General features: G+C 69.1%; 50 protein-coding genes, 1 tRNA gene and 1 pseudogene (1 of these 52 only partly in view). 16 read left to right on the top strand and 36 right to left on the bottom strand.

The window, feature by feature from the left end; translation table 11 throughout:
- The 15 genes from trpB to grpE form a co-directional block, all read right to left on the bottom strand.
- Positions 1–319, bottom strand: the beginning of a protein-coding gene (gene trpB / locus BM070_RS08695; protein ID WP_092939188.1) for a tryptophan synthase subunit beta. The gene continues 950 nt to the left of window position 1, outside the view; the window shows 319 of its 1,269 coding nt (coding positions 1–319); its start codon is at positions 317–319; its stop codon lies off the left edge, out of view.
- Positions 319–1,098, bottom strand: a complete 780-nt coding sequence (locus BM070_RS08690; protein ID WP_092939187.1) for a phosphoribosylanthranilate isomerase — start codon at positions 1,096–1,098, stop codon at positions 319–321. The genes trpB and BM070_RS08690 overlap by 1 nt, the downstream gene beginning before the upstream one ends.
- Positions 1,095–1,934, bottom strand: a complete 840-nt coding sequence (gene truA, locus BM070_RS08685) for a tRNA pseudouridine(38-40) synthase TruA (RefSeq protein WP_092939186.1) — start codon at positions 1,932–1,934, stop codon at positions 1,095–1,097. The genes BM070_RS08690 and truA overlap by 4 nt, the downstream gene beginning before the upstream one ends.
- 49 nt (positions 1,935–1,983) lie before the next feature.
- The gene (locus tag BM070_RS08680) at positions 1,984–4,665 is read right to left on the bottom strand and encodes a motility hub landmark protein FimV (RefSeq protein WP_092939185.1); all 2,682 of its coding nucleotides are present in this window, start codon (positions 4,663–4,665) and stop codon (positions 1,984–1,986) included.
- Between the two features lie 250 nt (positions 4,666–4,915).
- Complete coding sequence (gene asd, locus BM070_RS08675) at positions 4,916–6,046, bottom strand: aspartate-semialdehyde dehydrogenase (protein WP_092939184.1); 1,131 nt, start codon at positions 6,044–6,046, stop codon at positions 4,916–4,918.
- 256 nt (positions 6,047–6,302) lie between these two features.
- Entirely contained in the window at positions 6,303–11,477 is a 5,175-nt protein-coding gene (locus BM070_RS08670) for an RICIN domain-containing protein (RefSeq protein WP_092939183.1), read from the bottom strand.
- The gene (locus BM070_RS08665; RefSeq protein WP_092939182.1) at positions 11,474–12,127 is read right to left on the bottom strand and encodes an SCO family protein; all 654 of its coding nucleotides are present in this window, start codon (positions 12,125–12,127) and stop codon (positions 11,474–11,476) included. Before BM070_RS08665 ends, BM070_RS08670 begins: the two co-directional genes overlap by 4 nt.
- Positions 12,128–12,376: 249 nt before the next feature.
- A complete protein-coding gene (gene leuB, locus BM070_RS08660) occupies positions 12,377–13,450 on the bottom strand; it encodes a 3-isopropylmalate dehydrogenase (RefSeq protein WP_092939181.1) in 1,074 nt (357 codons plus the stop codon).
- Positions 13,451–13,536: 86 nt separating this feature from the next.
- Positions 13,537–14,190 (bottom strand): 3-isopropylmalate dehydratase small subunit, encoded by a 654-nt coding sequence (gene leuD, locus BM070_RS08655; protein WP_092939180.1) that lies wholly within the window; start codon positions 14,188–14,190, stop codon positions 13,537–13,539.
- Between the two features lie 34 nt (positions 14,191–14,224).
- Positions 14,225–14,350 (bottom strand): entericidin A/B family lipoprotein, encoded by a 126-nt coding sequence (locus tag BM070_RS08650; protein WP_092939179.1) that lies wholly within the window; start codon positions 14,348–14,350, stop codon positions 14,225–14,227.
- Between the two features lie 29 nt (positions 14,351–14,379).
- The gene (gene leuC, locus BM070_RS08645; protein WP_092939178.1) at positions 14,380–15,801 is read right to left on the bottom strand and encodes a 3-isopropylmalate dehydratase large subunit; all 1,422 of its coding nucleotides are present in this window, start codon (positions 15,799–15,801) and stop codon (positions 14,380–14,382) included.
- Positions 15,802–15,858: 57 nt separating this feature from the next.
- Complete coding sequence (locus BM070_RS08640; protein WP_092939177.1) at positions 15,859–16,848, bottom strand: LysR family transcriptional regulator; 990 nt, start codon at positions 16,846–16,848, stop codon at positions 15,859–15,861.
- 328 nt (positions 16,849–17,176) lie between these two features.
- A complete protein-coding gene (gene dnaJ, locus BM070_RS08635) occupies positions 17,177–18,316 on the bottom strand; it encodes a molecular chaperone DnaJ (RefSeq protein ID WP_092939176.1) in 1,140 nt (379 codons plus the stop codon).
- 95 nt (positions 18,317–18,411) lie between these two features.
- Entirely contained in the window at positions 18,412–20,370 is a 1,959-nt protein-coding gene (dnaK, locus tag BM070_RS08630) for a molecular chaperone DnaK (protein ID WP_092939175.1), read from the bottom strand.
- Positions 20,371–20,532: 162 nt separating this feature from the next.
- A complete protein-coding gene (gene grpE, locus BM070_RS08625; RefSeq protein WP_092939174.1) occupies positions 20,533–21,087 on the bottom strand; it encodes a nucleotide exchange factor GrpE in 555 nt (184 codons plus the stop codon).
- Between the two features lie 238 nt (positions 21,088–21,325).
- Here grpE and rpsF point away from each other — a divergent pair, with 238 nt between their 5' ends.
- The 5 genes from rpsF (at position 21,326) to dnaB (ending at position 24,381) form a co-directional block, all read left to right on the top strand.
- The gene (gene rpsF / locus BM070_RS08620) at positions 21,326–21,709 is read left to right on the top strand and encodes a 30S ribosomal protein S6 (RefSeq protein ID WP_092939173.1); all 384 of its coding nucleotides are present in this window, start codon (positions 21,326–21,328) and stop codon (positions 21,707–21,709) included.
- A 23-nt stretch (positions 21,710–21,732) separates the two neighbouring features.
- Entirely contained in the window at positions 21,733–22,023 is a 291-nt protein-coding gene (gene priB / locus BM070_RS08615; RefSeq protein WP_092939172.1) for a primosomal replication protein N, read from the top strand.
- 18 nt (positions 22,024–22,041) lie between these two features.
- Positions 22,042–22,323, top strand: coding sequence for a 30S ribosomal protein S18 (gene rpsR, locus BM070_RS08610; protein WP_011794373.1), 282 nt, complete (start codon positions 22,042–22,044; stop codon positions 22,321–22,323).
- Positions 22,324–22,334: 11 nt separating this feature from the next.
- Positions 22,335–22,787, top strand: coding sequence for a 50S ribosomal protein L9 (gene rplI / locus BM070_RS08605; RefSeq protein WP_092939171.1), 453 nt, complete (start codon positions 22,335–22,337; stop codon positions 22,785–22,787).
- 172 nt (positions 22,788–22,959) lie between these two features.
- Positions 22,960–24,381 (top strand): replicative DNA helicase, encoded by a 1,422-nt coding sequence (gene dnaB / locus BM070_RS08600; RefSeq protein ID WP_092939252.1) that lies wholly within the window; start codon positions 22,960–22,962, stop codon positions 24,379–24,381.
- A gap of 21 nt (positions 24,382–24,402) precedes the next feature.
- Here the strand turns inward: dnaB and BM070_RS08595 are convergent.
- A pseudogene (locus BM070_RS08595) lies at positions 24,403–28,410 on the bottom strand (AMP-binding protein); the annotation flags it as partial.
- Between BM070_RS08595 and BM070_RS25105 the strand changes: the two are divergent.
- The gene (locus BM070_RS25105; protein WP_245785160.1) at positions 28,348–28,641 is read left to right on the top strand and encodes a hypothetical protein; all 294 of its coding nucleotides are present in this window, start codon (positions 28,348–28,350) and stop codon (positions 28,639–28,641) included. The pseudogene BM070_RS08595 and the gene BM070_RS25105 sit on opposite strands and share 63 nt — an antisense overlap.
- Before the next feature lie 45 nt (positions 28,642–28,686).
- Here the strand turns inward: BM070_RS25105 and BM070_RS08590 are convergent, their stop codons facing one another.
- From BM070_RS08590 to cysS, 9 genes are all read right to left on the bottom strand, one after another.
- Positions 28,687–29,436 (bottom strand): thioesterase II family protein, encoded by a 750-nt coding sequence (locus tag BM070_RS08590; RefSeq protein ID WP_245785152.1) that lies wholly within the window; start codon positions 29,434–29,436, stop codon positions 28,687–28,689.
- Complete coding sequence (locus tag BM070_RS08585) at positions 29,436–29,672, bottom strand: MbtH family protein (protein ID WP_092939170.1); 237 nt, start codon at positions 29,670–29,672, stop codon at positions 29,436–29,438. The genes BM070_RS08590 and BM070_RS08585 overlap by 1 nt, the downstream gene beginning before the upstream one ends.
- Positions 29,673–29,854: 182 nt before the next feature.
- Entirely contained in the window at positions 29,855–30,400 is a 546-nt protein-coding gene (locus tag BM070_RS08580) for a sigma-70 family RNA polymerase sigma factor (RefSeq protein ID WP_092939169.1), read from the bottom strand.
- A gap of 361 nt (positions 30,401–30,761) precedes the next feature.
- Positions 30,762–30,854 (bottom strand) — tRNA-Ser (locus tag BM070_RS08575).
- 41 nt (positions 30,855–30,895) lie between these two features.
- Positions 30,896–32,164: an aspartate kinase gene (locus BM070_RS08570; protein ID WP_092939168.1), complete on the bottom strand. Its 1,269-nt coding sequence runs from the start codon at positions 32,162–32,164 to the stop codon at positions 30,896–30,898.
- Positions 32,165–32,282: 118 nt separating this feature from the next.
- On the bottom strand, positions 32,283–33,236 hold the full coding sequence (tilS, locus tag BM070_RS08565; protein ID WP_092939167.1) for a tRNA lysidine(34) synthetase TilS: 954 nt from the start codon (positions 33,234–33,236) through the stop codon (positions 32,283–32,285).
- Between the two features lie 102 nt (positions 33,237–33,338).
- A complete protein-coding gene (locus BM070_RS08560; RefSeq protein WP_092939166.1) occupies positions 33,339–34,316 on the bottom strand; it encodes an acetyl-CoA carboxylase carboxyltransferase subunit alpha in 978 nt (325 codons plus the stop codon).
- Between the two features lie 94 nt (positions 34,317–34,410).
- The gene (locus BM070_RS08555) at positions 34,411–35,043 is read right to left on the bottom strand and encodes a DNA-3-methyladenine glycosylase family protein (protein WP_434803178.1); all 633 of its coding nucleotides are present in this window, start codon (positions 35,041–35,043) and stop codon (positions 34,411–34,413) included.
- Positions 35,044–35,129: 86 nt separating this feature from the next.
- Positions 35,130–36,512, bottom strand: a complete 1,383-nt coding sequence (gene cysS / locus BM070_RS08550) for a cysteine--tRNA ligase (protein ID WP_092939164.1) — start codon at positions 36,510–36,512, stop codon at positions 35,130–35,132.
- Positions 36,513–36,735: 223 nt separating this feature from the next.
- Between cysS and BM070_RS08545 the strand changes: the two genes are divergently transcribed.
- The 6 genes from BM070_RS08545 (at position 36,736) to BM070_RS08520 (ending at position 42,254) form a co-directional block, all read left to right on the top strand.
- Positions 36,736–37,824 carry a tetratricopeptide repeat protein gene (locus tag BM070_RS08545; protein ID WP_092939163.1) on the top strand — a complete coding sequence of 363 codons (1,089 nt, stop codon included), beginning with the start codon at positions 36,736–36,738 and terminating at the stop codon, positions 37,822–37,824.
- Between the two features lie 198 nt (positions 37,825–38,022).
- Positions 38,023–39,219 (top strand): L,D-transpeptidase family protein, encoded by a 1,197-nt coding sequence (locus tag BM070_RS08540; RefSeq protein ID WP_092939250.1) that lies wholly within the window; start codon positions 38,023–38,025, stop codon positions 39,217–39,219.
- Entirely contained in the window at positions 39,216–39,797 is a 582-nt protein-coding gene (locus BM070_RS08535) for a peptidylprolyl isomerase (protein WP_092939162.1), read from the top strand. The genes BM070_RS08540 and BM070_RS08535 overlap by 4 nt, the downstream gene beginning before the upstream one ends.
- Before the next feature lie 122 nt (positions 39,798–39,919).
- The gene (locus BM070_RS08530; RefSeq protein ID WP_092939161.1) at positions 39,920–40,426 is read left to right on the top strand and encodes a peptidylprolyl isomerase; all 507 of its coding nucleotides are present in this window, start codon (positions 39,920–39,922) and stop codon (positions 40,424–40,426) included.
- Between the two features lie 159 nt (positions 40,427–40,585).
- Positions 40,586–41,386 carry a UDP-2,3-diacylglucosamine diphosphatase gene (locus tag BM070_RS08525; RefSeq protein WP_092939160.1) on the top strand — a complete coding sequence of 267 codons (801 nt, stop codon included), beginning with the start codon at positions 40,586–40,588 and terminating at the stop codon, positions 41,384–41,386.
- Between the two features lie 4 nt (positions 41,387–41,390).
- Positions 41,391–42,254 carry a M90 family metallopeptidase gene (locus BM070_RS08520; protein WP_092939159.1) on the top strand — a complete coding sequence of 288 codons (864 nt, stop codon included), beginning with the start codon at positions 41,391–41,393 and terminating at the stop codon, positions 42,252–42,254.
- Between the two features lie 101 nt (positions 42,255–42,355).
- On the opposite strand, the gene mdeB is transcribed toward BM070_RS08520, so the two are convergent.
- Positions 42,356–45,046 (bottom strand): alpha-ketoglutarate dehydrogenase, encoded by a 2,691-nt coding sequence (gene mdeB / locus BM070_RS08515; RefSeq protein ID WP_092939158.1) that lies wholly within the window; start codon positions 45,044–45,046, stop codon positions 42,356–42,358.
- A gap of 104 nt (positions 45,047–45,150) precedes the next feature.
- On the opposite strand from mdeB, the gene BM070_RS08510 reads away from it, so the two are divergent.
- On the top strand, positions 45,151–45,618 hold the full coding sequence (locus BM070_RS08510) for an Lrp/AsnC family transcriptional regulator (RefSeq protein ID WP_092939157.1): 468 nt from the start codon (positions 45,151–45,153) through the stop codon (positions 45,616–45,618).
- A 55-nt stretch (positions 45,619–45,673) separates the two neighbouring features.
- Here BM070_RS08510 and hmuQ read toward each other — a convergent pair whose 3' ends face one another.
- The 7 genes from hmuQ to BM070_RS08475 all read right to left on the bottom strand — a co-directional run bounded on the left by hmuQ (position 45,674) and on the right by BM070_RS08475 (position 51,055).
- Positions 45,674–45,982: a heme-degrading protein HmuQ gene (gene hmuQ, locus BM070_RS08505; RefSeq protein WP_092939156.1), complete on the bottom strand. Its 309-nt coding sequence runs from the start codon at positions 45,980–45,982 to the stop codon at positions 45,674–45,676.
- A 60-nt stretch (positions 45,983–46,042) separates the two neighbouring features.
- Positions 46,043–46,975 (bottom strand): DUF3014 domain-containing protein, encoded by a 933-nt coding sequence (locus tag BM070_RS08500; RefSeq protein WP_092939155.1) that lies wholly within the window; start codon positions 46,973–46,975, stop codon positions 46,043–46,045.
- Between the two features lie 139 nt (positions 46,976–47,114).
- Entirely contained in the window at positions 47,115–47,774 is a 660-nt protein-coding gene (locus BM070_RS08495) for an alpha/beta hydrolase (RefSeq protein WP_092939154.1), read from the bottom strand.
- 72 nt (positions 47,775–47,846) lie between these two features.
- The gene (locus BM070_RS08490; RefSeq protein ID WP_092939153.1) at positions 47,847–48,713 is read right to left on the bottom strand and encodes a DODA-type extradiol aromatic ring-opening family dioxygenase; all 867 of its coding nucleotides are present in this window, start codon (positions 48,711–48,713) and stop codon (positions 47,847–47,849) included.
- A gap of 434 nt (positions 48,714–49,147) precedes the next feature.
- Complete coding sequence (gene arfB, locus BM070_RS08485; protein WP_092939152.1) at positions 49,148–49,543, bottom strand: alternative ribosome rescue aminoacyl-tRNA hydrolase ArfB; 396 nt, start codon at positions 49,541–49,543, stop codon at positions 49,148–49,150.
- Positions 49,544–49,567: 24 nt separating this feature from the next.
- The gene (locus tag BM070_RS08480; RefSeq protein WP_245785151.1) at positions 49,568–50,422 is read right to left on the bottom strand and encodes an alpha/beta fold hydrolase; all 855 of its coding nucleotides are present in this window, start codon (positions 50,420–50,422) and stop codon (positions 49,568–49,570) included.
- Positions 50,423–50,659: 237 nt separating this feature from the next.
- Complete coding sequence (locus BM070_RS08475) at positions 50,660–51,055, bottom strand: hypothetical protein (RefSeq protein ID WP_092939150.1); 396 nt, start codon at positions 51,053–51,055, stop codon at positions 50,660–50,662.
- Positions 51,056–51,283: 228 nt separating this feature from the next.
- On the opposite strand from BM070_RS08475, the gene BM070_RS08470 reads away from it, so the two are divergent.
- Both BM070_RS08470 and BM070_RS08465 read left to right on the top strand, forming a co-directional pair.
- The gene (locus BM070_RS08470) at positions 51,284–53,092 is read left to right on the top strand and encodes a glutamine--tRNA ligase/YqeY domain fusion protein (protein ID WP_092939149.1); all 1,809 of its coding nucleotides are present in this window, start codon (positions 51,284–51,286) and stop codon (positions 53,090–53,092) included.
- A gap of 39 nt (positions 53,093–53,131) precedes the next feature.
- Positions 53,132–53,539 (top strand): phage holin family protein, encoded by a 408-nt coding sequence (locus BM070_RS08465; protein WP_092939148.1) that lies wholly within the window; start codon positions 53,132–53,134, stop codon positions 53,537–53,539.
- Between the two features lie 31 nt (positions 53,540–53,570).
- Here the strand turns inward: BM070_RS08465 and BM070_RS08460 are convergent, their stop codons facing one another.
- The gene (locus BM070_RS08460) at positions 53,571–53,972 is read right to left on the bottom strand and encodes a hypothetical protein (protein ID WP_092939147.1); all 402 of its coding nucleotides are present in this window, start codon (positions 53,970–53,972) and stop codon (positions 53,571–53,573) included.
- Between the two features lie 242 nt (positions 53,973–54,214).
- On the opposite strand from BM070_RS08460, the gene BM070_RS08455 reads away from it, so the two are divergent.
- Positions 54,215–55,123, top strand: coding sequence for an alpha/beta hydrolase (locus BM070_RS08455; RefSeq protein WP_092939146.1), 909 nt, complete (start codon positions 54,215–54,217; stop codon positions 55,121–55,123).
- An 84-nt stretch (positions 55,124–55,207) separates the two neighbouring features.
- Here the strand turns inward: BM070_RS08455 and BM070_RS08450 are convergent, their stop codons facing one another.
- Positions 55,208–56,491, bottom strand: coding sequence for a phospholipase D-like domain-containing protein (locus tag BM070_RS08450; protein WP_092939145.1), 1,284 nt, complete (start codon positions 56,489–56,491; stop codon positions 55,208–55,210).
- Positions 56,485–56,666, bottom strand: a 182-nt coding sequence (locus BM070_RS25015) for a hypothetical protein (protein ID WP_217648937.1), incomplete at its 5' end; no start/stop codon positions are given. The genes BM070_RS25015 and BM070_RS08450, both read right to left, overlap by 7 nt.

Genomic DNA, 56,666 nt, shown 5'->3' with positions numbered 1-56,666 from the left:
CCATGCGCTTGGCGAGCATGGCCTGGCCGATCACGTTGTTGATCTTGTGCGCGCCCGTGTGGTTGAGGTCTTCGCGCTTGAGGAAGATCTGCGCGCCGCCCAGCTCGCGGCTGGTGCGCGCCGCGTGATAGACGGGCGAGGGCCGGCCGACGAAGTGCGCCAGTTCGTAGTGGAATTCGGCGAGGAATTCCGGGTCGTGCTGATAGCGCGCGTAGGCGTCCTTCAGCTCGTTGATGGCATGCGTCAGCGTCTCGCTGACGAAGCTGCCGCCGTAGGTGCCGAAATGGCCCGCGGCATCGGGAAAGGAATAGTCAGACATCAGAGGATGGAAGGTGCAGGGGCTGCATCGGCCGCGCGCACGGCGGCGATGAAGCGGTGGATCTTGTCGGCGTCCTTGACGCCCCGGATGGGCTTGCCGTCGGGGCCGTCGGCTTCGACGCCGGAGGAGACGTCAACGGCCAGCGTCTTGCAGCGCGGCCGTACCTGCCAGATGCCATCGGTCACGTTTGCAGGCGTGAGTCCACCAGACAAAACGAGGTGAGAGCCGACGCTTGGAGGCAGGAGTGACCAATTGAATGCCTTGCCGCCGCCGCCATAGCCTTCGACGTGGGCGTCGAGCAATATGGCCTGGGCGTGAGAGTGATCGAGCGCGTATTTTACGAGGTCGAAGCGCGCCGCGCCGTCGCCCAGGGGAATACGCGCCGCGCGCAGGTAGGGGCGGGCGCCGCCGCCGGTGGCCGCCAGGCAATCTTCGGGCGTTTCATCGCCATGGAATTGCAGCGTAGCGCCCGGAATCAGTGCGCTGGTAGCTATGATTTTGGGAGCGGACTCGTTCACGAACAGCAGCACCGGCGTGACGAAGGGCGGCAGCCGCCGGGCCAGCTGTGCGGCGCGCTCGGGCGTGACGGCCCGGGGGCTGGGTGCGTAGAGCACGAAGCCGATGGCATCGGCCCCTGCCGCGACGGCCGCATCGACGTCTTCCTCGCGCGTCAGCCCGCAGATCTTGACGCGGGTGCGCGCTGCGGGCGGGGCGGGGAGCGGGGAAGGGTGTCCGGAGAGGGCGGGGGCGTGGGGGAGTGGGCTGCCGGCAGAGGTCATGGCAGCCAATCATACGCAGCCGCATGCGAGGGCAGGCCCCATGCGGCGTCGTACGACGGCCCGACGAAATACAGCCCGTCGGGCGAGAAGGTGGGCGCCGCCGCATCGCGCGAAAGCGCGTCGCGCACGCTGCGCATCCACTCCGGTGGGCGGTCGCCGCGGCCGATGGCGATCAGGCAGCCCATGATGTTGCGGATCATGTGGTGCAGGAAGGCATTGCCCTCGAACTCGAAGCGCCAATAGCCGGGCGCCCAGCCGTGCGGGCCGCTGACGGAGCCCGCTGCGCCCTGCGCTGGCGCCGTGCTGCGGCAGGTGATGTCGATGCGGCGCAGCGTCTTGATGGGCGACTTGGCCTGGCAGGCCGAGGCGCGGAACGAGGTGAAGTCGTGCTCGCCCAGCAGGTGCTGCGCTGCCTCGCGCATGGCGTCGCCGTCGAGCGGGTGGAACACCCAGCCCACGCGGCCGGCCTCCACGCCGGGTTTGACGGGCGACTGCAGCAGCACGTAGGCATAGCGCCGGGCGATGGCGCTGGCGCGGGCGTGGAAGGTGTCCGGCACGGGCTGCGCCCATTGCACGGAGATGTCGGCCGGCAGAAAGGTGTTGGTGCCGCGCACCCAGGAAAAAGGCGTGCGGTCCAGCGGCGTGTCGAAATGCACGACCTGCATCAGGCCGTGCACGCCGGCATCGGTGCGGCCGGCGCACATCGTCGCCACCGGCTGGGTGGCGAAGCGGGTGAGCGCGGCCTCCAGCCGGTCCTGCACCGTGTTGCCCGAAGGCTGGCTCTGCCAGCCGTTGTAGGCCTGCCCGTTGTAGCCCACTCCGAGGGCGATCCTCATGGCGCGGCTCCCGCACGAGGGGAGCGGGCGCCGCTCGCGAGCCGGCCCATCAGCCGATATCTGCCAGCAGGCGTTGCGCCCGGGCCTTCAATTCGCCCGAGGATTCGGCGATCACTTCCTCGATCAGCGTTCGCGCGCCTTCGCTGTCGCCGATGGCGTTGAACTCTTCCGCCAGGGCCAGCTTGGTCGCCAGCGGGTCGTCCGCCGCCGTTTCACCGTCAGCGGCCGGCGCGGCGGCCTCGCTGGCGGGCGCGGCTTCGGCCGAGGCGTTCGCGTTGGGCAGGTCGAGGTCGAGCGACAGATCGCCCAGGTCGAATTCGCGGGGCTCCTGCGGAGCGGCGGCGGCATCCGGCGCCGTGCCGGGCGCGTCGTCGAGCATGGTCAGATCGCTGGCCGAGAAGTCGGGCGGGTCGATGCGCTCGTCGTCCGCTGCGGCGCTGGCCGGGGCACGGCTCTGCGGATCGGCGGGCATTTCGAAGCCGCTCAGGTCCAGGTCGGGCAAGGACGGCGGGGCTGGCGGGGTTTCGGGCTCGGCCGTGGCGCCGGCTGCCGCTGCGGCGGCCTGCGCGAAGGACGAGGCCGGGGGCGGCGCCGCGGGCGCCTCGGCGGCGGGCGGGGCTTCGCTGAGCGCGTCGCCGCTCAGGTCGAGGTCAATGTCCAGGTCGTCGTCGGACGTCTCTGCCGGGGCAGGGGCCGGGGCTGCCGGTGCGGGCGCTTCCGCCTGCGCCAGCCCGGCGGCTAAGGCCGCGCCGGCCAGAGCGGTGGCGAAGGCGCCCGGTGCCACGGCATCCGGCGCCGGAGAGGCGCTGGCCTCGGCGGCGGCCGGAGCAGCCTCTTGGTAGAGGCTGTTGTCGGGGTCGATGCTGCGGCCCTGTTCGGCCACGCGGTTCCAGTCGGGGCCCTGGCCGTTCGTCAGGCGCAGCACGTCGCGCGCCGCGCTCTCGAACGCCTTGCGGTCCTGCCGCTTGGCATAGATGTCGGCCAGCTTGGCGGGAATGGCGACGCGCTCGGGATGGTGGCGCGCGGCTTCCTTGAGGATTTCCTCGGCCTGCAGGTCGCGGCCGTAGGCCAGGTACACGTCGGCTTCGGCCACCGGGTCCACATCGCCGCCGGCATCGAGCTGGCTGGGCGAATAGGCCAGCGACGAATTGGCGCCTCCGCCGTTGGAAGTGTCCACGCGCTCGCCGCCGCTGGCGCCGAAGAACGAGTCGGGCGGCACGCGGCTTTCCAGGAAGGCGCTGTCGGCGGCCTGGGCGCGGCGCCGCTTGGCAGCGCGCCAGCCCCCGTAGCCCAGCAGGGCCAGGATGATGGCCAGCGCGGCGCCGGGCGCGAGCGGTTCTTCCATCATGGTGGAGAGGAAGCTCGGCTGCTCCGCCGCATCGGCCGGGGGCACTGCGGCGGCGGGGCTGCTGGCCGGCGCCGACGCGGCCGCCTGGGCTGCAGAGGCAGCGCTGGCCGGAGCCGAGGCGGAATCCGCTGCCGCAGAGGCGGCCGCAGCCGCTGCGCTGGCGGCAGGCTGCGGCGCGGTGGTGCTCAGGCCCGCCTTGGCTTCGTCGTTCGGGGCCGAGGCCGATGCGGCGGGTGCCGCTGCGGCCGCACTGGCAGCGCCGGCCGCCGGAGAGGCTGCGCTCAGCTTGTTCAGGTCGGAGATGTTCTTGGACAGCTCGGCCATGCGGGCCGATGCCTCGTGGGCCTGCTTGTCCTTGGCGAGCTGTTCTTCGGCCCGGCTGGCCTGCACGCCGCCCTTGGAGAGGGTGAGCTTGTCGGGCGCGGCGGTGGCTGCCTTGCGGTCTTCGACCTGGGTCTGCACCGAGCCGCTGGCCGAACGGTCGGCGGCGGCCACTTCGGCCTTGGGGGCGGCTGCGGCCAGGCGGCGGCGGAATTCGTTGAAGTCGCGGCTTTGCGCGGCGATGATCTGGCGCGCTTCGGCGGGCGGGGTGGCCTGAGCCTGCGCCTCGTCGGGCAGTTGCAGCACGGCGCCGGCGCGCACGCGGTTCACGTTGCCGCGGATGAACGCCTCGGGGTTGGCGCGCATCATCGCCACCAGCATCTGGTCGAGCGACACGCCCGCCGGCCGGTTGGCGCTGGCGATGCGGCCGGCCGTGTCGCCGGGGCGCACGACCACTTCGTCGGGGGCGGGGCTCGCGGCCTGACGCGGGGCGGCAGGCGCGGCCGAGGGCTGCGGGCGTGCCGCCGGGGCGGGGGCCGGTGCCGCTGCCGCCCGCGGCTGGGGTTGGGGCGCGGGCCGGGCTGCCGCCGCGGGGCTGGCAGCGGGCGGGGCCGTCACCTGGGCGGCCGCCGTCACGGCCGGCGCCGGGCGCCGCAGCGACGGGGGATCGAACAGCATCGTGTAGCTGCGCACGACGCGGCCGGCGTTCCACGAGGCATCGATCACCAGATCGACGAAGGGGTCGTTGATGGGGCGGTCGCTGCTCAGGCGCAGCGCCATGCTGCCGTCGGAGCGCCGTTCTAGCGCCACGTTCACGCCGTTGAGCGTGGGCGAATATTCGAGGCCCTGCGCGCGGAAGACGTCGGGCGTGGCCAGGGAGGCGCGCAGCGATTCGGCTTCGGCGGGGGTGATCTGGGGCAGGTCGATGTCGGCCCGCAGGGGTTCGCCCAGGGCGGACTGGACGCTGACGCGGCCCAGCGTCAGAGCGGAGGCATCGGGGGCATGCAGGCCGGCAAGGCAGATAGCCGCAGCGGCCAGGGCGGAAAGTTTCCAACGATGCATGGGGGCTCTAGCGATGAGGTTGGCGCCCATGCCGGCAGGCAGGGGCTCGGCCGGGAGGAGCTAAGCGCCCTCACGGGCACGTGAAAAGTATGAAAAATACCATAGCATCAATGCCTCGCAGTGACAAGCTAGGCGCCCCGGGTGACGGCGCCGTGCCGTCGTGCCGTGAGCGCCCTGCCTGCCCGGCCTGCCTCCGGGCCCCTGGTGCCCTGCGGCGCGCAGTGCTGCGGCGGCAGGGCGGGCGCGGCCATCAGGCGTCCAGCAGGATGCGCAGCATGCGGCGCAGCGGCTCGGCAGCGCCCCACAGCAGCTGGTCGCCGATGGTGAAGGCGCCGATGTACTCGGGGCCCATCGCCAGTTCGCGGATGCGGCCGACCGGGATGGTCATGGTGCCGGTGACGGCCACGGGCGTGAGGTCCTTGAGCGTGGCTTCGCGCGTGTTGGGCACGACCTTCACCCATTCGTTGTCGGCGGCGATCATGGCTTCGATATCGGCCACGGGCACGGCCTTCTTCAGCTTGAAGGTCAGCGCCTGGCTGTGGCAGCGCATGGCGCCCACGCGCACGCAGAAGCCATCGACCGGCACGGCCTGCGAGCCGAAGCCTTCGCCCTGGCCGAGGATCTTGTTGGTCTCGGCCATGCCCTTCCACTCTTCCTTGGACATGCCGTTGCCCAGGTCCTTGTCGATCCAGGGGATCAGGCTGCCGCCCAGGGGCACGCCGAAGTTGGCGGTTTCGCTGGCCGAGAGGCTGCGCTGCTTGGCGATGACCTTGCGGTCGATCTCCAGGATCGCGCTCTTGGGGTCGTCCAGCAGGGCGCGCACTTCGGCGTTGAGCGTGCCGTATTGCGTGAGCAGCTCGCGCATGTGCTGCGCGCCGCCGCCGCTGGCCGCCTGGTAGGTCTGGGTGCTCATCCACTCGACCAGGCCGGCCTTGTAGAGCGCGCCCACGCCCATCAGCATGCAGCTGACGGTGCAGTTGCCGCCGACCCAGTTCTTGCCGCCCTTGGCCAGCGCGTCCTTGATGACGGGCATGTTGACCGGGTCGAGCACGATGACGGCGTCGTCATTCATGCGCAGGGTGGAAGCGGCGTCGATCCAGTGGCCGTTCCAGCCGGCAGCGCGCAGCTTGGGGAAGACTTCGGTGGTGTAGTCGCCGCCCTGGGCGGTGAGGATGATGTCGCAGCGCTTGAGGGCTTCGATGTCGAAGGCGTCCTGCAGCGTGGTTTCGTTCTTCGCCTGTGCGGGGGCCTTGCCGCCGGCGTTGGACGTGGAGAAGAACATGGGCTCGATCAGCGCGAAGTCGCCTTCGGCCTGCATGCGATCCATGAGAACAGAGCCGACCATGCCGCGCCAGCCGACCAGACCTACCAACTTGCTCATTTTCAACACCCCTACTCAGTTACGAAGAAACAATGCCCGACCGGGGACTGTTCCTGCCCGGCTCGTCTGGGCCAGGAGGGGCGCACGACGATACCGGAGCTGGATCAGCCCTTAATGGTCGTGGTTTTGGTGGTGATTGCGCGCACGGCCCCGCCAGCCAGGGCGGCGGTGGCGAAGTTCAGGGTGAACGAGCGGGCGGCAAACATGGGTGCGGATTATAGCGAGGCGGGGCCTGGGCTCCGCCTCGCTGCGCGCGTCATCGGCCCAGTTTCCAGCGCTGGTTGGGCGCGTCCAGGCGCGTCCACTGGTGGGCGACGGCGCCATCGGCCTGGGAAACGCCGCGCACGTCCAGCACCTTGCCACTGTTGACGTTGGTCAGGACGTAGCTGCCGTCTGCCTGGCGCTGGAAGGCCCAGTTCTGCGCCGCGCTCAGGTTGGCCAGCGCCTGCACCGTCGGCACGCCATCGTCCAGGCCGCCGCCCTGGGCTTGCAGGCGCATGCCGGGCTGGTGCGTGGGGGCCAGGGTGAAGAAGCCTTCGGCCGTGGGCGTCACGATCCAGCGCTGGTTGGCGCCGCCCCAGTCGGGCCACTGGAAGACGGCGGCGCCCGCTGCGGCCGAGGCGCCCGCCACGTCGAGCACCTTGCCGCTGTGCTGGGCCGCCAGCGTGAAGATGCCGGCCGGGATGCCGTTCGGGCTCACGGGCTCGATGCGCCAGTGCTGGTTGAGGCCGTCCATCCAGGTCCATTGATGCACTGCCGCACCAGCGGCCATGGAGATGCCGGCCACGTCGAGCACCTTGCCGCTTTGCTGGTTCGTGACCCTGAAGCTGCCATCGGCCAGCGGATCGAGCTTCCAGCGCTGGCAGGCCGTGCCGCTGGCTGCGGCCTGCTGGGCCCTGGCGCCGTCGCCCGCGCCGCAGCCGACCACTTCCAGCATCTGGCCGCTGTGCTGCGGGCTCAGGGTGTAGCTGCCGTCGCCCTGGCGGGCGAGCTGCCAGCGCTGGTCGTCGGTGCCCGAGAAGGGCCACTGCAGCGCGCCCGTGCCCGCCGCCGTGTTGGCGCCGTCCACGGCCAGCACCTGGTTGCTGTGCTGGGCCACCAGCCGGTACACGCCGTTGGGCAGCGTGCGGGGCGGGGCCGGGTCGCGGGCATCGATGCTGCGCAGGTAGGCCGCCAGATTGTCCAGATCGGTGCCGCCCACCGCATTGCCGGCATGCGCCGCCACGGCGGCCTGCAGCGTGGGGGCGCTGCCGTCGTGCAGCCAGGGGCCGGTGGCCCAGACGCCGCGCAGCGTGGGCACGTTGAGCCCGGCCAGGGGCGCGCCCAGCCGGTTGCCGCTGGCGGCCTTGAGCGTGCCGACATTGCGCATGCCGCCTGCGAGGCTGCTGGAGCCGAAGCCGGTTCCGCCATGGCAGCTGGCGCAGTTGGCCGCGTTGAACACGGCCTGGCCGGCGAGGGCGGCGGCGGTCAGCGTGCCATCGGCGTTGCGCTCCGGGCTGGTGTCTGCCGTGGCCAGCGAGTTCACGTACGCGGCCAGTGCGTCGAGATCGGCGCTGATGCCGGCCTTCTTGTCGCCCAGGGGCTGGCTGCGGGTGCCGGTGTTGAAGTCGGCATCGCTCATGAGGCCGGAGCCGCCGGCCAGCAGGCGGATCTGCGCCTCGAAGTCCTGCACCTCGTCGAAGTTGCCGCTCCAGTGCAGCAGGCCTTGGCCCTGGCGGGCGTGGCCGTGCAGGGTGCTGGTGTTGCGCAGGCCTTCGCCCAGGCTGCTCAGATCCCAGGTGCGGCCGTCGTGGCCGCCGTCGTTGTGGCAGCTGGCGCAGCTCATGTAGGCATCGCGCGCCAGCCGGGTATCGCGTGCGTCGTAGAAGAGCTGCTTGCCGCGCAGCACCTGGGCCGAGAGCTTTTCGTTGCCGATGGCGGCCATGGTGCCCAGCGGGTTCGCGCGCGGCTGGCCGTAGCGCGTGAGCGGCGCGAGGTCGATCACGCCGATGCTGCGGCCCATGAAGTTCTGCACGTAGAGGCGCTGGTTGTCCGCCGACACGGCCAGGGCCTGCGGGGCGAGGCCGACCTCGATGCGGAAGAGGCGCGCGCCGGTGCGGGCGTCGGCCACCTCCACCTGGCGGGCGGTTTCCAGCGCCACGAAGAGGTAGGAGCCCGTGGCGTCGTACACGGCGGCGCTGGCCAGGCTGGCGTTGTCGTGGTCGATGCGGGCGGCATAGACCTCGGCCTGCTGCGATAGATCGATCTTTGAGCTGATCGCGCGCACGGTGTTCTCGAAGTTGAGGGGGCTGCCGTTGCGCAGACCGCCGCGCAGGATGTTGTCCTGCTTGGACGGCACCCAGGCCGTCGTGCCGTCGGGCGAGATCACGGCCGCGCCCAGGTAGTTGGGCACGCCGGCGCCGCCGATCTCTGTGTCGGTCTTGTCGCTGTGGCGCAGCGTGATGCTGCGGGCCACCGCGAAGCGCGCGGTATCGACCACCGCCACCACGCCGCCGGCCGCGCCAGCATCCACCCGCGCGGTGGATTCGCCGGGCTGCGGCGGCGTGATGAAGCGCGACACCAGCAGCGTGGCGCCGTCGCCGGTGAGGGACAGATGCCGCGGGCTGCTGCCCACGGCCAGCTGGCCCTGCACGGTGCCGCTGGCCGCATCGAGCTTCAGCACCTGGCCGGAGGCTTCCAGCGCGAGGTAGGCGCTGCCGCCCTGGGCGAACACCAGCCCGTGCGGCTGCGATGCGGGCGGCAGGGCGATGGTCTGCACCACGGCGGGCGCAGCGGTGTCGATGACGCTGACGGAAGCGTCGGCCTTGTTGACCACCCACAGCCGGCCGTCGGGCGCCAGCGCGAGGCTGCGGGGCGAGCGGCCCACGGCGATTTCGGCCGTGCGCGTGCGGGCGTCGGTGTCGAACAGGCTGACCGTGTCGGTGTCGGGGTTGGCCGCCCAGAGGCGCTGGCCGCCGCCGCGGCTTTCCAGCAGCAGGGCGCTGGAGGCGCGCGGCGCGTTCGCGGTGGGCGCGCCATAAACGGCCTGCATGAAGGTCTGGGCGCTGGTGCGGCCCGTGGCGTCGCGGGTGGTCAGCGTGACCGTGTACAGGCCCGGCGCGCCGAAGCCATGGTCGATGGCGCTGGTGTTGGAGAAGGCGGTGGGCGCCGTGCCATCGCCGAAATCCCAGCTAAAGCTCAGGCCCGATGCATCCAGGCCCGGGTTGTAGCGGGCGGTGCCGTTGGCTGCGATGGCGGGGACCTGGCCGGTCGAGGCCGCGACGCGGGCGCCCGTGCCGTCCCCGGCCTCCATGCGGCGTGGCTGGAAGCTCGCGCTGGTGATGAAGCCGGCGTCGTTGCCCTGCGGGTCCACCCACAGCTCGCCATTGCGATGGCGCAGCACGGAGCCGGGAAAGTTCTTCGGGCGCAGCGTAATGCCGCTGCCTGCCAGGCCGGCTTCGGGGCAGAAGGTGGCGTCGGCCCGGGTGAGCGCCGCGCCATCGTCGGGGCTCAGGCGCAGCCGGAAGTTCTGGTGGCGCAGGTACTGGCCCGGCACGGCCAACGATTCGAGCGACAGGCAGGCCGCGTCGGCCAGCCCCTGGCGCACGATGAAGCGCGTGTTGTCGGGCGCTGCCGCGGGGGCCGCCGCCAGCACGCCGAGCTGGCCGGCACCGGTGGCGATGGCCTGGCCTTGCGCGGCGCCCATCGCGTCGAACACTTGCGTCGAGCCGGGCGTGAGCGTGGGCACGCCGTTCATGCCGATGGCGATGGTGACCGCCCGCGAAGGTACGCCTTGCGCGTCGAGCACCGCCAGCTGGTAGTAGCCGGGGGGCGCCAGGTTGGCGTTGGCGGGCAGCGCGATGGACAGGCGGTTGCCGTCGCGCGTGAAGCTCAGTTCCTGGAAGCGCTGGGTGCTGTTGAACGCATGGGTGACCATGCCGCTCGCGGTCAGCGTCACGCGGGCCACGGCGGCGCCGTCCTTGACGTCGGCCAGCGCGGTGGCGCCCCAGCCGAAGCTGGTGGCGCTGACGGCCGTGACCACGGGGCGCGGCGCGAGCCGCGCGGCGCCGTTGGCGGCCTGGAAGAGGTAGGGCGGATAGAAGACTTCCGCGTTGAGGTTGTTCACCGGCCCGGGCGCGCCGCCGCCGGTGGACAGCACCGTGCCGTTGGGCAGGAGCAGCGCGGCGGAGTGGTACACGCGCACCTGGGCGGCGCTGGCGGCCAGGGTCCAGGCACCGCTGGCGGGCTTCCAGATCTCGGCGGCGAAGACGGCATCGCCGCCGCCGTTGTTGCCGTAGCGCGTGCCGCCCGTGGCGACCACGTTGCCGTCGGGCAGCACGGTCAGGTTGGGGAAGCGCCGCGCATAGGCCATGGCCGCCGTTTCCTTCACCACGGGCTTGCCGCCGGTGAAGTCCACCACCGTGGCCTTGTTGCTCGCGGGCAGGGCGTCGCCGTTGTAGCCGCCGTTGCCGCCGGCCTGCAGCACCTTGCCGGGCGCGAACATCGCGGCGCTGCTGGTGGCGCCGACGTTGACCGGCACCCTGGCCGAGGGCGCGCTCTTGAAGGCGCCATAGACCGTCACCTGGCCCGCGCCGTTGTTGGCGTTGACGTCCAGGGCCCACAGGCGCTCGGCCGAGATGCCGGCCACCAGCCCGCTGGGCATGACCCAGGCGCGCGGGTAGGAGCCGCGCAGATAGTCGGGGCCGAACGCATCGCGGCTGCGCGCGCCCGTCAGGCTGCGCCAGCCCGTACCCTGGGTGTAGATCTCGGGCGTCATCGAGATCGTGCCGTTGGCGATGGCGGCATCGGGGTTGTTCTGCATGTCCTCGGCGTACGGGTCCATGCCGCCCAGCATGACCTGGCGTCCGTCGGGCAGGGCCAGCATGGTGCCGTACCAGCGCTGGTCGGCCAGCTGGAAGCGGTCGGCCGTGCCGGCGCCGCTGGCCGGGGCGAAGAGCGAGGTGTCCAGCGGGGAATTGCCGCCCGTGACCATGAGCGTGCCGTCGGGCCGCCAGGCAGCGGCCCCGCAGAAGCTGTTGACGCGGTCGGCGTCGAAGCTGGTGGTGTGGCTGGCGGGTGCGAAGCCCAGCGCGGGGTTCCACACGTCGGAGGTCCTGCCGTCCTGCAGGTCGGCGCGGCCCTGGGGCGTGCCGTAGGTCAGCACGCGGCCATCGGGCAGCAGCGCCGCGTGCAGGCCGTTCATGGGCCAGTCCTGCGTCTTCGACCACATGCCACGCGTGGGCGCGTCGGCGGGGATGTCCAGGTTCTGCAGCAGCGTGTCCTGCACTTCGGCGATCGGCACGGCCAGCGCCGCAGCGTCGGCCTTGGCTCTCATGCCCGGAGACGCCGCATCGTCGCCGCCGCCCCCGCAGGCGGCGAGCAGCAGTGCCGACAGGCTTGCTGCCGCCCAGCGGGCACGGCTGCGCAAGAGAGAGGATGGGGAGGCGGTCATGGCAGGGATGCGGCCGCGGTGGTGGCGGCTGCGTGAGGGATGTCGTTATGAGGGTGCCGCGGGCCGGAAGCGGTCTGCCGGGCCTGGGCGAGCTGCGTGATTTCCGCGACCAGCCGGGCGTGATCGACCGGCCAGCCGCCGTAGCGCTGCACTAGTGCTCCGCTGGCGTCGTAAAGCCACAGGGCGGTGCGGTGATCGGCGGGCGTGGGTTGCGGCGTGCGGCGCAGGTCGAACGCCGCCATGCGGTCTGTGAACTGTTGCACCTGCGCGGGCGCGCCCGTCACGAAGCGCCAGCCGGGCTGGTCGGCGCCCAGGCGTGCGGCGAAGCGGGCCAGCGCCTGCGGGGTGTCGGCCAGCGGATCGACCGTGACCGACACCAGTTGCAGCTGCGCCCGGGCGCTCGCCGGCAACGCGGCGCGCATTGCGACCAGTTCGTGTATTTGCGGCGGGCAGGTGGACGAGCAGCCCGTGAAGACGAAGTGCAGCAGCACCGGCTTGCCGCGCAGCGTCTGCGCAGTGAGTGGCTGCTGCCGGTGGTCGATGAAGCGCAGGCCCGCCATGGGGGCGGGTTGTGCTGCCACCATGCCCGACACCAGCGGCAGGCAGAACCATGCGGCAAGCCGGGTTGTTTTGGTAAAAGTTTTTGACATTGTGGTTTCAATAGCTAATTGCTATGAATACGCAAAATGTAACATGTAGCCTCAAGGATGTAAATTTCTGCGGGCCACCTGTCGTTGGCCTGTCGCTTCATGGACACGCGCTCCAGCCGCCCAGCCCTTGGCGGACTTCGCGGCGTGCTCCGCCTGGCGGAAATGAAAAACGGCCCCGAAGGGCCGTCTCGTCGTGTGGTGGACCGGCGGGGCGCCGGTCTTCAAGAAGCGGAGTGCGGAGCGTTGGCCTCAGGCGGCCAGCGCCTTCACCACGGCGTCGCCCATCTGCGCGGTGCCGACCTTGGTCGTGCCTTCGCTCCAGATGTCGGGCGTGCGCAGGCCTTGCTGCAGCACCTTCTGCACGGCGGCTTCGATGCGCTGGGCGGCGGCTTCCTGGTTCAGGCTGAAGCGCAGCATCATCGCGGCGCTGAGGATGGTGGCCAGCGGGTTGGCCACGCCCTTGCCGGCGATGTCGGGCGCGCTGCCGTGGCTGGGCTCGTAGAGGCCCTGGTTCTTCGCGTTCAGGCTGGCCGAGGGCAGCATGCCGATGGAGCCGGTGAGCATGGAGGCTTCGTCCGAGAGGATGTCGCCGAACATGTTGCCCGTCACCACCACGTCGAAGGCCTTGGGCTTCTTGACCAGCTGCATGGCGGCGTTGTCCACGTACATGTGCTCCAGCTCCACGTCGGGGTATTCCTTGTGCACGTCGGTGACTACGTCCTTCCAGAACTGGAAGGTCTCCAGCACGTTGGCCTTGTCCACGCTGGTGACCTTCTTGCTGCGCTTGCGCGCGGCCTGGAAGGCGACGTGGGCGATGCGTTCGATCTCCGGGCGGCTGTAGCGCATGGTGTCGAAGGCTTCCTCGGCGCCGGGGAAGTGGCCGTCCACGGCCGTGCGGCGGCCGCGTGGCTGGCCGAAGTAGATGTCGCCCGTCAGCTCGCGGATGATGAGGATGTCCAGGCCCGCGATCAGCTCCGGCTTGAGGCTGGAGGCGCCCACCAGCTGCTCGTAGCAGATGGCGGGGCGGAAGTTGGCGAAGAGGCCCAGGTGCTTGCGCAGGCCCAGGATGGCCTGCTCGGGGCGCAGCGGGCGGTCGAGCTTGTCGTACTTCCAGTCGCCCACGGCGCCGAACAGGATGGCGTCGGACTGCTGGGCGAGCTTCAGGGTCGATTCGGGCAGCGGGTGGCCGTGGGCCTCGTAGGCGGCGCCGCCGACCAGGGCGGATTCCATCTCGAAGGGCAGGTCGAGCGCTTCGAGCACCTTGACGGCCTCCGCCACGATTTCGGTGCCGATGCCGTCGCCCGGCAGAACTGCGATTTTCATGCTTTGCTTCTCTTTCTATAGCTGGTTGCGCCCATCTGGCGGGCGCTCAGGGCCGGTTTGGCCTGTGGATTGCCGTTGTGTCCGCGTCAGCTCGCCATGGTGTGGGCCAGCCAGGGCTTGGTGGCCAGGCGCTCGGCCTCGAAGGCCTTGATCTTCTCGGACTGGCGCAGGGTGAGGCCGATGTCGTCGAAGCCGTTGAGCAGGCAGTACTTGCGGAAGGCGTTCACCTCGAACGGGATCTCCTCGCCCTGCGGGCGCACGATGACCTGGCGCTCCAGGTCCACCGTCAGCTCGTAGCCGGGGAAGGCGTGCACCGCGTCGAACAGCTCGGAGACCGTGGCCTCGGGCAGCACGATGGGCAGCAGGCCGTTCTTGAAGCTGTTGTTGAAGAAGATGTCGGCGAAGCTCGGCGCGATGATGGCGCGAAAGCCGTACTGGTCCAGCGCCCAGGGCGCGTGCTCGCGGCTGGAGCCGCAGCCGAAGTTCTTGCGCGCCAGCAGGATGGAGGCGCCCGCGTAGCGCGGTTGGTTCAGCACGAAGTCCGGGTTGGGCTTGCGGGCCGATTCCGGCACGCCGGGCTGGCCGGGCTGGTCCAGGTAGCGCCATTCGTCGAACAGGTTGGGGCCGAAGCCGGTCTTCTTGATCGACTTGAGGAACTGCTTGGGGATGATGGCGTCGGTATCGACGTTCTCGCGGTCCATGGGGGCCACGAGGCCTTTGTGGAGGGTGAATTTCTGCATGGCGGGTGTCCGTTGCGGTTCGGTTCGGATCGGATTACTTGGCGGCGCGCTCGATGGCGCTGCCGGCGCGCTGCACGTCCTGGCCCATGCCCTTGACGGTGTTGCAGCCGGCCAGCAGCGTGGCCAGGGCCAGCGCGAACAAGGCGGTGAAGGTCTTCACGGCGGATTCCTGCGGGTGGTGGCTGGCGTTCAGGCGAACTTGCGGATGTCCACGAAGTGCCCGTGCACGGCCGCTGCGGCGGCCATGGCGGGGCTGACCAGGTGGGTGCGCCCGCCCGCGCCCTGGCGGCCTTCGAAGTTGCGGTTGCTGGTGGAGGCGCAGCGCTCGCCGGGCTCCAGGCGGTCGGCGTTCATGGCCAGGCACATGGAGCAGCCGGGCTCGCGCCACTCGAAGCCTGCGGCCTTGAAGACCAGGTCCAGGCCTTCGCGCTCGGCCTGTTCCTTCACCAGGCCCGAGCCGGGCACGACCATCGCGACCTTGATGTTCTTGGCCACTTTCTGGCCGAGCTTCTTCACTACGGCGGCGGCTTCGCGCATGTCTTCGATGCGGCTGTTGGTGCAGCTGCCGATGAAGACCTTGTCCACGAAGATGTCGGCCAGCGGCTTGCCGGGTTCCAGGGCCATGTAGGTCAGCGCGCGCTCGATGGCGCCGCGCTTGTTCGGGTCCTTTTCCTTGTCGGGGTCGGGCACGATGGCATCCACGCCCAGCACCATCTCGGGCGAGGTGCCCCAGGTGACCTGCGGCACGATGTCGGCGCCGTTGAGCGTGACCACGGTGTCGAACTGCGCGTCGGCATCGGAGTGCAGCGTCTTCCAGTAGGCCACGGCCTGGTCCCATTCCACGCCGGTGGGCGAGAGCGGGCGGCCCTTGACGTAGTCGATGGTCTTGTCGTCCACCCCCACCAGCCCGGCGCGGGCGCCGGCCTCGATGGCCATGTTGCAGACCGTCATGCGGCCTTCCATGCTGAGCGCGCGGATGGCGGGGCCTGCGAATTCGATGGTGTAGCCCGTGCCGCCGGCCGTGCCGATCTTGCCGATGATGGCCAGCACGATGTCCTTGGCCGTCACGCCGGGCGCGACCTGGCCGTCCACGCGGATCAGCATGTTCTTGGCCTTCTTGGCCAGCAGGGTCTGGGTGGCCATCACGTGCTCGACTTCGCTGGTGCCGATGCCGTGCGCCAGCGCGCCGAACGCGCCGTGCGTGCTGGTGTGGCTGTCGCCGCAGACCACGGTCATGCCGGGCAGGGTGGCGCCGTTCTCGGGGCCGATCACGTGGACGATGCCTTGCCGCTTGCTCAGGAACGGGAAGAAGGCGGCGGCGCCCACTTCGGCGATGTTCTTGTCCAGCGTGGTGATCTGTTCCTTGCTGATGGGGTCGGCGATGCCGTCATAGCCCCGCTCCCAGCCGGTGGTGGGCGTGTTGTGGTCGGCCGTGGCGACGATGGAGCTCACGCGCCAGACCTTGCGGCCGGCCTGGCGGATGCCTTCGAACGCCTGGGGGCTGGTCACTTCGTGCACCAGGTGGCGGTCGATGTAGAGGATGGCGGTGCCGTCCTCTTCGGTGTGGACGACGTGCTCGTCCCAGATCTTGTCGTACAGGGTGCGTCCCATGGCGGTCTCTTTTCTTGGCGTGGGGAAGGGGGAGGAAACGGAAAGGAAAGCGGGGGCCTACGGGCCGGTCGGTGCGGATTCTAGGAGCGCACCGGCCGCGCCGCCGGACGGTTGGGTTGCCAGTTGTTGCAGCGCGGTCAGGTGCTCGGCCAGCAGCCGGGCGGTGACGGGCAGGGCGTCGAAATCGCGCGCCACCAGCTGCAGCTGGCGCTCGGCCCAGGGCTCATGAAGCGGCACGGACTGCAGCCGGCCCACGCCCTGCATCAGGGTGAAGGCCCGGTCGGGCAGCAGGCCCACGCCCAGGCCGTTGTCGATCATGCGGCACATGGCGTCCAGCCCGGTGACCTGGATGCGCTGGCGCAGCGGGCGCGCGGCATGGGCGGCGGCCTGGCGCATCGCCAAGCTGATGCTGCTGCCGCCGTGCAGGCCGACGATGTCCCAGTCCAGCACCTCGCCGAAGGCCACGGCCTCGCGCGCGGCCAGCGGATGGCCGTGGGGCACGACCACCACCAGCCGGTCGCTGCGGTAGGGGCGCATCTGCAGGCCGTCGGCCGTGCCGGCGGCGGCGCCCGTGTGGCACACGCCCAGGTCGGCCGCGCCTTCGCGCACGGCGTGCAGCACGGCGGGGCTCAGGTGCTCCTGCAGGTCGATCTTGATCTGGCCGTGCAGGCGCGAGAAGGCGCCCAGGTCTTCGGGCAGGAACTGCACGATGGCCGAGATGTTGGAGTGCATGCGCACATGGCCGCGCACGCCGTCCGCGTATTCGCTGAGTTCGCCCTGCATGCGCTCCAGGCCGAAGAGCACGGTGCGGGCGTGGTGCAGCAGGCTTTCGCCGGCCGGCGTGAGCGTGACGCCCCGGCTGTGGCGGTAGAGCAGGGCGGTATCGACGGCGGTTTCCAGGTCCGAGAGCCGCTTGCTCACGGCTGAGGCTGCGATGAATTCACGCTCGGCCGCACGCCCGATGCTGCCCAGCTCGCAGACGGCCACGAACAGTTGCAGGGAGGTCAGATCGATGCGGCGCGCAAAACTGCGCTCGGAGCTTTTCATCGGGGTGCGGGGTGTTGTCGCTTCTCGTTCGGAGAAGAGGAGGGTATTTTCTTTCAAGGAAATCCCGCCTGCCATCGTGGATCGAGATGTCGTCCATCGCGATGGGATGGATATTGCGCTCTGGCCGGCGTTGTGGAATGGGGTGCCCGCTTGCCTCGTTCTGCCGTTTTTCAGGGTTCAAAAAGACGCCTTGCGCCCGTTAATCCTGCGTATGTAGCTATTAAAAGAATAGCAATAAGGTCGATTTTCCGCCTTGGCCGGGCAAAAAAAACCGCCCCGGGCCAGGGGCGCGGAGCGGTTTGTGCGGGGGAAGCGGGGGCTGGCCCGCTCAAGTGAACAGATTCTTCAGCCGGTCGGTCCAGCTCTCGCCGCTGGGCGAATGCTTGGCGCCGCCCTTCTTCAGCGAATCCTCCAGCTCGCGCAGCAGCTTGCGCTGGTGCTCGGTCAGCTTGACGGGCGTTTCGACCGCGATGTGGCAGTACAGGTCGCCCGGGTAGCTGGAGCGCACGCCCTTGATGCCCTTGCCGCGCAGGCGGAACTGCTTGCCGGCCTGGGTGCCTTCGGGAATGTCGATGGCCGCCTTGCCCTGCAGCGTGGGCACCTCGATCTCGCCGCCCAGCGCGGCGGTGATGAAGCTCACCGGCACCTGGCAGTGCAGGTCGTCGCCGTCGCGCTCGAAGATGTCGTGCTTCTTGATGCGGATCTCGATGTACAGGTCGCCCGGCGGGCCGCCGTTGGTGCCCGGCTCGCCGTTGCCCGTGCTGCGGATGCGCATGCCGTCGTCGATGCCGGCGGGGATCTTCACTTCCAGCGTCTTCTGCTTCTTGACCCGGCCCTGGCCGTGGCAGGTGGTGCAGGGCTCGGGAATGATCTTGCCCGTGCCGCGGCAGTGCGGGCAGGTCTGCTGCACGCTGAAGAAGCCCTGGCGCATCTGCACCGTGCCCGTGCCCTGGCAGGTACCGCAGGTCTTGGCGCTGGTGCCCGGCTTGGCGCCGCTGCCGTGGCAGGTGTCGCACGACTCCCACGACGGGATGCGGATCTGCGCCTCCTTGCCCTTGGCGGCCTCTTCCAGCGTGATGTCCATCGCGTAGCTCAGGTCGCTGCCGCGATAGACCTGCCGGCCGCCCGCGCCGCGTCCGCCGCGCTGCTGGCCGAACATGTCGCCGAAGATGTCGCCGAACGCCTCGGCGAAGCCGCCGAAGCCTTCGGCGCCGCCGCCCGGGCCGCGCATGTTCGGGTCCACGCCGGCATGGCCGTACTGGTCGTAGGCCGCGCGCTTTTGCGCGTCCGAGAGCATCTCGTAGGCCTCCTTGGCCTCCTTGAATTTCTCTTCGGCCGGCTTGGCGGCTTCACCCTGGTTGCGGTCAGGGTGGTGCTTCATCGCCAGCTTGCGATACGCCTTCTTGATCTCTTCGTCCGAGGCGTTCTTGGGAACGCCCAGCACTTCGTAATAGTCTCTCTTGGACATGTCTTTTCCAGCCTCGTTGGAACAGGAACGCCGCGCTGGCCCCTGTGGCGGGGCCTGGCGCGGCGGCTAGCGGATCACTGCGCTCGCGCGGAGGATCAGCCCTTCTTCACTTCCTTGACTTCGGCGTCCACCACGTTGTCGTCGTGGGCGGCGGCACCGGCGGACGATGCGCCACCGGCCGAGGGGCCGCCGGCTGCTTCGGCACCACCCGCCGCAGCGGCTTGCGCGGCCTGGGCGTCGGCGTACATCTTCTCGCCCAGCTTCTGGCTGGCGGACATCAGCGCGGTCGTCTTCTCGTCGATCGCGGCCTTGTCTTCACCCTTGAGGGCTTCTTCCAGGGCCTTCACGGCGGCTTCGATCTGTTCCTTCTCGCCGGCGTCCAGCTTGTCGCCGTGCTCGGACAGGCTCTTGGTCACGCTGTGGACGGCAGCCTCGCCCTGGTTGCGGGCCTGCACCAGCTCCAGCTTCTTCTTGTCGTCGGCCGCGTTCAGTTCGGCGTCCTTGACCATCTTCTGGATCTCTTCTTCCGACAGGCCCGAGTTCGCCTTGATGGTGATCTTGTTTTCCTTGCCGGTGCCCTTGTCCTTGGCGCCCACGTGCAGGATGCCGTTGGCATCGATGTCGAAGCTCACCTCGATCTGCGGCACGCCGCGGCCTGCCGGCGGGATGCCTTCCAGGTTGAACTCGCCCAGCAGCTTGTTGGCGCTGGCGATCTCGCGTTCGCCCTGGAACACCTTGATGGTCACGGCCGGCTGGTTGTCGTCGGCGGTCGAGAAGGTCTGCGCGAACTTCGTCGGGATCGTGGTGTTCTTGCTGATCATCTTGGTCATCACGCCGCCCAGGGTCTCGATGCCCAGCGACAGCGGGGTCACGTCCAGCAGCAGCACGTCCTTGCGGTCGCCCGACAGCACCTGGCCCTGGATGGCGGCGCCCACGGCCACGGCTTCGTCAGGGTTCACGTCCTTGCGGGGTTCCTTGCCGAAGAATTCCTTGACCTTGTCCTGCACCTTGGGCATGCGGGTCATGCCGCCGACCAGGATCACGTCGTTGATGTCGGCGACGTTGATGCCGGCGTCCTTGATGGCCGTGCGGCAGGGAGCGATGGTGCGCTCGATCAGCTCGTCCACCAGGCTTTCCAGCTTGGCGCGGGTCAGCTTGATGTTCAGGTGCTTCGGGCCCGAGGCATCGGCCGTGATGTAGGGCAGGTTGATGTCGGTCGCGGAGGACGAGGACAGCTCGATCTTGGCCTTCTCGGCGGCTTCCTTCAGGCGCTGCAGGGCCAGCACGTCCTTGGACAGGTCCACGCCTTGCTCTTTCTTGAACTCGGCGATGATGAAGTCGATGATGCGCTGGTCGAAGTCTTCGCCGCCCAGGAAGGTGTCGCCGTTGGTGGACAGCACTTCGAACTGCTTTTCGCCATCGACGTCGGCGATCTCGATGATGGACACGTCGAACGTGCCGCCGCCCAGGTCATACACGGCGATCTTGCGGTCGGCCTTGTCCTGCTTGTCCAGGCCGAAGGCCAGGGCCGCAGCGGTGGGCTCGTTGATGATGCGCTTGACGTCCAGGCCCGCGATGCGGCCGGCGTCCTTGGTGGCCTGGCGCTGGGCGTCGTTGAAGTAGGCCGGCACCGTGATCACGGCTTCGGTCACCGGCTCGCCCAGGTAGTCCTCGGCGGTCTTCTTCATCTTGCGCAGCACTTCGGCGGAAATCTGCGGGGGAGCCAGCTTGTTGCCGCGCACTTCCACCCAGGCGTCGCCGTTGTCGGCCTTGGCGATGGAGTAGGGCATCAGGTCGATGTCCTTCTGGACTTCCTTTTCCTCGAACTTGCGGCCGATCAGGCGCTTGGCGGCGTAGATCGTGTTCTTGGGGTTGGTCACGGCCTGGCGCTTGGCCGAGGCGCCGACGAGGATGTCGCCGTCTTCCTGGTAGGCAATGATGGACGGGGTGGTGCGGGCACCTTCGCTGTTCTCGATCACGCGGGTCGTGTTGCCCTCCATGATCGCGACGCAGCTATTGGTGGTGCCCAGGTCGATACCGATGATTTTTCCCATGTTGTTCTCCTCAGAATCTGAAAAAAGTGGATGACCGTAACTTGTGGATAACTTGTCCTGGTTCAAGCCGGCGCATCAGAAAAATTTGGGTGGCCCAGCCCGGGGTGGGCCGGGCGGCCGGCCCGCTCGCGCGGGCCTTGGCGGGCCGTTGAGCCTTGCGCCTTACTTGGGCGCCGTCACCGTGACCAGGGCGGGCCGCAGCACGCGCTCGGCGATCACGTAGCCCTTTTGCAGCACGGAGACCACGGTGTTGGGTTCCTGCTCAGCCGGCACCACGCTGATCGCCTGGTGCTTGTGCGGGTCGAACTTCTCGCCGGCGGCCGGGTTGATGGCCAGCACCTTGTTGCGCTCGAGCGCGGCGGTGAGCTGGCGCAGCGTGGCGTCGGAGCCTTCGCGCAGCTGCTCGGGCGTCGCGTCCTTGATGGCGAGGGCCGCGGCCAGGCTGTCGGCCACCGGCAGCAGGCTCTCGGCGAAGCTCTCGATGCCGAACTTGCGGGCCTTGGAGACTTCTTCCTCGGCGCGGCGGCGGGCGTTCTCTGCCTCGGCCTTGGCGCGCAGGAACTGGTCGGCCAGGTCGGCGCTCTTGGCCTTGAGCTCGGCCAGCTCGTTCTGCAGGCGGCTCAGTTCATCGGAGGCATGGGCCGCCATCGCGGCTTCGACTTCTTCGGGCGCGGGCTGCTGGGGCGCAGGGGCGTTGGCTGGATGGTTGTCGGACATGTCGGTCGATGGTTGGGGGAAGAAAAAGAAACGATATGCGCGGAGATCGGTGCGGACCGGAGGATTTCAAGCGCCACTGCCACAATCCGGCTTCCGGCGTGTGCCCGGGGCGGCATGCTCGGCCCTCCAGTCAGCCTGCGAGTGTACAAGCTGGGAGGTGCGCGCTATAATCGCCGGCTTTGCCTTGCCACACTGCTTCAAGAGACGCAGCAGGTGGTGTCATCCAGAAGGAGTTTGCATGCGTCATTACGAAATCATCTTGTTGATCCACCCGGATCAAAGCGAACAGGTTCCAGCCATGCTGGAGCGCTACAAGGGCATGATCACTGCCGGCGGCGGCAAGGTCCACCGCGTGGAAGACTGGGGCCGCCGTCAACTGGCGTACCTGATCAACAAGCTCGCCAAGGCCCACTACCTGTGCGTGAACATCGAAGCCGACCAGGCCGTGATGGCTGAACTGGAGCACGCCTTCAAGTTCAACGACGCCGTGCTGCGCCACCTGACGGTCCAGAAGAAGAAGGCCGAAACCGGCGCTTCTTCCATGATGAAGACCGTCGAGCGCGAAGAAGCGCGCAAGGCCAGCCAGGCTGAATTCGCAGCCGCCGAGCGCGAATCGCGCTGATCGGCAGCTCCAAGCCGGGAGATGTGGAAAACCGCGTTGCGCTGACGGCCTGTATCGGCGAGGCGAAAGCCTTGCGCTACACGCCGGCCGGATTGCCTGCGCTGGACTTGCGGCTCGAACACGAGTCGCAGCAGCAGGAAGCAGGCGCGCAGCGTGAGGTCCGTGCAGCCGTGAAGGCCGTGGCGTTCGGCGCCCTGGCGGAGCGGCTGGCTCGGCAGGCTCTGGGGAGCCGCTGGAAGTTCCAGGGTTTCCTCGCCACGCCGCGCAACGGCAAGGGTCTGGTCTTCCACATCCAGGATATTCAACAAGATTAATTTTCAAGGGGTCCGAAAATGGCCACGTTCAAGAAGTTCAACAAAGACAAGCGCCCGAAGCGCAACACCCAGTCCCTGCTGTTCAAGCGCAAGCGCTTCTGCCGCTTCACGGTCGCTGGCGTGGAAGAGATCGACTACAAGGATGTCGACACCCTGCGTGACTTCATCGCCGAAAACGGCAAGATCATCCCCGCGCGCCTGACCGGCACGCGCGCCATCTACCAGCGTCAGCTGAACACCGCCATCAAGCGCGCTCGCTTCCTGGCCCTGGTGCCCTACAGCGACCAGCACAAGATCTAAGGAGCCCGACCATGCAAATCATTCTGCTCGACAAGGTCGTGAACCTCGGTAACCTGGGCGAAATCGTCAAGGTCAAGGACGGCTACGCACGCAACTTCCTGATCCCGTCGGGCCGCGCCCGCCGCGCCACGGAAGCCAACAAGGCCGAGTTCGAAGCCAAGCGCGCCGAACTGGAAAAGGCTGCTGCCGCCAAGCTGGCTGAAGCCCAGACCCAAGGCGAAAAGCTGGGCGGCACGACCGTCAAGCTGACGCAAAAGGCTGGCGTGGACGGCCGTCTGTTCGGTTCCGTCACCAACCACGACATCGCCGAAGAGCTGAACAAGCAAGGCTACTCGGTCGTCAAGGCCCAGATCCGCCTGCCCAACGGCCCGATCAAGACCGTCGGCGACAGCACGGTCAGCGTGGCACTCCACACCGACGTGGTCGTGGAAGTCACCATCTCGGTGTACGGCGAAACCGCCTGACCACCCACTCACTCTGCATGAGAATGCAGAGCGCAGCGAAGGCCGCCCCTGGGCGGCTTTTGCGTTTTCTGGCGCCTGCTGAATCCACCGCCTGTCAACGGCTTGTCCACAGCATTGTCCCCAGCCGCTGCCCGTGGCGGCTGCCGTCCCTGACGCTCAAGGAGTTCCTCCCATGTCTGCCGTGATGCCCCCCCTGGACGACGATTTCACCCTGCCGCACCCGATCGACAAGGAAGTGGCCAAGCTGCGCGTGCCGCCGCACTCCATCGAGGCGGAATCCAGCGTGCTGGGTGGTCTGCTGCTGGACAACAACGCCTGGGACCGGGTGGGCGACCTGCTGGTGGACAGCGACTTCTACCGGCACGAGCACCAGCAGATCTATGCCGCCATCGGCAAGCTGATCAACGCCAGCAAGCCGGCCGACGTGATCACGGTCTTCGAGGAGCTGCAGAGCCTGGGCAAGGCCGAGGAGGTGGGCGGCATCGCCTACCTCAACAGCCTGGCGCAGTACGTGCCCAGCGCCAGCAACATCCGCCGCTACGCGGAGATCGTGCGCGAGCGCTCCATCCTGCGCAAGCTGGTCACGGCCAGCGACGAGATCTCGACCAACGCCTTCAACCCCATGGGCAAGACGGTCGAGAAGATCCTGGACGAGGCCGAGGCCAAGATCTTCGCCATCGGCGAAGAGGGCTCGCGCAGCAAGCAGGGCTTCCAGTCGCTGGACACCCTGGTGATCGACCTGCTGGACCAGGTCCAGGAGATGGCCGACAACCCCATGGACGTGACCGGCGTGCCCACAGGCTTCGCCGATCTGGACCGCATGACCTCGGGCCTGCAGGCCGGCGACATGATCGTGCTGGCCGCGCGTCCCTCCATGGGCAAGACCTCGTTCGCGGTGAACATCGCCGAGCACGTGGCGCTCAACGAAGGCCTGCCCGTGGCCATCTTCTCGATGGAAATGGGCGCGGCCCAGCTCGCGGTGCGTATCGTGGGCTCGATCGGCCGCGTGAACCAGGGCAATCTGCGCACCGGCAAGCTGACCGACGAGGAATGGCCGCGCCTGACCGAAGCCATCGAGCGCCTGCGCACCGTGTCGCTGCACATCGACGAAACGCCGGGCCTCTCGCCCGGGGAACTGCGGGCCAATGCCCGCCGGCTGGCGCGGCAGTGCGGCAAGCTCGGCCTCATCGTGGTGGACTACCTGCAGCTCATGAGCGGCTCGGGCTCGAACAGCTCCGACAACCGCGCCACCGAACTGGGCGAGATCTCGCGGGGCCTGAAGATGCTGGCCAAGGAGCTGCAATGCCCGGTGATCGCGCTGTCGCAGCTCAACCGCTCGGTGGAGCAGCGCACCGACAAGCGGCCCATGATGTCCGACCTGCGCGAATCCGGCGCCATCGAGCAGGATGCGGACATCATCATGTTCATCTACCGCGACGACTACTACAACAAGGACTCCAAGGAGCCCAACGTGGCCGAGGTCATCATCGGCAAGCAGCGGAACGGCCCGACGGGCACGGTCAAGCTCTTCTTCCAGAAGAACCAGACGCGCTTCGAGAACCTGGCCGTGGGCTACGGCGGCGACGACTACTGACGCGGCCCGTCGCCTCTGCAGGCTTGGGCATGAAAAAGCCTCCGTGTCCTGGTGCCGGCGGATGAGCTGGGTGATGCGTTCGGGGTCGCGCTGCTCGCCGGGCTGTGCGAGCACGAGTCGTGCGCCGCAGCTCAGGGGCCAGAAGATTTCCCAGCAGGAGACGTCGAAGCCGATGGGGGCCTTGTGCAGCACGGTGTCTGCGGCTTGCGGTTGCAGGCGGTAGCTGCGCTGCATCCAGGCCATGCAGCTGTGCAGGGCCTGGTGGCGGATGGCCGCGCCCTTGGGCTGGCCGGTGGAGCCGGAGGTGTAGATGACGTAGGCGAGGTGTTCGCCGTGCAGGGGGATATCCGGTTCGGTATCGGGCTCGGCGTTCAGGTCGAGTTCGCCCATATCCAGGGACTGAAGTCCTGCCCGCTCGGGCACCAGTCCCCGGGTGGCTTCGTGGATCAGCAGCAGCTGGATGCCGCTGCCAGCCGCCATGGCGGCCAGCCGCGCACCGGGCTGGTCCGGGTCCAGCGGCAGATAAGCGCCGCCGGCCTTGAGGATGGCGAGGATGCCGACGATGAGCTCGGGCGAGCGCTGCATGGCGATGCCCACCAGGGTGTCCGGGCCCACGCCCTGACGCCGCAGCCGGTGGGCCAGCTGGCTGGATCGGCGGTTGAGCTGGCCGTAGGTCCAGACTTCATCGGCGAAGAGCAGCGCGGTGGCCTGCGGGTTCTGGCGGGCGATCTGGCGGTGGATGGGCTCGAAGGCGGGTTCGCGCCCGGGGTTGATGGACCAGGCGGCCAGCTGGGCCTGCTCGGAGACGCTCAGCAGGGCCACGTCGCCCACGGCACGTTCTGGCGTGGCAGCGAGGGCCTGCAGGATGGCCGTGTAGTGGCCGCTCAGACGGCCCATCGCTTCGGGCGTGAAGAGATCAGCCGCATAGATCAGGTCCAGCCGCAGGCTGCCGTCGAGCGATTCACGCGCCTCCAGCACCAGCTCGAACTGCGCCTGCAGATCGGGCATGGGCTGATGCCGCACTTCCAGCCCGCCGATGGCGCCGAACGCGGAGTGGTCCTCGATCAGATGATTGAGCATGACCTGGAACAGCGGGTTCTCGCCCGCGCCCCGGTCGGGCTGCAGCGCCTGCACCAGCTGGTCGAAAGGCAGGTCCTGATGCGCCTGCGCGCCCAGCACCATCTCGCGGGCCTGGGCGAGCACGTCGCGCAGGGGCATGCGCCTATCGATCCGCCCCGGCAGCACCAGCGTGTTGACGAAAAGGCCCACCACACGCTCGACCTCCGCCCGATGGCGGTTGGCCATGGCCGTGCCGATGCGGATGTCGCCCTGCCCCGTGAGCCGATGCAGCAGCGTCTGCAGGCCGGCCAGCAGCGTGACGAACAGCGTCGTGCCAGCCTCGGCCGCCGTCCCACGCAGGCCGGCGAGCAGCGGCGCGGGCAGCGCGAAGCCGTGGCGCGCGGCGCGCAGGCGCTCGCCCTGCGGCGGGCGCGGTCGGTCGGTGGGCCATTCCAGCCGAGGGTGGGCATCTCCCAGTTGCTCGCGCCACCACGCCAGCTGGCGAGCGCCCTCGCCTGCGGCCAGCCAGTCGCGCTGCCAGGCGGCGTAGTCGGCGTACTCCACGGGCAGAGGGGCCCAAGGCATGGCGGCCTGGCCGCTGCACTTGGCGGCATAGCCTGCGGCCAGCTCGTCCATCAGCACCTGCATGGAGGCGCCATCGGTCACGATGTGGTGCATCGCCAGCACCAGCACCTGGTCGTCGTCCGTGAGGCGCAGCCAGGCGGCGCGCACGAGATCGCCATGCGCCAGATCGAAAGGCCGGGCGGCGACATCGCGCAGGGCCTGGTCCACGCTCTTTTCACGCTCGGCGGCGGGCAGGCTGCGCAGGTCCGTGATCGTCAGGGGCAGGTGCGCGTCTGCGCCGATCCACTGCCGCGCCGAGCCTTGTTCGTCGGCCGAGAAGCGCGTGCGCAAGGATGCGTGGCGCGCACGCAGGCCGTTCAGCGTGGCCTGAAGCGCATCGCCATCCAGCGGGCCGCCGATGTGCAGCGCCGCGCAGACGTGATAGGCCGTACCGGCCGGGTCCATGCGCCAAAGGAACCACTGGCGCTCCTGCGCGTGGGAGAGCGGCAGGCCGGCCGAATGTGCTTCAGCCGGCAGCACGGGCATGGCGGCCGGCGCTGCCGCGGTACCCTGCGCCACGCGGTCGCGGATCAGCGCCGCGCAGTCCTGCAGGCGCGGGTGCTCGAACATCAGCCGCACCGGGAACGTGATGCGCCAGCGCGCCGCGATGCGGGCCGCGGCCTGCGTGGCCGAGAGCGAATTGCCGCCGCTGGTGAAGAAATGCGCGTCACGCGGCAAGGGCTGGTCGCCGCTGCGGCGCAGCACGCTGCGCCAGATGGCATCCAGCTCGCGCTCGGTCTCGTCGGCCGGCGCCACTGCAGCAGCCGGCGTCTGCGCCGCAGGGCCGCCGCGCACGAAGGCGCCGAATTCGTAGATGGCATAGGCGTCGGCGCTGCGGTCGAGCCAGCCTGTGCGGCAGGCACTGCGTTGCAGCTTGCCGCTGGTGGTCTTGGGCAGTCCGCCGGGGTTGAGCAGCACGACCACCGACAAGGGTTCGCCCAGCGATTCGCTGACGGCAGCGCTCAGCGCCTCCACCAGGGCCGCGGGCGGCACCAGCTTCTGCATGCTGCGCGAGACCTCGGCAGCGACGCCGATGCCTTCGCCATCCGGCCCCTGCACCGCGAACACCGCCACGCGGCTCTTGCGCACCGCGTCCACCTCGGCCTCGATTGTCCGCTCCACGTCCTGCGGGTAGATGTTGTGCCCGCGCACGATGATCAGGTCCTTGATGCGGCCGGTGACGTAGAGCTCGCCCGCGTCGCACATAAAGCCCAGGTCACCCGTGCGCAGCCAGCGCAGCCCGCCGCGCTCGACAAAGGTCCGCCGCGTGGCCTCTTCATTGCGCCAGTAGCCGGCGGCCACGCTAGGGCCGCTGAACCAGATCTCGCCGATCACGCCCGGCGCCACGTCGGCCTGGGTCTGCGGATCGACGATGGCCAGCGCATGTCCAGAAGGCACCGTGCCGCAGCTCACGAACAAGGGGCCTGCGGCATCGGGCACGCCGCGCCCGGCCGCCAGCGCCTCGGCGTCGAAGCCGCGCACCGTCATGCCCTGGCCCTGCGGCGCGGCGGTGACGAACAGCGTGGCTTCGGCCAGGCCATAGCACGGGAAGGCCGCGCCAGGGCGCAGGCTCGCGGGCGCGAAGCGCGCGAGGAAGTCCTGCTCGGTATCGGCGCGCACGGGCTCGGCGCCGGTGTAGGCGCATTCCCAGGCCGAGAGATCGAGCGTTGCGACCTGCGCGTCGCGCACGCGTTCCAGGCACAGGCGGAAAGCGAAGTCGGGGCCGCCACTATGGGTGGCACGGTGGCGCGAGATGAGTTCGAGCCAACGCATCGGCCGTTCGAGAAAATAGCGCGGCGAAGTCAGCACCACCTCGATGCCGCAATAGAGCGGCAGCAGCAGGCCGCAGATCAGGCCCATGTCGTGATAGAGCGGCGCCCAGGTCACGAACCGGGAATCGGTCCGGATGGCGAAGCGGTCCGCCATGGCCAGCTCGTTGGCCATCAGGCAGGCATGGGTGACGATCACGCCCTTGGGCGCGGAGGTGGAGCCCGACGTGTACTGCAGGAAAGCGATGTCCTCGCCCGCCGGCTCCCAGGGCCGCCAGCCATCGGCCTGGGCAATGTCGATCGCATCGACCGCGATGGTCTGCGCGCCTTCGAAGGCCGCGCCGCTGTCCGCGATGGCGCCGGCCAGCGCGGCCGAGGTGAGCACGCACCGGGCCTGCGCATCGGCGGCCACGCCCATGAGCCGCGCCAGGTGCTGCGGCCGCATCGATTCCGGCGGGAAGATGGGCACGGCGATCACGCCGCTGTAGAAGCACGCCAGCATGCAGACGGCGTAGTGGTCTCCGTTGTCCAGCATGACGAGCGCCCGCTCGCCGGGCGCGAAGTCCTGCTGCAGCACGGCGGCCAGGGCGCGCACACGGCGCTCGAACACCGCGTAGGTGATGGGCAACTCGGCATAGGTGCCGCCGACGTCGTCGGCAACGGTGAGCCAGAGCTCATCGGGGCGGCGCAGTGCGAGATCGCGCAGGTGGGCGACGAAGTTGCCGGGCCGGCGGCCGGTGGATTCGGTCACGAGCATGTCGTTCCTATCGAAGAATGCGGCGCGCACGCGCGGCGCGCGCCCGGTTGAATGCAGACGGGGATGAATGGCAGCAGGCGGCGCCGGCGAAGGCGCTCAGGCCGGCTCCTGCAGCGCAAGGCGGGCCCCTGCGCCGATCTGCCCGAGGCGCTGCGCGAGTGCCGCGAGAAAGGCGTCTTCCGCACTGCGGATGAAGAAGTGGCCGCCGCCGAAGTCATCGAGCGTGAAAGCCTCGCTCGTCTCGGCGGACCAGGCCTGCATGGGCTGCAGGCCGATCGGGTCATCACGCCCGGCAAAGGCATGCACGGGCAACGGCATCGGCACCGCCGTGCGGGGCGCGAAGCTGCCGCAAACGCGGTAGTCGGCACGCAGCAGCGCCAGCGTGAGCCGCAGCAGCTCTTCGTGCGCAAAAACCGCCTCAGGCGTTCCGCCCTGCCGCCGCAGATCAGCCACCAGCGCAGCGTCGTCGTGCGACTCCCCGAAGCGGTCCACGCCGCGCTGCGACGGCGCGGCACAGGCCGAGACCAGCAGCGCACGCGGCAGCGGCCGGCCCAGCGCCTGCAGTCGGCGCGCCATGCCGCAGGCCAGCAGGGCACCCATGCTGTGGCCGAACAAGGCGAAATCGCCTCGCAGAAGATGCGCGTTCTCGGCGCAGAGCCGCGCCACCAGCGTGCCGAAGTCTTCGACCGCAGCCTCGGCGATGCGCACGCCGCGCCCCGGCAGCTCCAGCGGCACCAGTTGGATGGAAGCCGGCAGCAACCGGCGCCAGCGCAGGTACATGGTGGCGCTGGCACCCGCGCACGGCAGGCACAGCAGCGTGATCGGGGCAGCCAGCGCGTGAGGCATCAGGCCGCCGCGCTCCGCTCCTGCGCATCCATCCACTCGCGCAGCGAACGCGGACGCATGTCGGTCCAGGCACTGTCGATATAGGCCAGCACGGTCTTCTTGTCGCCGCGCACGCCATCCACCGCGCGCCAGCCGCCCGGCACGGCCTTCCAGTGAGGCCAGATGGAGTATTGGTCTTCGTGATTGACGAGCACGATGAAAGTCTCGTCCTCCCGATCGAAGCAGCTGATCGACATAGGCGCATATCCCGGTGGTTGAACATCTCGGAGCGCCCGGCGGCGAACGCGGCCCTTTTCGAATCACGGCGCTCCTGCTGACATGACGTTGCAGGAGGCCGGCCGTTCAGCCCTGCCGGACTGCATCTGCGATGCCGCGCAACGACACCGCCACCGCGCGTGCAGCAAGCGCGGCAGCAGGCTCAATGCCGTTCGGCATCCAGCAATTGATGGCCGCAGGAGCGGATGGCGTCGGTCGCCTCCGCGATCAGGCTGTTGACCAGCCCCAGCGCACACCCCAGGCGCTTGGCGATCTCGCGCTGGGTCAGGCCCTCGATGCGATGGAACTCGAAAGCCTGCCGCGTGCGCTTGGGCAGCGCCGCCAGCGCCCTTTCGATGGCCGCGATGACCTGCCGCTCGCACAGCCTGCGGTCGGGCGTGCACAGCGCCGGCGTATCGACCAATTCGACATCGGTGTCGAAGCAGCGATAGGTGGACTCCACACGCAGGCGGCGGCAATAGTCCAGCGCCATGTTGCGCACCACCTGGCAGCAGTAGCCCATGGGCCGGTCCACGCTGCGCTCGCACGAGCCATCCGCGATTCTCAGATAGGCATCCTGCATGACGTCATCCGCCACCTCGGCGGTAGACACGATCTTGCGAGCCACCCTCCAGAGGTGGGCCCGGTTCTCAACAAACACCTCTGCCACTGCAGCAGAGCCCTGAAGTTCACAAAAAGTTGCCGACATTCAACTCTCTCCAAAACGAAGTCGAGCGCCTGGTTTTTTGGCAACGTCAGCAGGGAATGAATGATAATTATTAACAATTACTGACGAACAGACGCGATGGGTTCGTCGTGGGGACCGCGATGATACATCCGGGGAGAGTGCGTTCCGGCCTGAGACGCCGCCGTTTTCATGCAAAGAAACGGCCGACCGCTTTCGGCTGCGTCGCATCACCACCTGAAGGGCTCTGACAGCCCTCGGCAGCACGCGCGCCGACTGCGGACTGGGCGGGCGAATAAATTACCGACGCCGCTTTGCAAGCTCAGAACAAGCCGCAGAAAAGGAAAAAGCCCCAAGTGAATGAATCACTTGGGGCTTTTGTACCTGGCGGAAACGGAGGGATTCGAACCCTCGATGAGGCTCTACACCCCATACTCCCTTAGCAGGGGAGCACCTTCGGCCACTCGGTCACGTTTCCAATCCCGCTATTATGCCTCAATTTGAGGCCTCTTCAGGCAATCAGGCTGCGGGTTGATCCAGTTCGAACGCCTTGTGCAGCGTGCGCACAGCCAGTTCGACGTACTTTTCGTCGATGACGACCGAGGTCTTGATTTCGGAGGTGGAGATCATCTGGATGTTGATGCCCTCTTCGCTCAGCACGCGGAACATCTTGGCGGCCACGCCCACGTGGCTGCGCATGCCGATGCCGACGATGCTGACCTTGCAGATCTTGGCGTCGCCCACGACTTCCTGGGCTCCCAATGCGGGCAGCACCTTGTCCTTGAGCAGGTCGATGGTGCGGGCGTAGTCGCCGCGGTTCACCGTGAAGCTGAAGTCGGTCTTGCCGTCCTTGCTCAGGTTCTGGATGATGACGTCCACCTCGATGTTGGCTTCGGCCACGGCGCCCAGGATCTGGTAGGCGATGCCGGGCGTGTCGGGCACGCCGAGGACGGAGACCTTGGCCTCGTCGCGGTTGAAAGCGATGCCGGATACGACGGCTTGTTCCATTTTTTCGTCTTCCTCAAAAGTGATCAGCGTGCCGGAGCGGGCTTCTTCGTCGATGTCGATGTCCCAGGGCGTGAAGCTGGAGAGCACGCGCAGTGGCACGCGGTACTTGCCGGCAAATTCCACCGAGCGGATCTGCAGCACCTTGCTGCCGAGGCTGGCCATCTCCAGCATTTCCTCGAAGCTAACGGTGGCCAGGCGGCGCGCTTCCTGCACGACGCGCGGGTCGGTCGTATAGACGCCGTCCACGTCGGTGTAGATCAGGCATTCGGCGGCCTTCATGGCGGCGGCGACGGCGACGGCGGAGGTGTCGGAGCCGCCGCGGCCCAGCGTGGTGATGTGGCCGTGCTCGTCGATGCCCTGGAAGCCCGTGACGATGACGACCTTGCCGGCGGCGAGGTCGGCGCGCACGCGCTTGTCATCGATGGATTCGATGCGGGCCTTGGTGTAGGCGCTGTCGGTGCGGATGGGCACTTGCCAGCCGGCGTAGCTCACCGACTCCATGCCTTCGGCCTGCAGGGCGATGGCCAGCAGAGCGGAAGAAGCCTGCTCGCCGGTAGCGGCCAGCATGTCGAGTTCGCGGTGATAGGCGGAGCTGGCACGCGATGGCGCCAGGTCTTTGGCCAGCCCGAGCAGGCGGTTGGTTTCGCCACTCATGGCGCTGGGCACCACCACCATCTGGTGGCCTGCCCGAGCCCACTTGGCCACGCGCTTGGCGACGTTGCGGATGCGCTCCGTGGAGCCCATCGACGTGCCGCCGTATTTATGAACGATCAGTGCCATTGGATTTCTGGATTGACGAGCCCCGAAGGGCCGGGCGCGAAAGGATGAAGAAGAGAAAGGGAAGGAATGCACGCGTTCTGGCGCGCCGCCGGCTTGTACAAAAGCCGGAAACCAGAACCTAGGAATTGTACCAACCGAGCACCGCTCCCTCGCGCACGGCGAAGCCCCCGCCCACGCGGATGTGGATGCGGTGGCCGCGCGTGGTGCAGGCCGCGATCTGGGACTGCAGCTGGGCCAGCTGGGCGGTGGACGCGGCCACGCCGTGCGCGGTGCGCAGCCAGTGGCGCAGCACGTTCGCCTGCCGCGCGTGGCTCAGGCCCTGCAAGGCGGCGATGCGCGGTGGCGCCCCGCCGCACGCGGCCAGGTCGATGGCCGCCAGTTCATGCAGCAGCTCACCCGCCTGCGCGGCGTGGGCCGCGCTGCGCGCGAAGGTATCGCGGAACTGCGGGAACACGTCCTCCAGCACCGGCAGCAGCCGGTGCCGGATGCGGTTGCGGGTGTAGCGCTCGTCGGCGTTGGTCGGGTCCTCGACCCAGCCCCCGCCTTGCGCCTGCAGCCAGGCGCGCACGTCGCGGCCGGCCACCTGCAACAGGGGCCGGTGCCAGGTGATGCCGCCGCGCTCCCACCGGGCGGGCATCGCGGCCAGGCCGGGTGCGCCCGCGCCGCGAGAAAGCGCCAGCAGCAGGGTCTCGGCCTGGTCGTCGGCATGCTGGGCGATTGCTATGTTGTCGATAGCTGGCTGCTCAGGCTGAGCAAGGGCCAGTGCCGCCAAGGCCTGGTAACGGGCCCGGCGGGCCGCATCTTCGGGGCTCTGGCCGGGCTGGGGCCGCCCGTCGGTGCGCTGGCTGCGCAGCGGGATGCCCAGGGACTGGCACAGCGCCATGCAGTGCGACTCGAACCCGTCGGCCGCCGCCTGCAGGCCGTGGTGGACGTGCAGCGCCACGATCTGCCCCGGCCAGCGCGCGTGGCAGGCCAGCAGCAGCGCGGTGGAATCAGCGCCGCCGCTCAGGCCCACGCCCAGCGGCAGGCCGGGGGCGAAGGCCTGCAGGGCGGCATCGAAGGATTGGGTCATGCGTTGCGCCCTGCCCTGCGGCACGCCCAGTAAAAAGCGGCCCCGCAGGGCCGCTCGTGGCGGGTGGCGGGCGCCGCATTCACGGCCGCCCCGCTCGCTGCGTCAGCGGGCTTCGGCCTTGGTGTCGTTGAAGCGGCCATAGCTTTGCAGCCGGTCGTAGCGGCGGTCCAGCAGATCCTTGGTCTTGAGGTCGGCCAGCTGGCGGTAGGCATCGCCCAGCGCGCGCTTGAGGAAGGCGGCCATCTGCTTGGCGTCGCGGTGAGCGCCGCCCACGGGCTCGCTCACGATCTTGTCCACGAGGCCCAGGGCCTTGAGGCGGTGCGCGGTGATGCCCATGGCGTCGGCCGCGTCCTGGGCCTTGTCGCCCGTCTTCCAGAGGATGGACGCGCAGCCTTCGGGGCTGATGACCGAGTAGATGGAGTACTGCAGCATGATGACCTGATCGGCCACGCTGATGGCCAGCGCGCCGCCGGAGCCGCCTTCGCCGATCACGGTGGTGATGATGGGCACTTCGAGCTGCGCCATCTCGAAGATGTTGCGGCCGATGGCTTCGGACTGGCCGCGCTCTTCGGCGTCGATGCCGGGGTAGGCGCCGGGCGTATCGACGAAGGTGAACACCGGCAGCTGGAATTTCTCGGCCGTCTTCATCAGGCGCAGGGCCTTGCGGTAGCCCTCGGGGCGGCTCATGCCGAAGTTGCGCGCGGCGCGCTCCTTGGTGTCGCGGCCCTTCTGCTGGCCGATGACCATGCAGGGCTGGCCGTTGAAGCGGGCCAGGCCGCCGACGATGGAGAGGTCGTCCGCGAAGTGGCGGTCACCGTGCATCTCGACGAAGTCGGTGAAGATTTCGCCCACGTAGTCCATGGTGTAGGGACGCTCGGGATGGCGGGCGATCTTGGTGATCTGCCAGGGCGTGAGGTCGCCGTAGATGTCCTTGGTGAGCTGATGGCTCTTCTTGCTGAGCTGATCGATCTCGTCGGAGATGTCCACCGCGCTTTCCGTTTGCACGTAGCGCAGTTCTTCGATTTTGGATTCGAGCTCGGCGATGGGCTGCTCGAAGTCCAGGAATGTTTTCTTTGCCAACTTGATTCTCCTTGGGCGGGATGGGGTGCCCAGTCTTTTGTGCTGCAGATACGTGCGACGAAACGGCGCCTTGGGAAGAGGCCCAGGCGCCGGATCAGTAGTCCACAGGCAGGGGAGCGAGAGAGCGCCAAATATACCAACTCGCCACGCTGCACCAGGGCTTCCACGCATCGGCCACCTCGCGCGCATCGCTGCGGCTGACGGGGTCGCCGGAAAAATAATGCTGGCTGATGCCGCTGATGAGGCTGGCGTCGTCCAGGGGCAGCACGTTGGGCCGCGCCAGATGGAAGATGAGGAACATGTCGGCCGTCCAGCGGCTGATGCCGCGGATGGCGACCAGCTCGCGGGTGATGGCGTCATCGTCCATCGCGCCCCAGTCCTTGACGTGCAGGCGGCCGGAATCGAAATGCAGCGCCAGGTCCACCAGGTAGTCCACCTTGCGGGCGGACAGGCCTGCGGCGCGCATGTCGTCCACCTTGAGCTTGAGCACGTTGGCCGGCGTCATGGCCTGCGGCAGTGCGGCGAAGGCGTCCCACACCTTCTGCGCCGAAGCCACCGACACCTGCTGGCCGACGATGCTGCGCGCCAGCGTGGTGAAGGCATCGCCGCGCTGGCTGAGCGCGACGTCGCCCAGCTCGGGGATCAGCCGCTTCATCACGCGGTCGCGCTTCATGAGGTGCTTGCAGGCCTCGGTCCAGTAATCGGGCGCGAGCGCTGCCGGCGCCATGTCCGACGCCACTATCTTTTTGCTAGGAGCCACCGCTTATCCCACCTGCGCCTGCGGCCGATTGAGCTGAAGGAAGAAGAAAAAATTCATTGCGCGGCCTCCCAGGTCGTACCTGCGGCCGAATCCTTGAGCACGATGCCGCCGGCCAGGAGCTGGGCGCGGATGCGGTCGGCCTCGGCGAAGTCGCGCGCGGCCTTGGCGGCAGCGCGGGCGGCGATCAGCGCCTCGATCGCCTGCTCATCCAGCGCCGTGGCGCCGGCACGCAGGAAGGCCTGCGGGTCCCCCTGCAGCAGCCCCAGGCAACCGGCCAGCGCCTTGAGCAGGCCGGCGGCCTCGGCGGAGCGGGTGCGGTTGACCTCGCCCGCCAGCTCGAACAGCACGGCGACGGCCTCGGGCGTGCCGAAGTCCTCGTCCATGGCCGCCTTGAAGCGGGCGGCGAAGGGGTTGATCCAGTCGATGGCGGCCACGTCCGCCGGAGCCACCAGGCTCAGCGCGGTGTAGAGGCGCTTGAGCGCCTGGCGCGCGTCGTCCAGATGCGCGTCGCTGTAGTTGAGCGCGCTGCGGTAATGGGTGCGCACGATGAAGAAGCGCACGGTCTCCGCGTCGTACTTGGCCAGCACGTCACGGATGGTGAAGAAGTTGCCGAGCGACTTGCTCATCTTCTCGTTATCCACGCGCACGAAGCCGTTATGGACCCAGAAGGCCGCCAGCGGCTTGCCCGAGGCGCCTTCGCTCTGGGCGATCTCGTTCTCGTGGTGCGGGAACTGCAGGTCGGCACCGCCGCCGTGGATGTCGAAGCTCTCGCCCAGCGTGGCGCAGCTCATGGCCGAGCATTCGATGTGCCAGCCGGGGCGGCCCGTGCCGAAGGGGCTGTCCCACTTGGCTTCGGGCGGCTCCTCGGGCTTGGCGGACTTCCAGAGCACGAAGTCGAGCGGATCGTCCTTGCCTTCGAGCACGGCGACGCGCTCGCCGGCGCGCAGCTCGTCCAGCGACTTGCCAGAGAGCTTGCCGTAGCCGGGAAACTTGCGCACCGCGTAATTCATGTCACCGCTGCTGCCCTGGTAGGCCAGGCCCTTGTCCTGCAGCTTGCCGATCAGCGCCAGCATCTGCGGCACGTATTCGGTGGCGCGCGGCTCGATGGAAGGCGGCTCGATGCCGAGCTTGCCGATGTCCTCGTGCATGGCGGCGATCATCTCGTCGGTCAGCTCGCGGATGGTGATGCCGCGCTCCACCGCGCGGCGGATGATCTTGTCGTCGATGTCGGTGATGTTGCGCACGTAGGTCACGCGCAGGCCGCTGCTCTTGAGCCAGCGCTGGACCACGTCGAAGGCCATCATCATGCGGGCATGGCCGATGTGGCACAGGTCGTAGATCGTCATGCCGCACACGTACATGCGCACGTGGCCGGGCTCGATCGGAACAAAGTCTTCCAACGCACGCGACAGCGTGTTGTAGATACGCAAACTCATCGGGAATATCAGTCAGGGTCTGGGGATGTGCAGCTGACCCCAGTGGTCAAAAGGCACGCGCAGGGTCGTCCGGGCGCGCGGTTGCGGGGGCAGATGCGGCAACGCTGCACCCCGGGGGCTTGAAGCGGCAACAGCGCGCCAGCATCGCAAACCCCTCAGCTACAATCCGCCGCAGTATAAGCCTCGTTACGGCTCGACACCGATCTAACTCCTGTATCCGTCCATGAAGCCTGCCCTCCGCGCCCTCCCCCATTTCCTGCGCCTGATCGCGCTATCGGCCGCTCTGGGGGCACCGCTGGCCCATGCGGATGACTATGCCGACATCACGCAGCTGCTGCGCTCCGGCAAGGCGGCAGAAGCGCTGACCAAGGCCGACCAGCGCCTGGCAGCGAACCCGCGCGACCCGCAGCTGCGCTTCCTGCGCGGCGTGGCACAGGCCGATTCGGGCAAGCCGTCCGACGCGGTGGCCACCTTCACGAAGCTGACGGAAGACTACCCCGAGCTGCCCGAGCCCTACAACAACCTGGCCGTGCTCTACGCCAGCCAGAACCAGCTGGACAAGGCCCGCACGGCGCTGGAAATGGCGATCCGCACCAACCCCAGCTACGCCACGGCCCATGAGAACCTGGGCGACATCTACGCCAAGCTGGCCAGCCAAGCCTACAACAAGGCGCTGCAGCTCGACGGCAGCAACGCCAGCTCGGTCAAGCCCAAGCTCGCGCTGATCCGCGAACTGTTCTCCAACGCGCCGAAGACGACTGTCGCCGCAGCGCGCACGCCCGCTCCGGCACCTGCGCCGGTTCCGGCTCCCGCACCTGCGCCCGTGCCCGCTCCGGCGCCGGCACCCAAGCCGGCCGCACCGGCGCCCGCCCCCACCCCGGCTCCTGCGCCCACCACGCTGCCCGCAGCGGCCCCGGCACCTGCCGCAGCGCCCGCGCCCGCACCGGCTCCTGCAGCCGTCAGTGCCAATACGGCGGCCGAGAAGGAAGTCACCCACGCCGTGCACGCCTGGGCCACGGCCTGGGAGAACCAGAACATGGCCGGCTATCTGGATTCCTACGAGAAGTCCTACACGCCCGGCAAGCAAAGCCGCGCTGCCTGGGAGAAGGAACGCCGCGAGCGCATCGTGGGCCGTGCCAAGATCAACGTGGGCATCAACGACCTGCATGTGACCGTGAACGGCAACAAGGCCCAGGCCAAGTTCCGCCAGAGCTACAGCTCCGGCAGCTACAACGTCAACAGCCGCAAGACGCTCGAACTGGTGAACAACGGTGGCCGCTGGGTCATCGTTCGCGAAGCCACTGGCGGTTGACCGGGGTTGTTGCGGCTTCTAGGGCGCTTGCGCCCCTCTCCCCGTTTTTCCGTTTCGCCGAGCCCTGCGCAAGCGCTTGATCGCACCCCGGGCAGGCCTGCGCCTGCGTGGGCCGCGCGCAGCCTCGCGGCCGGCCTGGCCCTGTCTGCGCTGTGCGCCGCGCCCAGCCTGCATGCGCAGGGCGACAAGCTGCGCCAGATGGGCGCGCACCACCCCGCCAAGCGCACTGCGGCGGCCACCCCGACGGCCGCGGCCGCGCTGAAAGATGGCGAGGCCGAAAAGCGCCTGCTCGAAATCTACCGGCTGACCGGCGAAGGCCGCACGCGCGAGGCGCTGGCCAAGGCCGAGAGCCTGGTGCGCGACCACCCCAACTTCCAGCTGGCGCAGCTCGCGCTGGGCGATCTGCTGACCTCGCGGGTGCGCGGGCTCAAGCAGATGGGCGACGTGCCCCCGGCCACCGCGGCCGAGGCGGCAGCGCCGCGCCCGGCCGGCGAGACGCTGGCCGAGCTGCGCGCCGAATCGCGCCAGCGCACGGACGCACTGCGCGTGCGCCCGCCGGCAGGCACCGTGCCCAGCCAGTTCCTCGAGATCTCGGCGCGCACGCGCCACGCGATCGCCGTCGATGCCTCGCGCTCGCGCCTGTATCTCTTCGAGAACACCGGCAAGGGCATGGAGCTGATCGCCGACTACTACGCCTCGGTGGGCAAGCTCGGCATCGAGAAGACGCTGGAAGGCGACCAGCGCACGCCGCTGGGCGTGTACTACATCACCAGCCGGCTGGACCCGGCCAAGCTGACCGACTTCTACGGCTCCGGCGCGCTGCCCATCAACTACCCCAGCCCGCTCGACCAGAGCCGGGGCAAGACGGGTGGCGGCATCTGGCTGCACGGCACGCCGCCCGAGCAGTTCTCCCGCGCCCCGCTGGCGACCGACGGCTGCCTGGCCCTGGCCAACCCCGACCTGGAGCGCATCCTGCGCACGGTGGAGCCGCGCACCACGCCGGTGGTCATCGCCCGCCAGCTGCAATGGGTGCAGCCGCAGAGCCTGCAGCCCGAGCGCCAGAAGTTCGAGGCCGTGCTCGATGCCTGGCGCACCGCCAAGTCGCAGGGCGACATGCAGCGCCTGCTGTCGTTCTACGCGCCCAATTTCGAGAGCTACGGCAAGATGCCGCTGGCCACCTGGAGCCGCAGCCTGGAAGCCGAGTCGCGCGCGCTGCGCGGCCGGGAACTTCAACTCAAGGACAAGTCTTACCTGCGCTGGACGGATTCGGCCGACACGATGGTCGTGACCTTCGGTGAGGTGCCCGTGGGCGCCCGCACCGGCCCCGTCAAACGCCAGTACTGGATGCGCAAGGGCAACCAGTGGCAGATATTCTTCGAAGGAGTGATCGGATGATTTCCAGACGAAATACCGCCCTGGCGCTTGCTGCAACGGCGCTGGCAGCTACGTTTTCCATAGCATCAGCCGAGAGCGCCCAGGCAGCTCCGAAGGTGCGGCTGGCCACCTCGATGGGCGACATCGTCGTGCAGCTCGACCCGGCCAAGGCGCCCAGGACGGTCGAGAACTTCCTCGCCTACGTGAAGGAAAAGCACTACGACGGCACCGTCTTCCACCGCGTGATCGACGGCTTCATGATCCAGGGCGGCGGCTTCACGCCCGACATGCAGCAAAAGCCCACGCGCGCGCCGATTCCGCTGGAAGCGAACAACGGCCTGAAGAACGAGCCCTACACCATCGCCATGGCCCGCACGAGCAACCCCGACTCGGCCACCGCGCAGTTCTTCATCAACGTCAAGGACAACGCCATGCTCAACGCCAACGGCGAAGGCAACGGCTACGCCGTCTTCGGCAAGGTGATCTCGGGCACCGACGTGGTGGACAAGATCAAGGCCGTGGAAACCACCAGCCGGGGCATGTACCAGAATGTGCCGGCCACGCCGGTCGTCATCCGCTCGGCCACCATCGTCAAGTAAGCGGCGCGCCCCAGCGCCCGCTGCCGCCTGACGCGGCGGGCGGCCCGGGCCGCGCACTTCTTCTCCCTCCCCCCTTTCGTCAACGGGCCCCAGCGGCCCCCTGCTTCACAGAGGAACCTCCCATGAGCAACCCCCAAGTCGAACTGCACATCGCCGGCCACGGCGTCATCACGCTGGAACTCGACGCCGAGAAGGCGCCCAAGTCCACCGAGAACTTCCTGGCCTACGTGAAGAAGGGCCACTACGACAACACCATCTTCCACCGCGTGATCCCCGGCTTCATGATCCAGGGCGGCGGCTTCGAGCCCGGCATGAACCAGAAGGGCACCGATGCGCCCATCCAGAACGAAGCCCAGAACGGCCTGAAGAACGCAAACTACACCGTGGCCATGGCCCGCACGAGCGACCCGCACTCGGCCACCGCCCAGTTCTTCATCAACGTGGCCGACAACGGCTTCCTGAACCACACCGCTCCCTCGGCCCAGGGCTGGGGCTACGCCGTCTTCGGCAAGGTGGTCAAGGGCACCGAGATCGTCGATGCCATCAAGGGCGTGAAGACCGGCCGCAAGGGCTTCCATGACGACGTGCCCAAGGACGACGTCATCATCGAAAAGGCCGTGGCCATTTAACCCCCCTGAGCCGCTTCGCGCCTTCCCCCCAAGGGGGACGACGCCAGCAGCCCGGCGAAGCCGGTTCTGCGGCGTCTGCTGGCCTGGCCTGCTCCGCGGCCCTTCGATCAGCGAAGGCCGCGGCCTGGCGCGAATGCACTCCGCCCTGCCCCCAGCGCCATGAACCCTCCCGTGCCAGACGTCCGCGAGCTCGTCGCGCCCTCCGGCTGGCGCGCGGTCGATTTCGTTTCCGACCTGCACCTGGATGCGGCCCACCCGGCCACGGTGCAGGCCTTCGCCGATTACCTGGCCGCCACGCCGGCCGACGCCGTCTTCCTGCTGGGCGACGTCTTCGAGGTCTGGGTGGGCGACGACGCCATCGACGAGCCCGGCAGCTTCGAAGGCGCCTGCTGCGAACTGCTGCAGCGCGCGGCCCGGCGCACCGCCCTCTTCTTCCTGCACGGCAACCGCGATTTCCTCGTGGGCCAGGGCTTCGCCCGGCACTGCGGCGTCACGCTGCTGGACGACCCCACCGTGCTCGGCTTTCTGGGCCGGCGCTGGCTGCTCTCGCACGGCGATGCGCTCTGCCTTCAGGATGTGGACTACCAGCGCTTTCGCGCCGTGGCCCGCAACCCGCAGTGGCAGGCCCAGCTGCTGGCGCGCCCGCTGGCCGAGCGCCGCGCGCAAGGCCGCAGCGCCCGCGCCGAAAGCGAATCGCGCAAGCAGTCGGGCACCGGCTTCTATGCCGACGTGGACGCCGCCGCCGCCCAGGCCTGGCTGCAGGCCGCCGATGCGCCCGCGCTGATACACGGCCACACCCATCGGCCTGCCGACCATGTGTTGCGCGCCGCGGGCGACGGCCGCCCAGCCCTCAGCCGCCACGTGCTGACCGACTGGGACCTGGATGCCCAGCCCCCGCGCGCCGGCCTGCTGCGGCTCTCGGCCCAGGGCCTGGAACGCGTGGACCTCATCCCCAGCTAAGGGCATGCCCGCCCCTTTGCGACACCTCTTTCGCCGCCTCGGCAACCGCCTGCGCGCCACGCTGGCGCCCGTGCCCGACATCGATGCGCCGCTCTGGCTGCAGACGCTGTCGCACTACCGCTTCCTCGCCGCCCTGCCCGCGCAGGACCAGGCCAAGCTGCGCGCCCTGAGCGCGCTCTTTCTGCGGCGCAAGGAATTCACCGGCGCCCACGGCCTGCAGGTGACCGATGCCATGGCGGTGGCCATCGCCGCGCAAGCCTGCCTGCCGCTGCTGCACTGGGGCGATCCGGCCCGGGCGCTGGACTGCTACGACGATTTCGTGGGCATCGTCATCCACCCCGGCGAGGCCGTGGCCCGCCGCCAGGCGGTGGACGAAGCCGGCGTGGTGCACGACTACGACGAGGTGCTGCTGGGCGAGGCCATGCAGCGCGGCCCCGTCATGCTCAGCTGGCCCGCGGTGGACCAGGCCGGCCGCTCGCTGGCCCATGCGGCCGACGGCCACCAGGGCAGCGGCACCAGCGTCGTGATCCATGAATTCGCCCACAAGCTCGACATGCAGGACGGCGCGGCCGATGGCTCCCCGCCCCTGCCCGCCGGCTTCATGGGCACAGCCGACAGCCGCGCCGCACGCGCGCTCTGGCACGACGCCTGGACACCGGCCTATGCGGACTTCCGCGAGAAGGTCATCATCGCCGAGCGCTTCGGCGGCGCCGTGCCTTGGCTGGACGCCTACGGCGCCACCGCGCCGGCCGAATTCTTCGCCGTGGCCTGCGAGGCCTACTTCGTGAGCCGCGATCGCTTCGCGCAGGAATTTCCCACGCTCATGCCGCTGCTGGATGCGTTCTTCCGGCCGGCCGAAGCGGCCTGATTTGCTATATCAACGATAGCAAAAAGCGCTGATCCATCAAGCGCTGCAGGCTGATTTCCTTCTGAGAAAACCAGCCCCGCGCCTGCCTGGCAGCCAACCGCTCAGGCCGCCCGCAACCCATGCCGCGCCGCCTGCGCGATGTGGGCCGCATCCACGCCGAAATGGCTGCGCAGCGCGGCCCGCGTGTCGCTGCGGCCGAAGCCGTCGGTGCCCAGCGTGAGATAGCGGCGGCCGGCCGGCACGAAGGCGCGCACGCTCTCGGGCACGGCGCGCACGTAGTCGCTCGCGGCGATCACCGGGCCGGCGGTGCCTGCCAGCACCTGGGCGATCCAGGGCGTGCCCGCATCGGCCTCGCCGGCCAGGGCGCGCGCTTCGCAGGCGATGCCTTCGCGGGCCAGCTCGCTCCAGCTGGTCACGCTGACCACGGTGGCCTGGATGCCCTCGGCCGCGAGCAGCGCCGCCGCCTTGACCACCTCGGTCAGGATGGCGCCCGAGCCCAGCAGCGTGACGTGGCTTTGAGGCGCAACCGTGCCCTGCCCCTTATCGGGCAAGGGCTTGGCGCTATCGAAGACATAGCAGCCGCGCAGCACGCCCTGGGCCGCGCCCGCCGGCAGGTCGGGCTGGGCGTAGTTCTCGTTCATGAGCGTGACGTAATAGAACACGTCGCGCTGCTCCACCAGCATCTCGCGCATGCCGGCATCGATGATCACGGCCAGCTCGCCCGCATGGGCCGGGTCGTAGGCCTTGCAGTTGGGGATGGTCGCGGCCACCAGGTGGCTGGAGCCGTCCTGGTGCTGCAGCCCCTCGCCGCCCAGCGTAGTGCGGCCCGAGGTCGCGCCCAGCAGAAAGCCGCGCGCCCGCTGGTCGGCAGCGGCCCAGATGGCGTCGCCCACGCGCTGGAAGCCGAACATGGAGTAGTAGATGTAGAAGGGCAGCATGGCCAGGCCATGCACGCTGTAGCTGGTGGCGGCGGCCGTCCAGCTGGCGATGGCGCCGGCCTCGCTGATGCCTTCCTCCAGGATCTGGCCGTCCAGCGCCTCGCGGTAGCTCAGCACCGAGCCGATGTCTTCGGGCGCATAGCGCTGGCCCAGGCTGCTGTAGATGCCCACCTGCTTGAAGAGGTTCGCCATGCCGAAGGTGCGCGCCTCGTCGGCCACGATGGGCACGATGCGCGGGCCCAGCTCGCCATCCTTGAGCAGCGCGCCCAGCATGCGCACGAAGGCCATGGTGGTGCTCATCTCCTTGCCCTGCGCCTGCAGCGCGAACTGGGCGTATTGCTCCACGGGCGGAACGGGCACCACGCCGCAGGCGGTCTCGCGGCGCGGCAGCGCACCGCCCAGGGCGGCACGGCGTTCGCGCAGGTAGCGCATCTCGGGGCTGTCCTCGGCCGGGCGGTAGAAGGCCAGGCCCGTGGCCTGCTCGTCGCTCAAAGGCAGGTTGAAGCGGTTGCGGAATTCCAGCAGGTCGGTCTCATCCAGCTTCTTCTGGCTGTGCGTGGTCATCTTGCCCTGCCCGGCCGTGCCCATGCCGTAGCCCTTCTTGGTGTGGGCCAGGATCACCGTGGGCTGGCCGCGATGGGCGGCGGCGGCGGCGTAGGCGGCGTGGATCTTCACCAGGTCGTGGCCGCCGCGCTTGAGGCGGTCGATCTGCTCGTCGGTCAGGCCCTGCGCCAGCGCCGCCATTTCCGGCGACTGGCCGAAGAAATGGTCGCGGTTGTAGCGCCCGTCCTTCGCAGCGAAGGTCTGCATCTGCCCATCGACCGTGCCGCCCAGGGTGCGGGCCAGCGTGCCGGTCAGATCGCGGGCGAAGAGCCCATCCCAGTCGCTGCCCCAGAGCAGCTTGACCACGTTCCAGCCCGCGCCGGCGAAGAGCCGCTCCAGCTCATCGACGATACGGCCGTTGCCGCGCACCGGGCCATCCAGGCGTTGCAGGTTGCAGTTGACCACCCAGACCAGGTTGTCCAGCCCCTCGCGCGCGGCCAGCGTGAGCGCGCTCATGCTCTCGGGCTCGTCCATCTCCCCGTCGCCGAACACGCCCCACACCTTCCGCCCCTGGCAATCGAGCAAGTTGCGGTGCGTGAGGTAGCGCATGAAGCGCGCGTGGTAGATGCTGCTGATCGGCCCGATGCCCATGGAGCCCGTGGGGAACTGCCAGAAGTCCGGCATCAGCCAGGGGTGCGGGTAGCTGGAGAGGCCCTGTGCGCCCACCGCGGGCGCGGCGATCTCCTGGCGGTAATGCTGCAGGTCGTGCTCGGTGAGCCGCCCTTCGAGATATGCCCGCGCATAGACGCCCGGCGCGCTGTGCGGCTGGAAGAACACCAGATCGCCCCGGTGCTGGCCGGGTCCCGTGCCTTCGCGGGCGCGGAAGAAATGGTTGAAGCCGGCCTCGAACAGGTCGGCCGCGCTGGCGTAGCTGGCGATGTGGCCGCCCAGCTCGCTCGATCCGCCCGTTTCCGCCTGGTTGGCGCGCACCACCATGGCCAGGGCGTTCCAGCGCATGAGGGAAGCCAGCCGTTCCTCGATGGCCAGATCGCCCGGGAACACCGGCTGCGACTCCACCGCCACCGTGTTGACGTAGGGCGTGTTCAGCGTGGGCTGCCAGCCCGTGCGCTGCCGGCGCGCCAGGGCCGCCAGCTCGTCCAGCACGAAGCGGGCGCGCTCGGGGCCCTGCGTGGCCACCAGGGCCAGGAAGGCTTCGCGCCATTCGGCGGTTTCCTGCGGATCGATATCGGGAGCGCCGGCCTGGGCGGCGGCATCGGGGGCCAGGGCGTGAAGGGGCAGTGGGGCGTTCATGCGGGCCACTCTATCGGCCGCAGCGCAGCATGGGCGGCCGATATGCATCATGGGAAACCCGAAACCGCAGCATGTCGTGCCGCACATTGCCTAAACTGCAGCACATGAAGCTCGACACCATGGATCTCCGCATTCTGGCGGCGCTGCAGGCCGACGGATCGCTCTCCAACGTGGAGCTGGCGCGGCGCGTGCATCTCTCGCCATCGCCGTGCCTGGCCCGCGTCAAAGCGCTGGAGGCGGAGGGGGTCATCGCCCGCTACGTGGCGCTGGCCAACGCCGCCGCGCTGGGCCTGGGGCTGAACGTGTTCATCAGCATCAGCCTGAAATCGCAGGCCAAGGAGGCGCTGGCGCAGTTCGAGCGCCGCATCGCCGAGCACGACGAGGTGATGGAGTGCTACCTGATGAGCGGCGATTCCGACTACCTGATCCGCGTGGCGGTGGCCGACATCGGCGCGCTGGAGCGCTTCATCCTGGAGCAGCTCACGCCCATTCCGGGCATCGAGAAGATCCGCTCCAGCTTCGCGCTCAAGCAGGTGCGCTACAAGACCGCCCTGCCCTTGCCCGCGCACTGACGGCCGCCACGGCGCTTCGCCCGGCCAGGCATCCCGCCGAAGCCGTACCGAGGGCCTACAGCACCGCGTCCAGCAGCTCCAGCTGCGGCGGGCCGAGGTAGAGGTCGCGCTTCTGCCCGGCCCCGGCGTGCGCGGCGCGGAAGGCTTCCGAGCGCGTCCAGTCCTCGAAATGCGCGCGCGATGCCCACACGGTGTGGGATGCGAACAGCGTGTGCTCCGCCGTGGTCTCGCCGCGCAGCAGGTGGAACGACTGGAAGCCCGGCACCTGCGCCAGGTGGCTGTCGCGCTGGCGCCAGATCTCGACGAATTCGTCCTCGCGGCCCGGGACGATGCGGAAGCGGTTCATGGCGATGAAAAGGGGCATGGCTGTAGCCTGGTGAACGATCAAACAATCGGCGGGGAATGGAGGAAGGCCGCGGGCCGGTCAGCGAGCGGCGCTGGCGGCCGACGCAGCGGCCCGGGGCGGCACGGCCCCCGCCGCCAGCCGGCGCCGCAGGTCGGACAGCACGGCCTTCAGGCGCCGGGCGTTGTCAGGCCCCATGCGCAGCAGCGCCTTCTGCCCACTGGAAAGGGCCTGCAGCTGCGGGTCGGCGAACTCATACCGCACCCAGGGCCGTGTGGACGGCACCTCGCCCTGCACATGCGTGAGCTGCACCTGCAGCGGGCCCTTGGGCTCGGGCGTGGCGATGAGCTGGTCCAGCACGGCAATCAGGCGGTCGTTGAAGTACTTGCCCGGGTAGCCCAGCTCTTCATAGGCGGTCTGGAACAGCGGGTAGAGCTGCGCGTAGAGCGTGACCACGCCCTCGCGCGGCAGGGCCTCGGCGAAGCTCACGAAGGCGCCGTAGCGCGCCGCGTTGGCGGGCGCGATGGTCTGCGTGGCGGCTTCTTCGGGGCCTTCGACCTGGAAGCGCCCGGGCGTGGGCTGCACCGGCCAGAGGCGCGATGCGGCCGTATGCCGGCCCAGGTTGTCCACCGTGGCGACCACGCGGCGCACGAAGCCGTCGAGCTGCAGGAACGAGGCCACCTTCTGCGCGCCGAGCAACTCGTTCAGCGACTTGGCGACGTAGGCGTCGGAATCGGCCAGCGCGGGCAGCGAAGGCGCCGGGGCGGCCAGCGCATCGACCGGGTTCTGCGGGCCGGAGGCGACCTCTGCCGGAGCGGAGGCTGGCGCCGATGCCGGCGCGGCGGGCTCGGGCGCGGCGGCGACCGGCGGCGCCACGGGCGCATGGGCCGGGCGCCACCAGAACCACCAGCCGGCACCCGCTGCGATGGCCACGGCCAGCACGGCGGGCAGCAGGCCGGAGGCGGCGGAACGCTGAGTCGGCGGGCGGTAGGGATCGGGCTCTCGTTCAGGCATGGCGTTCTCCTTGGTAGCTGGGTGCGACCCGCGAATGGGCCGGTCGTTCCCCGCACGCCGCCACCGCTTTCATTTTGATAGCAGCATGCGCAGGTGGATCAAGGGCTGACGGCAAAAAGAGCACCCAAAGAAAAATCGGTCAGCCGACCGCCAGCGCCTGCAGCCAGGCCATGGCGTCGCGCACCTCGTCGGGGCGCAGCTCGTGCAGGCTCTGGTATTCGCGGTAGGTCAGGGCCAGCGGCAGCGCGGCGGCATGGTCGCGGATGGCGTGGGCGCTGGCCAGCGGAATCACATTGTCCTGCACGCCATGGCTCACCCACAGCTGCTTGCCGGCCAGCTCCGGGGCCGGCGCGGCGTGCGGCAGGGCCTGGGGCAGCAGGCGGCTGTGCAGCACCTGGGCGCCGTGCACCAGGGCGGGCCGGGTCAGCAGCAGCGTGAGCGCCATGATGCCGCCCTGGCTGAAGCCGCCCACGATCACGCGCTCGGGCGGCACGCCCAGCTGGCGGGCGGCGGATTCCACCGTCTGCGCCACCAGCACGCGGCTCGCGGCCTCCTGCGGCTCGTTGATGGTGCGGCGGCCATCGGGCTCGACGGCGAACTCGAACCACGCATGGGCGCTGGGCCCCATGCGGTAGGGCGCGCGCAGGCTCAGCACGTGGAAGGCCGGCGGCACGAAGCCCGCCAGCCCGAAGAGGTCTTGCTCGTTGCTGCCCACGCCGTGCATCAGCACCAGCAGCCAGGGCTGGGCCGTGTCGTTGGCGGGCGGGCGGTGCAGGAAGGAAAGAGGTAGGTCCAGCATGAAGGAAAGGAAGAAAGAAGGTCGAAAGAGAGACAAGGGATGGGAGGCAGGCGCCAGTCCTGCCCCGGCAAGTCATTGCGCCGCTGCGGGCTGCAGCACGAAGCTGTCCATCGCCAGCACGCCGTAGCTCACTTCGCGGCTGAGGTAATGGGGAGTGCGGTCCTCGCCCGCAGCGCCCAGCGCGAAGAAGAACGGCAGAAAGTGCTCTTCGCTGGGATGCGCCCGGCGGGCGTGCGGGGCCTGGGCCCGGTAGTCCAGCAGCGCGGGGATGTCGCCGCGTTCCAGCGCGGATTCGATCCAGCGGGAGAATTCGACCACATACGGCGCGGCCTCGCGGGCGCCGCCGAAGAATTCGGACAGGTTGTGGGTCATGCTGCCAGAGCCCACCAGCAGCACGCCATCGCCCCGCAGGCGGCTCAGGGCCGCGCCCATGGCCAGCACCTCGGCCGGGCCGGCGGTGGCCGGCAGCGCCACCTGCACCACGGGCAGGCCGGCATCGGCGAAGAGATGCATCAGCGGCACCCAGGCGCCATGGTCGAAGGGGCGCGCGGCATCGCCCTGGGCGGGCATGCCGGCGCGCTGCAGCAGCTGCAGCACCTCGGCCGCCAGCGCCGGGTTGCCGGGCGCGGGGTATTGCAGGCTGTAGAGCACCTGCGGAAAGCCGCCGAAGTCGTGCCAGGTGGCCGGGTGCGCGCCCGCCATCACCTGGGGCGTGCGGGCCATCCAGTGGGGCGACATGACGACCACGCCGCGCAGCGCCGGAAAGCGCGCCCGCAGCTCGGCCCCCCACTGCGCCAGGGCCGGGCCGGTGGTGCCGGGCTCGACGGCGAACATGGGCGAGCCGTGGGAGACGAAGAGCGCCGGCACGCGGCCGGCGGCGGCGCCAGCGGAAGCGGTGGCGGAAGGCAAAGAAGCGTTGGAAGCGTTGGAAGCGGTCATGGTGGCGAATTCCTCTGTCCCCCATGTTAGGAGTCTTGCCCGCGAATCCAACCCAAGGATTTTGGACACATCGTTGCAAAAGCGTGAGCTATCCCAGCGGGTGCAACCGCCCTGCGCCGCTGTGCCAATGCATCCGCACCCTGCGGATGCGCCCTGCCCCGGCTCAGAACGCGTTCACGATCTCGCAGGGGATCGCGTTGGAGCGCAATCGGGATGAGTGGATGCTTCGGATGCGCCGCATGGGCTCATGCCCATGCAAGCAGCCGGGGCCTCCAATCGCCCGATTTCGCTCCAACCCGAAGGGCAGCGGTGTGGGCTGGCGGTCTGCGGCGTTGCGGCGCTTGTGGATAGCCGTGCTATCCACTGCGCACCGCGCCTTGCATCCCATCCCGCCCACACCGCTGCGCGACCCTTGGGAGATCGTGAACACGTTCTCAGTCCCGCACCTTGCCGCGCAAGGCCTTGACGCTGGAGCGCTGGGTCTTGGATTCGAGCCGCCGCTGGCGCGAGGCGTAGGTGGGCTTGGTGGCGCGGCGCACGCGCGGCGCCTGGGCCACGCTGTCCACCACCTCCTGCAGGCGGCGCAGGGCATCGAGCCGGTTGGCCTCCTGCGTGCGGAACTGCTGGGCCTTGAGCACGAACACGCCTTCCTGCGTCAGCCGGCTGTCGCGCAGGGCCAGCAGCCGCTCCTTGACGGCATCGGGCAGCGACGAGGCGGGAATATCGAAGCGCAGATGTACCGCGCTGGAGACCTTGTTGACGTTCTGCCCGCCCGCGCCCTGGGCGCGCACGGCGGACCATTCCACTTCGCGTTCGTCGATCCGGGGCATGGCGGCTGTTCCGTTCACGGCGTCTCAGGCCGGCGCGCCGGCCTGCAGCGCGGCCAGCAGGGCCGCCTGGAGGGCCTCGGGCCGCTCGAACTGCACCCAGTGGCCGGCATCCGGAATCAGCACGAAGCCGCGGAAGTCCGGCACGGCGGCCACATAGGCGGCTTCCAGCGCGGTGATCCAGCTCTTGTAGAGCGCATCGCGCTCGCCGTAGATGGCATGCACCGGGCAGGCCACGCGCGGCAGCGAGCGCGCCAGGATGTCGGTGTGCGCCAGCCGGCGGCGCGGCATGCGGTCGCGCTGCACGTTCGCGGTGTGCAGGTCCAGGGCCAGGCCGTCGATCAGGGCCGTGTCGTGCAGCATCAGCGCGGCCAGGTTGTAGCGGTGCACGTCCGGCTGCGCCTCGGGCGGCAGATGGCGCCAGGCTTTCAGCTCGAACTGCCGCGACGGCACCACGCCCATGGCGGGCGCGCCCACCAGCACCAGCTGGCGTGCCAGTTCGGGGTGCTCGGCCAGCAGCAGCCCCGCCGTCATGCCGCCGAAGGAAAAACCCACCAGATCGATGGCCTGCGGGCCGAAGAGCGCACGCATTCCCTCAGCCAGCGGCGCCACGAGGGCATCGGCATCGGAGCCACCAGAAGGCACCGCGGAATCGCCGAAGCCCGGCAGATCGGGAATCCACACCTGCCGGCCGGCCGCCACCAGGCCCTCGATATTGCGCACCCAATGAGTCCAGCTACCGCTGCCGCCATGCAGCAGCACCAGCGGCGGCAGGCCGGGCCGGGAACGGCCCCAGGCGTGCCAGACCAGCTCGCCCGCCCCGCAGGGCGTGGCGTGGCGTTCGGCCTGCGCCTGCAGCCGGGAGACTTCGGGGTGTTGCACGGCCTGTGTCACGGCAAGGCCACGGCGCCGATGGCGCGCGGGTCGCTCGGCAGATGGGAGTGAAGTCCGCGGGGGACGAAGACGGTGGTCATGGGAATCCAGCAGCGAAGAAGGCCGCCGCGCCTGGGTCGGGGCGACGGCCGGATGCCGGAATTATGAGGCGGACGGCTGATCCGCCCATGAAAAAGCGGCCCTCGCGGGGCCGCTCTGTCGGCTCAAAGACGCTGCCGTTCCCGCTCAGCGCCAGTCGCGCCCATGCGGGCCGTGGGGGCCGCGGCGATAGCCCTCCTGGTAGTAGTAGCCGCCGTAGGCCGGAGGGCCCACCACCACGGGGGCCGGTGCGTAGTACACCGGGCGCGGCGGACGGTAATAGACAGGCGGCGGGGGCGGCCCATAGACCACGGGCGGTGGCGGCGGATCGTAGTACACGGGGCGCGGGGCCGGCACGTAATAGGCGGGCGGCGGCGCGTAGTAGGTGGGGCCACCGCCCAGCACCACGCCGGGCAGGCCGATGCCGATGCCCACCGACCAGTTCGCGCCGTGCGCCTGGGCGGCACCGCCTGCGGTCAGCAACACCAGGGCCACACCGGCCGAGGCGGCCAGCGCGGAGAGGGAGAGGCGTTGTCGAATCATGGAAATCTCCTTGTATGGGGCAGAGGCCGTTTCAACGGGCTGCGGGCCCTGATGCGCCTCTGCGGAAAACCTGGAACATCTCCATAACGCGCCAGGTGCCTGAAAGGATGGCACAAAGCCCTCTTCATGTTGTTTCCGGACGTAGCCCCGCTTGTTTCCATGCGTACACCGCTGCCGGAACACGGGCCGGGGCGGCGAGCGCGCGTGCCCGCCGCCTAGAATGCGAGGATGAGTTCCCCCGCCTCCCAAGACACCGCCAAAGACGCCGTCAAGCCCAGCAACTTCCTGCGGCAGATCATCGAAAACGACCTGGCCCAGGGCACGCATGCCCAGGCCCGCTGGGGCGGAAGCCCTGGCGATGCGGCCCACCACGCTGCCGGCGAGCCCGATCCGGCCAAGATCCGCACCCGCTTTCCGCCCGAACCCAACGGCTACCTGCACGTAGGCCATGCCAAGAGCATCTGCCTGAACTTCGGGCTGGCGCGCGATTACGGCGGCGTCTGCCACCTGCGCTTCGACGACACCAACCCCGAGAAGGAAGACCAGGAGTACGTGGACGCCATCGTCGATGCCGTGCACTGGCTGGGCTTCGACTGGAAGGCGGCGGACGGCAGCGCCGAGCACCTCTACTACGCCAGCAACTATTTCGACTTCATGTACCGCGCGGCCGAGTACCTGATCGAGAACGGCCACGCCTACGTCGATGAGCAGACGCCCGACGAGATGCGCGCCAACCGGGGCGATTTCAGCAAGCCCGGCGTGGACAGCCCCTTCCGCAGCCGCACGCCGGCCGAGAACCTGGCCCGCTTCCGCGAGATGAAGGCCGGCCAGCTGCCCGACGGCGCCGCCGTGCTGCGCGCGAAGATCGACATGGCCTCGCCCAACATCAACCTGCGCGACCCGGCCATCTACCGCATCAAGCATGCCGAGCACCACAACACCGGCAGCCAGTGGTGCATCTACCCGATGTACACCTTCGCGCACCCGATCGAGGACGCGCTGGAGCACATCACCCACAGCATCTGCACGCTCGAATTCGAAGACCAGCGCCCGTTCTACGACTGGCTGCTGGACCGCCTGCGCGAGGGCGGCCTGATCGCCGCGCCCCAGCCGCGCCAGTACGAATTCGCCCGCCTGAACCTGACCTACGTGATCACCAGCAAGCGCAAGCTCAAGCACCTGGTGGACAGCGGCATCGTCAGCGGCTGGGACGACCCCCGCATGCCCACCATCGTGGGCCTGCGCCGGCGCGGCTACACGCCCGAGGCGATCCGCCTGTTCTGCGAGCGCATCGGCGTGACCAAGGACTATTCCTGGATCGACTACAGCACGCTCGAAGGCGCGCTGCGCGAAGACCTGGAGAACAAGGCCCACCGCGGCATGGCCGTGCTGGACCCGGTCAAGCTGGTGCTGACCAACTGGGACGAGGCCTTCGCCCCCGGCCACCTCGAAGCCTGCAGCCTTCCCGCCCTGCCCCACCCGCCCGAAGGCACCGAGGCGCCCGTGCGCCGCTTCAGCCTGGGCAAGGAAGTCTGGATCGAGCGCGAGGACTTCGAGGAAACGCCGCCCAAGGGCTACAAGCGCCTCTTCCCCAGCAACAAGGTGCGCCTGAAGGGCGGCTACGTCATCGAATGCACCGGCTGCGAGAAAGACGCCGAAGGCCGCATCACGCAGGTGCTGGCCACCGTCGTGCCCGACACCAAGAGCGGCACGCCCGGCGCCGACAGCGTCAAGGTCAAGGCCGCCATCACCTGGGTGGGCGTGGCCGATGGCGTGCCGGCCGAGGTGCGCCTCTACGACCGGCTGTTCACCGATGCGCAGCCCGACGCCGGCGGCAAGGACTTCCTGACCCTGCTCAACCCGAACAGCCTCAAGGTCGTCACGGGCTACGTGGAGCCATCGCTGGCCCAGGCGCAGCCCGATGGCAAGTTCCAGTTCGAGCGTTTCGGCTACTTCGTCGCCGACCGCAACGACCACACGCCCGCCAAGCCGGTCTTCAACCGGGTGACCGGCCTGAAGGACAGCTGGGGCAAGTGAGCCCGAGCCGCCCCAACCACCCCAGCCCATCCCTGCGCCATGCTCACCGACCTCACCCCCTTCCTGCTCCACTGGGCCATCACCGCGTTCGCGCTGTGGGTGGCCAGCCATGTCTTCAAGGGGCTGCGCTTCGGCAGCACCGGCGCCCTGGTGGTGGCGGCCCTGCTGCTGGGCCTGGCCAATGCCGTGGTGCGCCCGCTGCTGGTGGTGCTGACGCTGCCGCTCACGCTGCTGACCTTCGGGCTGTTCCTGCTGGTCATCAACGCGCTGGTGCTGATGCTGGTGGGCAAGCTGGTCAGCGGCTTTCACATCGACGGCTTCTGGACGGCCTTCTGGGCCAGCATCTTCATGGCGCTGCTGAGCCTGATTCTGGGCAGCTTCGTGCTGGGCGGCTCGCCGCAATTCACCGTCCAGCCTGTGCCGGCGCCCGGGTCGCCCTGGCTCTGATCCGGCCACGGGGGCGCTGCCGGCACCGCCCTCAATCCACCCGCGAGGGCCCGCTCGCCGGGTAGCCCAGGCCCTCGGGCCGCACGGCGATAACGCCCGGAATGCGGCGCAGCGCCTGCTCGAAGCGCGCCGCGTTCTCCTTGTGCAGCGGCGCCACTGCCAGGCCATGGAGTTCCTTGTAGTGATAGAGCACCCGGCCGCCCTGCTGGCGCACGGCCTGGGCCACGCGCTCGCGCTGGGCGGCCGTCCCGCAATCGCAGGTGAGGATGAAGGCCGACGGCGATGGCCCTGCTTGCTGCGGAATCTTGAGCCCCAGGCCGCCTCCCGCAGCCTGCGCCAGCAGGGGCAAGGCGAGCAGCGAAAAAGCCCACCAGCCGCCGGCGCGGGGTTGGGGACGATGCCGTGACGGCTTGCGTGCGATCGGCTGGTCCATCGTGCAGGTTCTTTCGTAAAAGGGAAGGAAGGCGGCCAGGCCCGCGCCTGCATCCTCGCCTTGCGACTCCGGCAGACGCCGTAAGTTCAGGCCCTGCGGCACGGGACGGCGCCCCGCCGGTTCGCGGCATCCGCTCCGACGCGCAAGCCGTGGCCTCGCGGCGACACTGCTCGGGCGCAGACATCCACGCCCCGCCCCCCGCAGCCGCCCTTGAGGCAAGGCACTGACTGGAGATCTTCTTGTTGCAGACCCCACCCCGACGAACTTCCTGGAAGCGCTCCGCGCTCTATCTTGCCGGCGCGCTGGCGCTCGCGGCCTGCCTCGGCGGCTGCAGTGCCGTCGGCACACTGAACGCACTCAGCCCCTCGGGCGGGAGCACGCTGCAATCCGGCGTGGCCTATGGCGCCCTGCCCCGCCAGCAGCTGGACGTGTACCGCCCCGCATCGGCCGCGCCCGCGCAGGGCTGGCCGGTGGTGGTGTTCTTCTACGGTGGCTCCTGGACCAGCGGCGAGCGCGGCGACTACCGCTTCCTGGGCCAGGCCCTGGCGTCACGCGGCGTTCTGACGCTGGTGGCCGACTACCGGCTCTACCCCGAGGTGCGCTACCCCGACTTCCTGGTCGATAGCGCCAAGGCCGTGGCCTGGGGGCTGGAAAACGCCGCCCGGCTGGGCGGCGACCCGCGGCGCGTCTTCGTGATGGGCCACAGCGCGGGCGGCTACAACGCGGCCATGGTGGCGCTGGACGGGCGCTGGCTGCAGCCCACCGGCCACCAGCCCCGCGAGCTGGCCGGCTGGATCGGGCTGGCCGGGCCGTACGACTTCCTGCCCACCGACAACCCCGATGCGCAGGCCGTCTTCTTCCACCCGAACTACCCGCCGAACACCCAGCCGATCGACTTCGCGAATGCCCGCGCGCCCCGCACCTTCCTGGGAGCGGCCACCGAGGACAAGCTGGTCAGCCCCGAACGCAGCACCCGGCAGATGGCCGGCAAGCTGGAGGCGGCCGGCGTGCCTGTCACGCTGAAGATGTATTCCCGCGCCAGCCACACGACCCTCGTCGGCGCCTTCGCCTGGCCGCTGCACTGGATCGCGCCGGTGCTGGACGACGTGGTGGCCTTCGTGGATGCCGCACCGCCATCCGCTACGAAATAAATAGCATAAAGCCCAGATGGGAAGCGCGCTGCGGGGCTAAATCACCCCAAACCTTGTGAGAGGGGCTTTTCTAACAGCACCCACTCACAGCTGCGACTCCAGCAGCCCCGCGGCCTTCTCGCCCAGCTTTTCCGTCCAGGGCCGGTCGAGCCATTCTTCGTGCGTCACCCGGTGCGAGCGGGCGATGTCCTGCTCGAACACCACGGTCTGGCGCTGCGCGAAGGCCTCGTCATAGACATTCAGGTTCGCCTCGTCGTTCAGGCGGAACGAGCGGTTGTCGAAATTCGTCGAACCCACCGACACCATGCGCTGGTCCACGATCATCACCTTGCAGTGGTACATGGTGGGCCCGTAGGCGTAGATCTCGGCGCCGGAGGCGAGCAACGGGCCCCAGGTGCCGCGCGAGGCGGCCTTCACCGTTTCGGTGTCGGTATGTTCGCCCGGCGTGACGATGCGCAGGCGCACGCCGCGCTGCAGCGCCTCGGCCAGCAGCCGGCGGGTCAGCTCGTCGGGCACGAAGTAGGCGGCCGACAGGTCGATGCTGCGCTCGGCCGCCGCGATGGCCATGTGGTACATGAGCTGCATGCTTTCGCTGCCGCTCGACGGCGAACTGGAGAACATCTGCGCCCGGTGCGGCCCCACCGCCGCCAGGGCCGGAAAATAGTCGTCGCCGTGCAGCACCCGGCCCGTCACCTTGAGCCAGTTGTCGAGGAAGGTGGCCTGCATGTGCGCCACGGCGGGGCCGCGCACTTGGTAGTGCGTGTCGCGCCAGTGCTCCGGGTCCTGCGCGTGGCCCGTCCATTGCGGCGCGATGCCGACACCGCCCGTGAACCCCACTTTGCCGTCCGCGACCAGCAGCTTGCGGTGCGTGCGGTTGTTCAGGCGGGCGAGGTTGTACCAGTGCGGCTTGTGGAACTTCTCGATCTGCACGCCCGCCCGCTGCATCTCGGCCAGGTAGCTGTCGTCCATCTTCGCGCTGCCCACCCAGTCGAGCAGCACATGCACCTTCACGCCCGCGCGGGCGCGCTCGCTCAGCGCATCGGCGAACTGCTGGCCGATGTCGCCCGACCAGTAGATGTAGGTTTCGAAGGTGACGGTGCGTTGCGCCGCGCGGATGGCGGCGAGCATGGCCGGGAATATCTGGTCGCCGTTTTGCAGGTCGGTCACTTCGTTGCCGCCCAGCACGCCCGGCCCGAGCAGGTTGCCCATGGCCCGGTCGAACTGAGGGCTGGAGCTGCCGTAGAGGCGCGGCAGCTGCTGCTGCACCTTCTTCTCGCCGGCGGTGAAGTTCAGCGCCAGCAGGCCCAGGGCCGCAGTCACGACGAAGGTGAGGATCACAACTCCCAGAGTGCGGCCAGTTTTCAGCATGGCGGCGATTCTCTGGGGCGCCCCGCCGCGCCGGTGTAGGCTGAAAGCGCCTGCCCAAGGCCGCCGGGCATTTGGTGCCGGAAATGAAAAAACCCGCCGAAGCGGGTTTCCTGCGATGAACGGATCGCTGGCAGATCGGTGGCGGATGGGATCGCCGGGCGAACCCGGCGCGCAT

Origin of the sequence: Paracidovorax wautersii (assembly GCF_900113035.1) — a bacterium.
GTDB classification, from domain to species: Bacteria; Pseudomonadota; Gammaproteobacteria; order Burkholderiales; family Burkholderiaceae_C; genus Paracidovorax; species Paracidovorax wautersii.
Note: the sequence above shows the minus strand (reverse complement) of the source record. Positions and strands in the feature narration are given on the sequence as shown.

Coding starts and splice junctions, on each gene's coding strand:
- BM070_RS08690 (WP_092939187.1), bottom strand. CDS start 1,098: ATGACCTCTGCCGGCAGCCCACTCCCCCACGCCCCCGCCCTCTCCGGA.
- truA (WP_092939186.1), bottom strand. CDS start 1,934: ATGAGGATCGCCCTCGGAGTGGGCTACAACGGGCAGGCCTACAACGGC.
- BM070_RS08680 (WP_092939185.1), bottom strand. CDS start 4,665: ATGCATCGTTGGAAACTTTCCGCCCTGGCCGCTGCGGCTATCTGCCTT.
- asd (WP_092939184.1), bottom strand. CDS start 6,046: ATGAGCAAGTTGGTAGGTCTGGTCGGCTGGCGCGGCATGGTCGGCTCT.
- BM070_RS08670 (WP_092939183.1), bottom strand. CDS start 11,477: ATGACCGCCTCCCCATCCTCTCTCTTGCGCAGCCGTGCCCGCTGGGCG.
- BM070_RS08665 (WP_092939182.1), bottom strand. CDS start 12,127: ATGTCAAAAACTTTTACCAAAACAACCCGGCTTGCCGCATGGTTCTGC.
- leuB (WP_092939181.1), bottom strand. CDS start 13,450: ATGAAAATCGCAGTTCTGCCGGGCGACGGCATCGGCACCGAAATCGTG.
- leuD (WP_092939180.1), bottom strand. CDS start 14,190: ATGCAGAAATTCACCCTCCACAAAGGCCTCGTGGCCCCCATGGACCGC.
- leuC (WP_092939178.1), bottom strand. CDS start 15,801: ATGGGACGCACCCTGTACGACAAGATCTGGGACGAGCACGTCGTCCAC.
- BM070_RS08640 (WP_092939177.1), bottom strand. CDS start 16,848: ATGAAAAGCTCCGAGCGCAGTTTTGCGCGCCGCATCGATCTGACCTCC.
- dnaJ (WP_092939176.1), bottom strand. CDS start 18,316: ATGTCCAAGAGAGACTATTACGAAGTGCTGGGCGTTCCCAAGAACGCC.
- dnaK (WP_092939175.1), bottom strand. CDS start 20,370: ATGGGAAAAATCATCGGTATCGACCTGGGCACCACCAATAGCTGCGTC.
- grpE (WP_092939174.1), bottom strand. CDS start 21,087: ATGTCCGACAACCATCCAGCCAACGCCCCTGCGCCCCAGCAGCCCGCG.
- rpsF (WP_092939173.1), top strand. CDS start 21,326: ATGCGTCATTACGAAATCATCTTGTTGATCCACCCGGATCAAAGCGAA.
- rpsR (WP_011794373.1), top strand. CDS start 22,042: ATGGCCACGTTCAAGAAGTTCAACAAAGACAAGCGCCCGAAGCGCAAC.
- rplI (WP_092939171.1), top strand. CDS start 22,335: ATGCAAATCATTCTGCTCGACAAGGTCGTGAACCTCGGTAACCTGGGC.
- dnaB (WP_092939252.1), top strand. CDS start 22,960: ATGTCTGCCGTGATGCCCCCCCTGGACGACGATTTCACCCTGCCGCAC.
- BM070_RS08590 (WP_245785152.1), bottom strand. CDS start 29,436: ATGCCTCACGCGCTGGCTGCCCCGATCACGCTGCTGTGCCTGCCGTGC.
- BM070_RS08585 (WP_092939170.1), bottom strand. CDS start 29,672: ATGTCGATCAGCTGCTTCGATCGGGAGGACGAGACTTTCATCGTGCTC.
- BM070_RS08580 (WP_092939169.1), bottom strand. CDS start 30,400: ATGTCGGCAACTTTTTGTGAACTTCAGGGCTCTGCTGCAGTGGCAGAG.
- BM070_RS08570 (WP_092939168.1), bottom strand. CDS start 32,164: ATGGCACTGATCGTTCATAAATACGGCGGCACGTCGATGGGCTCCACG.
- tilS (WP_092939167.1), bottom strand. CDS start 33,236: ATGACCCAATCCTTCGATGCCGCCCTGCAGGCCTTCGCCCCCGGCCTG.
- BM070_RS08555 (WP_434803178.1), bottom strand. CDS start 35,043: ATGGCGCCGGCAGCGCTCGCGCCCGATTACTGGACCGAGGCCTGCAAG.
- cysS (WP_092939164.1), bottom strand. CDS start 36,512: ATGAGTTTGCGTATCTACAACACGCTGTCGCGTGCGTTGGAAGACTTT.
- BM070_RS08545 (WP_092939163.1), top strand. CDS start 36,736: ATGAAGCCTGCCCTCCGCGCCCTCCCCCATTTCCTGCGCCTGATCGCG.
- BM070_RS08540 (WP_092939250.1), top strand. CDS start 38,023: ATGGGCGCGCACCACCCCGCCAAGCGCACTGCGGCGGCCACCCCGACG.
- BM070_RS08535 (WP_092939162.1), top strand. CDS start 39,216: ATGATTTCCAGACGAAATACCGCCCTGGCGCTTGCTGCAACGGCGCTG.
- BM070_RS08530 (WP_092939161.1), top strand. CDS start 39,920: ATGAGCAACCCCCAAGTCGAACTGCACATCGCCGGCCACGGCGTCATC.
- BM070_RS08525 (WP_092939160.1), top strand. CDS start 40,586: ATGAACCCTCCCGTGCCAGACGTCCGCGAGCTCGTCGCGCCCTCCGGC.
- BM070_RS08520 (WP_092939159.1), top strand. CDS start 41,391: ATGCCCGCCCCTTTGCGACACCTCTTTCGCCGCCTCGGCAACCGCCTG.
- mdeB (WP_092939158.1), bottom strand. CDS start 45,046: ATGAACGCCCCACTGCCCCTTCACGCCCTGGCCCCCGATGCCGCCGCC.
- BM070_RS08510 (WP_092939157.1), top strand. CDS start 45,151: ATGAAGCTCGACACCATGGATCTCCGCATTCTGGCGGCGCTGCAGGCC.
- hmuQ (WP_092939156.1), bottom strand. CDS start 45,982: ATGCCCCTTTTCATCGCCATGAACCGCTTCCGCATCGTCCCGGGCCGC.
- BM070_RS08500 (WP_092939155.1), bottom strand. CDS start 46,975: ATGCCTGAACGAGAGCCCGATCCCTACCGCCCGCCGACTCAGCGTTCC.
- BM070_RS08495 (WP_092939154.1), bottom strand. CDS start 47,774: ATGCTGGACCTACCTCTTTCCTTCCTGCACCGCCCGCCCGCCAACGAC.
- BM070_RS08490 (WP_092939153.1), bottom strand. CDS start 48,713: ATGACCGCTTCCAACGCTTCCAACGCTTCTTTGCCTTCCGCCACCGCT.
- arfB (WP_092939152.1), bottom strand. CDS start 49,543: ATGCCCCGGATCGACGAACGCGAAGTGGAATGGTCCGCCGTGCGCGCC.
- BM070_RS08475 (WP_092939150.1), bottom strand. CDS start 51,055: ATGATTCGACAACGCCTCTCCCTCTCCGCGCTGGCCGCCTCGGCCGGT.
- BM070_RS08470 (WP_092939149.1), top strand. CDS start 51,284: ATGAGTTCCCCCGCCTCCCAAGACACCGCCAAAGACGCCGTCAAGCCC.
- BM070_RS08465 (WP_092939148.1), top strand. CDS start 53,132: ATGCTCACCGACCTCACCCCCTTCCTGCTCCACTGGGCCATCACCGCG.
- BM070_RS08460 (WP_092939147.1), bottom strand. CDS start 53,972: ATGGACCAGCCGATCGCACGCAAGCCGTCACGGCATCGTCCCCAACCC.
- BM070_RS08450 (WP_092939145.1), bottom strand. CDS start 56,491: ATGCTGAAAACTGGCCGCACTCTGGGAGTTGTGATCCTCACCTTCGTC.